The 57671-nt window shown below is 61.4% G+C and carries 48 protein-coding genes and 3 pseudogenes (2 of these 51 running past the window's edge); 24 read left to right on the top strand and 27 right to left on the bottom strand.

The genetic code is table 11. From position 1 onward, the window contains the following. Together AC3IQ7_RS15420 and AC3IQ7_RS15415 are read right to left on the bottom strand one after the other, a co-directional pair. Positions 1-1137 carry the 5' portion of a methyl-accepting chemotaxis protein gene (locus tag AC3IQ7_RS15420; RefSeq protein WP_489206554.1) on the bottom strand. 444 nt of this gene lie to the left of the window's left edge, so the window shows 1137 of its 1581 coding nt (coding positions 1-1137); the start codon lies at positions 1135-1137; the stop codon falls past the left edge of the window. Positions 1138-1403: 266 nt separating this feature from the next. Then, the gene (locus AC3IQ7_RS15415) at positions 1404-1838 is read right to left on the bottom strand and encodes a hotdog fold thioesterase (protein WP_322427013.1); all 435 of its coding nucleotides are present in this window, start codon (positions 1836-1838) and stop codon (positions 1404-1406) included. Between the two features lie 142 nt (positions 1839-1980). Here AC3IQ7_RS15415 and lpxO point away from each other — a divergent pair, with 142 nt between their 5' ends. The 8 genes and pseudogenes from lpxO to fdx all read left to right on the top strand — a co-directional run bounded on the left by lpxO (position 1981) and on the right by fdx (position 5915). Further along, positions 1981-2880 (top strand): lipid A hydroxylase LpxO, encoded by a 900-nt coding sequence (gene lpxO / locus AC3IQ7_RS15410; RefSeq protein ID WP_034787360.1) that lies wholly within the window; start codon positions 1981-1983, stop codon positions 2878-2880. A gap of 85 nt (positions 2881-2965) precedes the next feature. Then, the gene (locus AC3IQ7_RS15405; RefSeq protein ID WP_489206553.1) at positions 2966-3379 is read left to right on the top strand and encodes a DUF6331 family protein; all 414 of its coding nucleotides are present in this window, start codon (positions 2966-2968) and stop codon (positions 3377-3379) included. A 43-nt stretch (positions 3380-3422) separates the two neighbouring features. Next, positions 3423-4055, top strand: coding sequence for a carbonic anhydrase (locus AC3IQ7_RS15400; protein WP_489206552.1), 633 nt, complete (start codon positions 3423-3425; stop codon positions 4053-4055). Positions 4056-4102: 47 nt separating this feature from the next. Beyond that, positions 4103-4306: pseudogene (locus tag AC3IQ7_RS15395) on the top strand (transposase); the annotation flags it as partial. Next, a complete protein-coding gene (gene tnpB / locus AC3IQ7_RS15390; protein ID WP_416208739.1) occupies positions 4303-4467 on the top strand; it encodes an IS66 family insertion sequence element accessory protein TnpB in 165 nt (54 codons plus the stop codon). The pseudogene AC3IQ7_RS15395 and the gene tnpB, both read left to right, overlap by 4 nt. Before the next feature lie 56 nt (positions 4468-4523). Beyond that, entirely contained in the window at positions 4524-5027 is a 504-nt protein-coding gene (locus tag AC3IQ7_RS15385) for a hypothetical protein (RefSeq protein WP_489206551.1), read from the top strand. A 230-nt stretch (positions 5028-5257) separates the two neighbouring features. Next, a pseudogene (locus AC3IQ7_RS15380) lies at positions 5258-5395 on the top strand (transposase domain-containing protein); the annotation flags it as partial. 187 nt (positions 5396-5582) lie between these two features. After that, positions 5583-5915: an ISC system 2Fe-2S type ferredoxin gene (gene fdx / locus AC3IQ7_RS15375; RefSeq protein ID WP_489206550.1), complete on the top strand. Its 333-nt coding sequence runs from the start codon at positions 5583-5585 to the stop codon at positions 5913-5915. 30 nt (positions 5916-5945) lie between these two features. On the opposite strand, the gene AC3IQ7_RS15370 is transcribed toward fdx, so the two are convergent. Next, positions 5946-7991 carry a M13 family metallopeptidase gene (locus tag AC3IQ7_RS15370; protein WP_489206549.1) on the bottom strand — a complete coding sequence of 682 codons (2046 nt, stop codon included), beginning with the start codon at positions 7989-7991 and terminating at the stop codon, positions 5946-5948. Between the two features lie 166 nt (positions 7992-8157). Between AC3IQ7_RS15370 and AC3IQ7_RS15365 the strand changes: the two genes are divergently transcribed. Then, complete coding sequence (locus AC3IQ7_RS15365; RefSeq protein WP_489206548.1) at positions 8158-8469, top strand: DUF7661 family protein; 312 nt, start codon at positions 8158-8160, stop codon at positions 8467-8469. A gap of 1 nt (position 8470) precedes the next feature. On the opposite strand, the gene AC3IQ7_RS15360 is transcribed toward AC3IQ7_RS15365, so the two are convergent. The 6 genes from AC3IQ7_RS15360 to AC3IQ7_RS15335 form a co-directional block, all read right to left on the bottom strand. Continuing rightward, positions 8471-9040 carry a DUF1439 domain-containing protein gene (locus tag AC3IQ7_RS15360; protein ID WP_322427016.1) on the bottom strand — a complete coding sequence of 190 codons (570 nt, stop codon included), beginning with the start codon at positions 9038-9040 and terminating at the stop codon, positions 8471-8473. A 206-nt stretch (positions 9041-9246) separates the two neighbouring features. After that, positions 9247-10149 (bottom strand): hypothetical protein, encoded by a 903-nt coding sequence (locus AC3IQ7_RS15355; protein WP_489206547.1) that lies wholly within the window; start codon positions 10147-10149, stop codon positions 9247-9249. 35 nt (positions 10150-10184) lie between these two features. Then, positions 10185-10628 carry a hemerythrin domain-containing protein gene (locus tag AC3IQ7_RS15350; RefSeq protein ID WP_489206546.1) on the bottom strand — a complete coding sequence of 148 codons (444 nt, stop codon included), beginning with the start codon at positions 10626-10628 and terminating at the stop codon, positions 10185-10187. 106 nt (positions 10629-10734) lie between these two features. Next, positions 10735-12090: a PEP-CTERM-box response regulator transcription factor gene (prsR, locus tag AC3IQ7_RS15345; protein WP_489206545.1), complete on the bottom strand. Its 1356-nt coding sequence runs from the start codon at positions 12088-12090 to the stop codon at positions 10735-10737. Between the two features lie 12 nt (positions 12091-12102). Further along, the gene (prsK, locus tag AC3IQ7_RS15340) at positions 12103-14151 is read right to left on the bottom strand and encodes an XrtA/PEP-CTERM system histidine kinase PrsK (protein ID WP_489206544.1); all 2049 of its coding nucleotides are present in this window, start codon (positions 14149-14151) and stop codon (positions 12103-12105) included. Beyond that, complete coding sequence (locus AC3IQ7_RS15335) at positions 14151-15539, bottom strand: TIGR03013 family XrtA/PEP-CTERM system glycosyltransferase (RefSeq protein WP_099376891.1); 1389 nt, start codon at positions 15537-15539, stop codon at positions 14151-14153. The genes prsK and AC3IQ7_RS15335 overlap by 1 nt, the downstream gene beginning before the upstream one ends. Positions 15540-15744: 205 nt before the next feature. Here AC3IQ7_RS15335 and nadB point away from each other — a divergent pair, with 205 nt between their 5' ends. Beyond that, positions 15745-17358, top strand: coding sequence for an L-aspartate oxidase (nadB, locus tag AC3IQ7_RS15330; RefSeq protein WP_099376892.1), 1614 nt, complete (start codon positions 15745-15747; stop codon positions 17356-17358). Positions 17359-18008: 650 nt separating this feature from the next. Here nadB and AC3IQ7_RS15325 read toward each other — a convergent pair. From AC3IQ7_RS15325 to AC3IQ7_RS15305, 5 genes are all read right to left on the bottom strand, one after another. Continuing rightward, on the bottom strand, positions 18009-19370 hold the full coding sequence (locus AC3IQ7_RS15325) for a toxin-antitoxin system YwqK family antitoxin (protein WP_489206543.1): 1362 nt from the start codon (positions 19368-19370) through the stop codon (positions 18009-18011). Continuing rightward, a complete protein-coding gene (locus AC3IQ7_RS15320; RefSeq protein WP_489206542.1) occupies positions 19355-20701 on the bottom strand; it encodes a toxin-antitoxin system YwqK family antitoxin in 1347 nt (448 codons plus the stop codon). Before AC3IQ7_RS15320 ends, AC3IQ7_RS15325 begins: the two co-directional genes overlap by 16 nt. Before the next feature lie 9 nt (positions 20702-20710). After that, on the bottom strand, positions 20711-22987 hold the full coding sequence (locus AC3IQ7_RS15315; RefSeq protein ID WP_489206541.1) for a hypothetical protein: 2277 nt from the start codon (positions 22985-22987) through the stop codon (positions 20711-20713). A gap of 68 nt (positions 22988-23055) precedes the next feature. After that, entirely contained in the window at positions 23056-23814 is a 759-nt protein-coding gene (locus AC3IQ7_RS15310) for a PP2C family serine/threonine-protein phosphatase (RefSeq protein WP_489206540.1), read from the bottom strand. A 3-nt stretch (positions 23815-23817) separates the two neighbouring features. Continuing rightward, a complete protein-coding gene (locus tag AC3IQ7_RS15305; protein ID WP_099376897.1) occupies positions 23818-24501 on the bottom strand; it encodes a vWA domain-containing protein in 684 nt (227 codons plus the stop codon). A 451-nt stretch (positions 24502-24952) separates the two neighbouring features. On the opposite strand from AC3IQ7_RS15305, the gene AC3IQ7_RS15300 reads away from it, so the two are divergent. Beyond that, positions 24953-25435 (top strand): hypothetical protein, encoded by a 483-nt coding sequence (locus AC3IQ7_RS15300; RefSeq protein ID WP_489206539.1) that lies wholly within the window; start codon positions 24953-24955, stop codon positions 25433-25435. Positions 25436-25440: 5 nt separating this feature from the next. On the opposite strand, the gene AC3IQ7_RS15295 is transcribed toward AC3IQ7_RS15300, so the two are convergent. The 3 genes from AC3IQ7_RS15295 to AC3IQ7_RS15285 all read right to left on the bottom strand — a co-directional run bounded on the left by AC3IQ7_RS15295 (position 25441) and on the right by AC3IQ7_RS15285 (position 27037). Then, positions 25441-25938 carry a DUF3304 domain-containing protein gene (locus AC3IQ7_RS15295; RefSeq protein ID WP_489206538.1) on the bottom strand — a complete coding sequence of 166 codons (498 nt, stop codon included), beginning with the start codon at positions 25936-25938 and terminating at the stop codon, positions 25441-25443. 52 nt (positions 25939-25990) lie between these two features. Next, a complete protein-coding gene (locus tag AC3IQ7_RS15290) occupies positions 25991-26473 on the bottom strand; it encodes a DUF3304 domain-containing protein (RefSeq protein WP_489206537.1) in 483 nt (160 codons plus the stop codon). A gap of 90 nt (positions 26474-26563) precedes the next feature. Continuing rightward, the gene (locus AC3IQ7_RS15285) at positions 26564-27037 is read right to left on the bottom strand and encodes a hypothetical protein (protein ID WP_489206536.1); all 474 of its coding nucleotides are present in this window, start codon (positions 27035-27037) and stop codon (positions 26564-26566) included. Between the two features lie 292 nt (positions 27038-27329). Between AC3IQ7_RS15285 and AC3IQ7_RS15280 the strand changes: the two genes are divergently transcribed. From AC3IQ7_RS15280 to AC3IQ7_RS15265, 4 genes are all read left to right on the top strand, one after another. After that, entirely contained in the window at positions 27330-28064 is a 735-nt protein-coding gene (locus AC3IQ7_RS15280; RefSeq protein ID WP_099376901.1) for a helix-turn-helix transcriptional regulator, read from the top strand. Between the two features lie 186 nt (positions 28065-28250). Then, positions 28251-28700: a hypothetical protein gene (locus tag AC3IQ7_RS15275; protein WP_489206535.1), complete on the top strand. Its 450-nt coding sequence runs from the start codon at positions 28251-28253 to the stop codon at positions 28698-28700. 33 nt (positions 28701-28733) lie between these two features. After that, on the top strand, positions 28734-29126 hold the full coding sequence (locus tag AC3IQ7_RS15270; RefSeq protein ID WP_489206534.1) for a hypothetical protein: 393 nt from the start codon (positions 28734-28736) through the stop codon (positions 29124-29126). A 63-nt stretch (positions 29127-29189) separates the two neighbouring features. Beyond that, on the top strand, positions 29190-29717 hold the full coding sequence (locus tag AC3IQ7_RS15265) for a hypothetical protein (protein WP_489206533.1): 528 nt from the start codon (positions 29190-29192) through the stop codon (positions 29715-29717). A 32-nt stretch (positions 29718-29749) separates the two neighbouring features. Here the strand turns inward: AC3IQ7_RS15265 and AC3IQ7_RS15260 are convergent, their stop codons facing one another. Beyond that, positions 29750-30205: a tellurite resistance TerB family protein gene (locus AC3IQ7_RS15260; protein ID WP_489206532.1), complete on the bottom strand. Its 456-nt coding sequence runs from the start codon at positions 30203-30205 to the stop codon at positions 29750-29752. A 345-nt stretch (positions 30206-30550) separates the two neighbouring features. On the opposite strand from AC3IQ7_RS15260, the pseudogene AC3IQ7_RS15255 reads away from it, so the two are divergent. Further along, positions 30551-31356, top strand: a pseudogene (locus AC3IQ7_RS15255) (lipid II flippase Amj family protein). Between the two features lie 56 nt (positions 31357-31412). Further along, positions 31413-33098: a TIGR04141 family sporadically distributed protein gene (locus tag AC3IQ7_RS15250; RefSeq protein WP_489206531.1), complete on the top strand. Its 1686-nt coding sequence runs from the start codon at positions 31413-31415 to the stop codon at positions 33096-33098. Positions 33099-33222: 124 nt separating this feature from the next. Here AC3IQ7_RS15250 and purL read toward each other — a convergent pair whose 3' ends face one another. Further along, complete coding sequence (gene purL / locus AC3IQ7_RS15245) at positions 33223-37260, bottom strand: phosphoribosylformylglycinamidine synthase (protein WP_489206530.1); 4038 nt, start codon at positions 37258-37260, stop codon at positions 33223-33225. Between the two features lie 193 nt (positions 37261-37453). Further along, positions 37454-38518: a GGDEF domain-containing protein gene (locus AC3IQ7_RS15240; protein WP_158301113.1), complete on the bottom strand. Its 1065-nt coding sequence runs from the start codon at positions 38516-38518 to the stop codon at positions 37454-37456. Between the two features lie 349 nt (positions 38519-38867). Between AC3IQ7_RS15240 and AC3IQ7_RS15235 the strand changes: the two genes are divergently transcribed. Next, positions 38868-40493 (top strand): response regulator, encoded by a 1626-nt coding sequence (locus tag AC3IQ7_RS15235; RefSeq protein WP_489206529.1) that lies wholly within the window; start codon positions 38868-38870, stop codon positions 40491-40493. A gap of 128 nt (positions 40494-40621) precedes the next feature. On the opposite strand, the gene AC3IQ7_RS15230 is transcribed toward AC3IQ7_RS15235, so the two are convergent. Beyond that, complete coding sequence (locus tag AC3IQ7_RS15230) at positions 40622-41515, bottom strand: LysR family transcriptional regulator (RefSeq protein WP_099376910.1); 894 nt, start codon at positions 41513-41515, stop codon at positions 40622-40624. 224 nt (positions 41516-41739) lie between these two features. Here AC3IQ7_RS15230 and AC3IQ7_RS15225 point away from each other — a divergent pair, with 224 nt between their 5' ends. From AC3IQ7_RS15225 to AC3IQ7_RS15215, 3 genes are all read left to right on the top strand, one after another. Further along, complete coding sequence (locus AC3IQ7_RS15225; RefSeq protein WP_489206528.1) at positions 41740-42831, top strand: alpha/beta hydrolase; 1092 nt, start codon at positions 41740-41742, stop codon at positions 42829-42831. Between the two features lie 102 nt (positions 42832-42933). Beyond that, on the top strand, positions 42934-44055 hold the full coding sequence (locus AC3IQ7_RS15220; RefSeq protein WP_489210457.1) for an MFS transporter: 1122 nt from the start codon (positions 42934-42936) through the stop codon (positions 44053-44055). Positions 44056-44293: 238 nt separating this feature from the next. Next, entirely contained in the window at positions 44294-44638 is a 345-nt protein-coding gene (locus tag AC3IQ7_RS15215) for a cyclophilin-like fold protein (RefSeq protein WP_489206527.1), read from the top strand. Positions 44639-44879: 241 nt separating this feature from the next. Here AC3IQ7_RS15215 and AC3IQ7_RS15210 read toward each other — a convergent pair whose 3' ends face one another. The 3 genes from AC3IQ7_RS15210 to AC3IQ7_RS15200 all read right to left on the bottom strand — a co-directional run bounded on the left by AC3IQ7_RS15210 (position 44880) and on the right by AC3IQ7_RS15200 (position 49315). Beyond that, complete coding sequence (locus AC3IQ7_RS15210; RefSeq protein ID WP_489206526.1) at positions 44880-45530, bottom strand: TetR/AcrR family transcriptional regulator; 651 nt, start codon at positions 45528-45530, stop codon at positions 44880-44882. An 11-nt stretch (positions 45531-45541) separates the two neighbouring features. Next, complete coding sequence (locus AC3IQ7_RS15205; RefSeq protein ID WP_489206525.1) at positions 45542-47968, bottom strand: membrane-bound PQQ-dependent dehydrogenase, glucose/quinate/shikimate family; 2427 nt, start codon at positions 47966-47968, stop codon at positions 45542-45544. A 300-nt stretch (positions 47969-48268) separates the two neighbouring features. After that, positions 48269-49315 (bottom strand): NAD(P)-dependent alcohol dehydrogenase, encoded by a 1047-nt coding sequence (locus tag AC3IQ7_RS15200; protein WP_092716513.1) that lies wholly within the window; start codon positions 49313-49315, stop codon positions 48269-48271. Between the two features lie 178 nt (positions 49316-49493). Here AC3IQ7_RS15200 and AC3IQ7_RS15195 point away from each other — a divergent pair, with 178 nt between their 5' ends. Continuing rightward, a complete protein-coding gene (locus tag AC3IQ7_RS15195; RefSeq protein ID WP_489206524.1) occupies positions 49494-50450 on the top strand; it encodes an AraC family transcriptional regulator in 957 nt (318 codons plus the stop codon). Here AC3IQ7_RS15195 and AC3IQ7_RS15190 read toward each other — a convergent pair. Continuing rightward, entirely contained in the window at positions 50432-54004 is a 3573-nt protein-coding gene (locus tag AC3IQ7_RS15190; RefSeq protein ID WP_489206523.1) for a hydantoinase B/oxoprolinase family protein, read from the bottom strand. The genes AC3IQ7_RS15195 and AC3IQ7_RS15190 overlap by 19 nt on opposite strands. Positions 54005-54137: 133 nt before the next feature. Between AC3IQ7_RS15190 and AC3IQ7_RS15185 the strand changes: the two genes are divergently transcribed. Then, positions 54138-55685 (top strand): NAD(P)H-hydrate dehydratase, encoded by a 1548-nt coding sequence (locus AC3IQ7_RS15185; protein WP_489206522.1) that lies wholly within the window; start codon positions 54138-54140, stop codon positions 55683-55685. A 53-nt stretch (positions 55686-55738) separates the two neighbouring features. On the opposite strand, the gene AC3IQ7_RS15180 is transcribed toward AC3IQ7_RS15185, so the two are convergent. Then, on the bottom strand, positions 55739-56386 hold the full coding sequence (locus tag AC3IQ7_RS15180) for an ABC transporter ATP-binding protein (protein WP_070301963.1): 648 nt from the start codon (positions 56384-56386) through the stop codon (positions 55739-55741). A gap of 124 nt (positions 56387-56510) precedes the next feature. Here AC3IQ7_RS15180 and AC3IQ7_RS15175 point away from each other — a divergent pair, with 124 nt between their 5' ends. Further along, positions 56511-57200, top strand: coding sequence for an arylesterase (locus tag AC3IQ7_RS15175; protein WP_489206521.1), 690 nt, complete (start codon positions 56511-56513; stop codon positions 57198-57200). 69 nt (positions 57201-57269) lie between these two features. Here AC3IQ7_RS15175 and AC3IQ7_RS15170 read toward each other — a convergent pair whose 3' ends face one another. Further along, positions 57270-57671, bottom strand: partial view of a SurA N-terminal domain-containing protein gene (locus AC3IQ7_RS15170; protein ID WP_489206520.1) — the end only. 1524 nt of this gene lie beyond the right edge of the window; 402 of the gene's 1926 nt are visible here — the last part of the coding sequence; the start codon falls outside the window, past its right edge — the gene reads right to left on this strand; it ends in the stop codon at positions 57270-57272.

Here is a 57671-nt window from a genome sequence, read left to right as displayed (position 1 = left end):
CGCGTTCAAGGCCAGGATATTCGTCTGGAAGGCAATGCTGTCGATCACGCCGATGATGTCGACGATCTTGTTCGACGAGGCATTGATCAGGCCCATGGTGTGCACCACTTCGGCCACCGCCTTGCCGCCCTGCTCCGACACCTTCGACGCTTCGCGCGCCAGATGGTTCGCCTGTTGCGCGTTGTCCGCATTCTGGCGCACGGTGGAAATCAGTTCTTCCATCGATGAGGCCACTTCTTCCAGCGAGCCGGCCTGCTGCTCCGTGCGCTGCGACAGGTCGCGGTTGCCCGTGGCAATCTCGGTCGAGGCCGTGGCGATGCTTTCCGTTCCGTGGCGCACCTTGCCGACGATGGTGGCCAGGTTGTCGCGCATGGTCTTGATCGCGAACAATAAACTGCTGTCGTCGCCGTGGCGCGTGTGCACGTCGATGGCCAGTTCACCGAGCGCGATGCGCCCGGCGATCGTGGCCGCATACGCCGGTTCGCCGCCCAGCTGACGCAGCAGGCCGCGCGTGATGACGGTGGCGACCGCAATGCAAATGAGCACGCTGAGGGCAGCCAGCACGCCGATCCAGCGCAGCGACTGGCCGTAAATGGCGCGCGCGGCCACGCTGGCCTGCTCCGATTCGCGCTGCACGTTTTTCAGCACCGTATCGATATCGGCGACGATCTGGCGCCGCAGGGGGCTGCACTCCTCGACGAGGAAGGTGCCGTACTGTTCCATCTGCCCCGTGGCGCGGAACTGGCGCGGACGCTGCAATTCCTGCGCCATGGTTTTCAGGCCCGTGCTGACTTTCTCGAATTGCGCATCGCCGGCGAACTGCGGCGCCAGGCGCGCCAGCGCTTCCAGGTACAGCGCTTTCTGGCTGTCGAGGATGGCCAACTCTTTCTCGGCGGCAGCCTGGTCATGGAAGATATACGCGTTGCGGGCGGCCAGGCCCGTCTGGTCGAGCGCTTCGCGCGCCACGTACAGCGGTTCGAGTTTTTCCAGCTGGACTTTTTCTTGCGCGTCCATGGCGCCGGAGATGGCGCCGATACGCAGCAGCGCGAAGGCCGCCAGCACCAGCATCAGTACCACCAGCAGCCCGAAGCCTGCGCTCAGGCGCGCGCCTATCGTCAAACGATTGAATGACATCATTGTTGTTATTGCCCTGTAATAAAGTTGATTGTTGCCGGTTCCGCTAGAACCAGCGATCTGCTCGCCGTCGTGTTGCCTTTCCTGCATGGCGCAGGATGGGTCTCTAACTGGCGTTTTTTGGGCAGTCAGCTTCTAATTTCGGGCAATGCAGGCGTGCGGGAATTATCCCTACGCCATACAACAGCACACTGAATTATAAGCGAACAGCGTTATGGATGATTCCACGTGTCCACTTTTAGTGCCTTGACGCATATCAAAAAAGACAATTAACTGTTGCCAGGGGTATCGATGACGGCCATGGTGATGCGCGAAATGCAGCATAATTTGCCGTCGTCGTCGGTGATGCGGATTTCCCAGACCTGGCTGGTGCGGCCCCGGTGGATCGGCGTGGCGCGCCCCGTCACCTGGCCGCCGCGCACGCCGCGCAGGTGGTTGGCGTTGATTTCCTGGCCCACGCTCACTTGGCGGCTGGAATCGAGGCAGGCATTCGCGGCCATGCTGCCCAGGGTTTCGGCCAACAAGACGGAAGCGCCGCCATGCAGCAGTTTAAAAGGCTGCATGGTGCGGTGGTCGACGGGCATGGTCGCCTCGATCCAGTCGGGGCCGAAGGCCGTGAATGCGATGCCCAGGTGGCGCATGGCCGTGCCTACACTGGCGGCGTTGAGGGTGGCCAGGTCGAGCGGTGCGTGCCAGATTTCCATTGTTGCCCCTTCAGTGATGAAATAAAGCTATTGTAGGACAGAGCGCCAGCGCGCGCCGCTTCATCGTTCCTTCACCGTGGCACGGGGTGGCGATGGCATTAACTGGTTATAATTGCCCCATTCTTAAAAAACGAGGTTGTGTATGAAGTGGGCCTTGCTGGGCATTTTTGTGTTTTCTGTTTTACATATTCATTTTCGGGGCAAGGTACGCCTGCCGTTCCGCCGCCAGATCTTCGATCACTCCTCGTTCATGGCGCCGTTGAACCTGTTCATGCACACCTTTTCCAAGGTGCCGGCCACGCCATATCTTTCCGTCGATCAATTTCCGGAACTGGCGCCGCTGCAGCAGAACTGGCAGATCATCCGCGATGAAGCGCTGCGCATGCAGGAAATGAAAAAGATCAAGGCCGCCGAAAAGAACAATGACGTGGGCTTCAATTCCTTCTTCAAATATGGCTGGAAACGTTTCTACCTGAAATGGTATGACGCGAACCACCCGTCGGCGCAGCAGATGTGCCCGCAAACCTATGCGCTGCTGCAATCGATTCCGTCGATCAAGGCGGCCATGTTCGCGGAACTGCCGCAAGGCGGCAAGCTCAACCCGCACCGCGACCCGTTCGCCGGCTCCCTGCGCTACCATCTGGGCTTGCAAACGCCGAATGACGACCGCTGCTTCATCGACGTCGACGGCGAGCGCCACAGCTGGCGCGATGGCCAGGCCGTGATGTTCGATGAAACGTATATCCATTGGGCCCGCAACGATGCCGACAGCGACCGCATCATCCTGTTCTGCGACATCGAACGCCCGATGCGCTACCGCTGGGCGCAAGGCTTGAACCGCTGGCTGGGGCGCACCCTGATGACGGCCGCCGCCTCGCCGAACGAGCTGGGCGACCAGGTCGGCGGCGTGAGCAAGCTGTTCCAGATTTCCTGGACCATGGGCCAGTACCGCCGCCGCTTCAAGGCGTGGAACAAGACGGCCTACCAGGTCACCCGCGTGGCGCTGGTGGTCGGCATCATCGCGCTGATCTACTTTATCTAGACGCCGGCATCGCCTCGTTGATAAAAACCGCCTTCGGGCGGTTTTTTTTATAATGCGGTGCCACTGACGAGGAGAATGTTGAAAAATGACCGAACGTGACCGCAAGTACGATATCCAGATCGGCGATGAGACATGGATCGAGTTCATCAGCATTGACGGCCGCTATGACCAGGCCATCGACATCGATGCCCTGCTGGACGGGCTGTGGCCGCTGATCTGCCGCCTGGAAACCCATTGCGACGCCGGCTGTTGCGGCATCGATGCCTTCGATTTCACGTGCGAAAGTATCGATACGGCGCTGCTTGAGCTTGACCGCGCGCCACTGCACGCCGCCTGCGCGCAAGCCCGCAGTGCCGTGGCAGCGGCCGCCAGCGACGTCTTCATGAGCAACACGATGAATCACATTGCAGATAAACGCGTGTTCCTGCAATTGCTCGAGCATCTCGAGCGCTGCACGGCGGCCCCTGAAACGGGCCAGCCGGCAAGCCAGCCGCGCTGACATCGGCGATAATACGGGCTCACATCACTCTTTTCTTTTATTTATGCGCGACATCATTGCCGGATTTCTACGTTTCCAGAAGGAAGTCTTTCCTGAACGCCGAGAGCTGTTCAAGACACTGGCGACAGGACAGACGCCGAAAGCCCTGTTCATTTCCTGCTCCGACAGTCGCATGGTGCCGGAACTGGTGACGCAGCGTGAACCTGGCGAACTGTTCGTGATCCGCAACGCGGGCAACATCGTGCCTTCGTTTGGCCCGGAACCGGGCGGCGTAAGCGCGTCCGTCGAATTTGCCGTGGCCGCCCTGAATGTGACGGACATCGTCATTTGCGGCCACTCCGATTGCGGCGCGATGAAGGCCATCGCCACCTGCACCTGCCTCGATCACATGCCGGCGGTCAAGAACTGGCTGCGGCACGCGGATGCGGCGCGCATGATCAATGAATCGATCGAGCATGCGACGGAACAGGAGCGCATCGACGGCATGGTGCGGGCCAACGTGGTGGCGCAACTCAACAACATCCGTACCCACCCCTCGGTGGCGCTGGGCATCACGCAAAAACGCCTGACCCTGCATGGCTGGGTGTATGACATCGAAAATGGCTCGCTCGACGCGCTCGACGAGGCTACCGGCCAGTTTGTCCCGCTGGCGGAACATCCGGCGTCGAAGATGTAAGGCAAGGGTCGGCCCACCACCGTCTTCCCCCGTATCGCCAGCACAGCGATGAATTCAAGAGTGCCGCTGTGGCGCGTACTCAGGTTGATAGGGCATCCGTTTCGCTGCTTGCCCGCGATCTGAAGATCAACACCAATCAGCTGTTCAGTTGGCGCAAGCGCTTCGGCGACGAGACGCTTGCTGCGCGCCAAGTCAACTGGCCACCGCTGGCGGCCACGCTGACGCTGTTGCTGGCACGGCGGCTGCCATGATCGGTTTGTCAGCAGGCACAAAGATATGGCTGGCCGCCGGCTTGACCGACATGCGCGCCGGCATGAACGGTCTGGCGGCGAAGGCGCAGACGGCGCTCGCCGAAGATCCAACAACGCATGAGCTTACAGCTCAAAGCAGTTGGGTTGACTTATGGCGTTAAAAAATACGTTGGCGGAAATGCCGATAAACCGCACTGGTCAACTACAGGACATTAATATGAAATTTTTCGCCGCCTTTCTGATCGCCGCATGTCTCCTGCCGACGGCGCACGCTGTAGAGTCCGTGCCGGCGCGCTTGATTGGCTACTACTCGAATATGCGGACCGAAGGCGCTGACGATCCACATTTTGTCTCCGGATACGACATCGTGCTTTACCAACGCGTAGCGGAAACGATAGGCCATGTCGCTGTCGCCATCGGCACCTCCGAACCAGTCAGAGCCACCATCAAAGAGATGACATACGATTCGAAGAAAAAAGTGCTGACCTTCACCGCCGAGTACTCCAGCGGCCTGGCCACCAATCCTGTGAAAGGAGCGCCCGACCGCGAAGCTTTGCAAGTGCTCATCTTCAGCGGCGTCGTGCGTCCGCAGTCGATCTCGGGAAAAGTGGGCATCAAAGATTTCTACTGCGGTCAATGCAGGCCGGTGTTCAAGCGCGTGACACTCAAACGTATCATTGAAATGGGGCGCACGGGCGAATTGTGGGCCATCCCGTTATAGTCGCCTGAGCACTTGGGCCGACTGGAGATGCATCAATCTGAAAACAGATGACGTCTGGGCTTCAGAACACCTTGGTTGACGAACACAAATATCGGACACTGCGGTATTCAGGGATAAGTTATGAGGTTTAGCGCCCAATTTTTTCCGTTTTCCCTCTACCCACATCGCGCTTCAGAATCCTGGCATGAGCGCAGTTGGGGCCGGCAAGTTGGCCATCGCCACGCAGAACCATGACCGGCACGGCCAGACTGAACGGTGTCGACCCCGAAGCCTGGTTGCGTCACGTGCTGAAGCATATCGCCGATCATCCCGTCAACCGGGTCGATGAGTTCTTACCCTGGAACAGCAACATGTCAGCAGCTCTTTAAGATACGCCGCTTCCCAGCGGTGCGATCGCATCATCGATCAATTTGCCATGGCATTCAATACGGCGCTGACCCGACGCTTACGATGTAAGCGTAGCAAGCCCTCGTTCAGGCGCAAGTTGCGCTTGACCTTATCAAGGCGGGAAGGTTCAAGGTAGCGGTATTCAAGCGACATCAAGGAGAATCCCGCATGCCAAAAATCACCGTCCTGCCCCATCCCGAGCTGGCGCCGGAAGGCGCCGTGTTTGACGCGCCGCAGAACATGAGCATTTGCGATGCATTGCAGCGCAACAAAATAGATATAGAACACGCCTGCGGCCAGGTAGGTGCCTGTTCCACCTGCCATGTGGTCGTGGTGCAGGGTTTCGACTCGCTCAACGAACTGGGCGACAATGAGGAAGACATGCTCGACCAGGCCTGGGGCTTGCAGCCCCACTCGCGCCTGTCGTGCCAGGCCCGCGTGTCAAACGCAGACCTGACGCTCGAACTGCCCAGGTACACGCTCAACCACGCCAAGGAATAATCCCCCGGCGCGGCCGCCTGCCCTACCTGATTACCACATGATCACGCGCTGCTCGGGCGGCAAGTACATCGGGTCGCCCGGCCTGATGCCGAACGCCTCGTAGAAGCCGGGCTGGTTCTTGACCGTGCCCTTGGCGCGGAATTCGCCCGGCGAATGCGGATCGCTCTTGATCTGCGCGATGGCCGCTTCGGGACGCAATTTCGCGCGCCACTTCTGCGCAAAACCGATGTACAGGCGCTGTTCGCCCGTCAAGCCATCGATGACGGGCGACGGCTTGCCGCCCAGCGAACGCTGGTAGGCCTTGTAGGTGATCGACAGGCCGGAGTTGTCGCCGATGTTTTCACCCAGGGTCAGCTCGCCATTGATGTGGTAGCCAGGCACGGGGCTGTAAGCGCCATACTGCTTGACGAGCCCGGCGGCCAGCGCCTTGAAGGCCGTGCGGTCCTCTGCCGTCCACCAGTTGCGCAAGCGGCCCTTGGCGTCATATTGACTGCCGGAATCGTCGAAGGCATGGCTGATTTCATGGCCGAAGGTGATGCCCAGCAAGCCGTAATTGACGGCATCTTCCGCTTTCACGTTGAAGAATGGCGGTTGCAAAATGGCGGCCGGGATCGTGATGGCGTTCAGGGCCGGGCTGTAGCTGGCGTTGACGGTTTGCGGCGTCATCGACCATTCGTCGCGGTCGACAGGCTTGCCCAGCTTGGCCAGGTTTTGCTGGCGGCTCCACACGCGCGCTGCGCGCACGTTGGCGATCAGGTCATTCGGCTGCGTCTTCATGCTGCTGTAGTCGCGCCAGGTATCGGGATACGCGATCTTCGGCTTCAAGGCCGCCAGCTTGAGCTGAGCTTCCTTCTTGGTTTCCGGGCCCATCCAGTCGAGCTGCTCGATGCCATCCTTGAACGAGGCGACGAAATTGTCGAACATGGCCATCACGCGGGGCCGGGTTTCCGGCGGCAAATACATTTCCACGTAGCGCTTGCCGACGGCGTCGCTGATGGCGCCATCCGTGAAGCGCAGTGCCAGCTGCCACTGCGGTTCGCTTTGCGGCACGCCGCGCAGCACCGTGCCGTCGAAGGCGAAGCGCTCCTTGACCGTGGCGTTATCCAGGAACGAGGCATAGCTTTCGATGATGCGCCAGTTCAGATAGCTCTTCCACGATTCCAGCGGCACGGCGGCCACGGTCTCGGCAAAGCCCGTCATGAAGCTGGGCTGGCGCACGACGGCAGAAGTAGCCTTTGGCGCCAGGCCGGCGGCGGTAAAGTAGGCGTTCCAGTCGAAGGCCGGCGCCAGTGCCGCGAATTGATCGAAATCGACGCGGTTGTACGATTTGACGGGGTCGCGCATCTGCACGCGCGTCCACTGCACGGCCGCCAGGCGCGTTTCGATGTCGAGTATCTGCGCCGCGTGGGCGGCCGCAGCCTTGTCGCCGCTCATGGCCAGCATGGTTTCGATATGCTTGAGGTATTTGGCGCGCACGGCTTGCAGCTTGGCGTCGTCTTCCTTCAGGTAGTAATCGCGGTCAGGCAAGCCCAGGCCGGACTGGCTGATGTTGACCGTGTACTGCTCCGGGTCTTGCGCATCGGGCGCCACATAAGCGGAAAACGGCGTCGCGACGCCATTGCCTTGCAGATAGGCCAGCAACGCCGGCAAGTCTTTCTTGTCCTTCACGGCGGCGACGCGGGCCAGCTCGGCGCGCAGGGGCTTGAAGCCGGCCGCATTGCGCGCCTTGTCGTTCATGAAACTCGTGTACAGGTCGGCGATCTTGTGCGCCTCGCTACCCGGCTTGCCGGGATTTTTCAGGGTCGCATCGATCAGGCCGCGCAACTGGCCCTGGGCGATTTCGCGCAATTCGATGTAGGTGCCCCAGACGGATTTGTCGGCCGGGATGTCCGTGTTGCGGGTCCAGACGCCGTTGACGTAGCCGTAGAAGTCATCCCGGGGGCTGACCGCGGGGTCCAGGGTTTTCAGGTCGATGCCGGAGACGGGCGCGGTGGCATTGGAGGCTTGGGCGTACAGCGACGGCGAAGATAAGGCGAGCAAGGCGCAGCAGGCGGCGCTGATCAGCGAACGTTTCACGAAGATTCCTTTAATTGTTTTCACTTCATGTTGGGGAACATGCTTGTCCAGGCATGAGAGGCTGGATTATAGTCCGCGTACCTGCGGGGAAACAATGCCCGTTAAACAAGTCCAGTGATCCGTTGGGCGTTGAAGCACGCCTCGAGCCCGCGCCGATGATCAGCAAATGTTACTATTTAGCAATAGCCATATCCCCCCCGCGCCATATCTATTGGACTGGCGCTTTGCCTGGAGAAGTTTGATGCAGGAATTCAGATTCAATATTTTCGGCACGCTGATCGCCATCCGGGGAAATCAGGGAGTATGGCGCGCATTCTATCTCGGTACCGAAGGCAAGCGCCGGCCCGCCGATTTCATTATTCCCGACGATATTCAAAACGATGCACTGTGCGAGTATTTGGCGGACCTGTTCCACGAAGAAGCGACGCCGCGCAATAACACGGCGACGCAAATCAGCTCGCCTGCATTGAAGGCCTAGCCTACTTCACCGGCTCGAACGTCACCGTCAGCCCATTGCCCGTGGTCCTGATCTGGGTGGGCACGAATTGCACGCCCGCGTAGTGCAATTCGTCAGGCTTGAAGGTGTAGATGGGCGTTTCATGCATGAGCTGGTCGGCCACCAAGCTGGCCACCTTGGCAAACTGGCGCTGCTGCGACTCGTCCATGCCGTCGATGGTGACCTTGTCCACGCTCGCTTCGCTCAGGTAGACGGCATTGCGCTGGGCGTCGAGCACGAGGCGGCCCGACATGGCCAGGCTGCCGCGCCAGCTCTGGCGTATGAATGGCGGCAAGACACTGGCATCGACGCTGAGGGCAACCCGTTCGCGCTCGGGCTGCAGCGACAATTGCGGACGGGTCAGCTTGACGTCCAGCACGGACAGCACACGCTTGTCGATCGGAAAGCGGCGCTCCAGGCCTTGCTGCATCTTGCTCAGCGACACATTCACGTCGCGCGGGCCGATCAGGGTGGAACACGCGGCCAGCATGGTGCAGGCCAAAGCGGTGATGGCGGCGGTTTTCAGCAAAGGACGGATGGCAGTCAAGGTCATGGATAGTCTCGGTGGAAAGATGGCGCCATATTACACATGCGCCCGCTTTCACGCAAAAACCGGCGCCCGCCTTGCAGCGGACGCCGGTTCCTGTGTTGCCCTTGTCAGCGCACGAACAGGGCGATCAGTATGACGATGGGCAATGGAATACCCAGCAGCAGCAAGAGGATGGAACGCATGGCAGACTCCTTGATTGTATGGGTGGCTTAAATGGTCACGTGGCGCAGCACTCTTTCATGGTCGCGCTGGCGGCCGCCAAACGTTGCCGCCAGGCTGGCCACGAAAGCGCCCAGCAGCAAGGCGACGAACATCCACAGTGCCGTGTGGGCACCGGCCTTGCGGGCCGTGTCGGCCGCTTGCTGTGCTTTCGCCTTGGCATCGGCGGCGGCCTTGGCGGCACGGGCGTAGACGGCGTCGACGCGCGCTTCCGCCTCAGCCTGCGTCAAGCCCGTGCGGCTGGCCACGACCTGGCCCAAGTAGGCGCGGTCATCGGCGGCCAGGCTGCCCGTGGACAGGCCAGTGGCAAAGATCTTGCCGATTTCCACGCGCAGGTCGGCGGCCGTGCCGCCCGTTTCAGGCGCCGGTGCGGCGCGCAGCAGCATGTCCGAGAAATAGTCAAGCGGATTGGCGCCGCTACCCTCGCCCGCCTTGGCGCCTGCAGCCCCGGCACCGGCCGCCGCGGCCGGGGACACCGCCGCCGCCACGCCGCTGCCTGCGTCGATGGCGCCGCTCAGTACGGCGCGCGTGCCGCCGGCCAGCACGGCCACGGTGATCAGGGTGGCCACGGCCCAGGCCAGCAAGCCGTGCGCAGTATCGCGGAAATGCACCTCATCCGTGTGAATCGAGCTCCATTTCACGCGCAGGCGTCCCGCCATGTAGCCGCCGATGCCGGAGGCGGCCAGCTGCATGAAAGCCAGCCAGGCGATGGTCGACACGCCGATGGCCGTCGCATTGAACGACCACGGCGACACGGACGACAGGCCCAGGCCCACGCCGAGGATCAGCAGGATGAAGGACAAGGCGGCCGCAGCGGCAGCGCCCGCCAGCACGGCGCCCCAGGACACGCCCGGATTGTTCAGGTCCGACACGGACAATTGTGTAGCTTGCATGGAATACTCCCTTGGTTGTTGATTTTTTAAGCCGCTCAGGCGGCCACGCCCGTCAGCTGTTCCTTGCGCGCGGCCATTTCCTTGCCCAGCGCGTCGAGGTCGATGGCCGTATGGCGCACCTTGGGAAACATGTCGCCCTCTTCTTCCTGGACGTGGTGCTCGATCTGCTCGGACAGCACCTTGACCTTGGCGTCGTACAGGTCGTCGGCAGGATCCATGGCGGCAATCTGCGCGATGAGTTCCTTGGCGCTCGCGTGCTCGACGACGGCTTCATCCATCAGGTCGCCATCGTGGATCGGGCGGCGCACGGCCGGATAGAAGATTTCTTCTTCCAGTTGCGTGTGCACGGTCAATTCCTGGCATATCTGGTCGGCCAGCTTTTTCTTGGTGGCAAATGAGCGGTCGCTCAAGCCTTCATACTGGGCAAACAGAGCCTTCACGGCCTTATGGTCCTGCATCAATAAACTGATCGCGTTCATGGCGCCTCCTTGTTGTGGATGAGGCAAGGATGCGCCACGGCGGCGCCAGCGTATGTGCGACGCCTTACACAATCTTGATTTTTAATACATTCGCTTGTTTGGCTTCCTACTTGATGCCGTGATGGCCCATCAGGTCGTACAGGGTGGGCCGGCTCACGCCCAGCAGCTCGGCCGCCCTGGCGATATTGCCGTCGGCCCGCGCCAGCGCGCGCACCATCACCTTGTATTCAGCCCCTTCGCGGGCCTGGCGCAGGTTCAGCGGCTCATCCGGGGGCGCCGCCTGGGTGCTGGCGGGCAAGCCCAGGTCGTCGGCGGCGATCTGCGGTCCGTCACACATGATGACGGCCCGCTTGATGCAGTTTTCCACTTCGCGCACATTGCCGGGCCAGCCATAGCTTTCGATCAACTGCAGCGCGCCCGCGCTGAAATGCAGGTTGCCGCGCCCCTCGCTGGCGCAGAACTTGTTCTTGAAATGCTGCGCCAGCAAGGTGCCATCGCCGACCCGCTCACGCAAGGGTGGAATGCGCAAGACGATTTCGCTGAGGCGGTAAAACAGGTCTTCGCGGAAACGTCCCTGTTCCGCCAGCATTTTTAAATCCTGGTGCGTGGCGCAGACGATGCGCACGTCGACGGCGATCTCGGCACGCCCGCCCACGCGCTCGATCACCCGTTCCTGCAGGAAGCGCAGCAATTTCGCCTGCAGCGCCATCGGCATGTCGCCGATTTCATCGAGAAAGAAAGTGCCGCCATGGGCCAGTTCGATCTTGCCCAGGGTTTGCCGGGCCGCGCCCGTAAAGGCCCCCCGCTCGTAGCCAAACAGTTCGCTTTCCAGCAGGTTTTCGGGGATGGCCGCGCAATTGATGGCAACAAAGCGTTGCGCATGGCGGCTCGACAGCGCATGCAAGCCGCGTGCAATCAGTTCCTTGCCGCTGCCAGAATCGCCGAGCAGCATCACGCTGGCCGATGAGGGCGCCACTTTTTCCACGTTGCGGCACAATTTCAGCATGCCGGGATCGCGGCTGACGATGCCGGCCAAAGGGGAATCCGCCTGCGTTTGCAGCATGCGGCGGTTTTCCTGCTGCATCGCGTGCAAATAGAACGCGCGGGCGATGACCAGGCCCAGCATGTCGGCCTCGAACGGCTTCTGGTGGAAATCGTAGGCGCCCAGCGCGATGGCTTTCAAGGCATGCGCGCGCTCCTGGTTGCCCGACAGGATGATGACTTTCGTGTCCGGCGCCAGCGCGAGGATTTGCTGCAAGGTAGCGAGGCCTTCCGTGGCGCCGTCCGGGTTGGGCGGCAAGCCCAGGTCCATCGTCACCACGGCCGGTTGGTGGCGCCGCACGAGCGCCAGCGCCGCCTCGCGCTCGCCCGCCAGCAAGACGTCATAACCGTCAAAGCTCCAGTGCAACTGCTTTTGCAGACCGGGATCGTCTTCGATGACCAGCAGTTTTTGCTTGCCCATGGCACTCCTTTGCTAGGCCGCATGCAGCGGCAGGATCACGCGAAACGTCGTGCCCACTTGCGGCTCGCTGCGCACTTCCAGGCTGCCGCCCACTTCGCGCAGGTATTCGCGGCTTTCGAACACGCCGATGCCCATGCCCGCCGTCTTGGTCGTGTCGAACGGTGTAAATAGACGGTCGCGGATGAATTGCTCGCTCATGCCCTGCCCCGTATCGTCGAGCTCGACGACGGCCGTGTGCTGCACGCGCCGCAAGCGCACGGCCACCTTGCCATCGCTGGCCGTCGCCTCGATGGCATTCTGTATCAAGTGGCCCAGCACCCGTTCCAGGCGCGCGCGGTTGGCCAGCACCGTCAGCTCGCCATCGACGATTTCCAGCCGGGGCGCCGGCGCCAGGCTGGCCTTGGCCGCCACGGCCTGGCGCAGCAAGCCATCAAGCTGCAACGGCGCCGACGCTTCCGGCGCCTCGCCGCGCGCCAGTTTCTGCAGCAGGGTCTTCATTTTCTGCACGGAATGGTCCAAAGTGCCCAGCATGTCTTCCTGGAAGGCGGGATTGGCACGGTGCTTTTTCGCATTGCTCAGTAAAAGGGATAATTGAAACACCAGGTTTTTGAGGTCGTGCACGATGAAAGTGGACATGCGGTTGAACGAGTCGAACTGGCGCGCCACCGTCAGCGTATCGAGCGATTCGCGGTGCGCCAGGTAGCTGGCGGCCTGGCTGCCGGCAATTTTCAGCACGTCGCGGATTTCCCAGTTCAGGCTGATGCGCGTGCGGGGCCGCGCCAGCGCGACAAAGGCGAACAGCTGGCCATGCAGCATCAGGGGCACCAGCAGCCACACATCGGGCAGCGCCAGCAGCGCCGCTGGCAACAGCAAGCCGCCATACTGGCCCGGATTCTGCACGCAATCGGGCACGTCGATCACCCATAACCGTGCTTCCAGGAACTGGCACAAAGGGCCGGCCGCCGGCTCGCTCCACGTGCCAGGCGGCCAGTTCCAGCTGGCGGCCGGGGCAAACTGGCCCTGCTCGCGCAAGATCCACAGCGCGCCGGCGCGGCTTTCCACCAGCTGCGCCATGGCCTGTATCGTGCGTTCGCCCAAGGCTGGCCCGTCTTCGGACAGCGCGCGCGTAAATCTCAGCCACTCCTCGCGGTAATCGAAGATGGCATTGTAAAAATGTTTATTGATAGTCACCTTGAGCTTGGCGCGCAGGCTGCCGGAAAACAGCACGCCCGCCAGCAGCAGGGCCGCGCCGCCCAGGTAAGCCATCTGCATCAAGGATCCCCAGGTGCCGCCGAAGTAGCGCAAATAATAGGCGCTGGCCGCCATGGCCAGCAAATAGATGGCCGAGCCCAGCAAGGCGGCCGAGCGGTACAGCATCTGGCGCGAGACGGACAAGCCCAGCGCCCAGCCCGGATTGCGCGCCGCCGAGATGGCCAGCAGCGGCGCGCACAAGGCATCGACGATACCGCGCGCGGCCCAGATGTCATCGTTGACCGCACGAAACAGCAAGGCGTCGCTGTACAGATAGAAATCGTAGGCGAACAGGCCGCCGACACCGAGGCACGCAAACTTGATGCCCCAGCGTTTCAACGGTGGCGTATTGCGGTACCACTGTTCCACCAGCAACATGCCCAGCACGGCCAGCAGCAAACGGCAGACACTGGCGATGATACGAGCCGGTAAAGGCAGCGCCAGCCAGGATGAGGCCATGGAGAACAGCCAGGGCGCCAGCGCCGTGAGAATGATGCCGGCCAGCAGCAGGCGCAAGCGGGGCCGCGACGGTTCGATCAGCAGCAGCAAAAACACCAGCCAGGCCAGGGTGCGCAGCAATTCCAGCGCGTCGCCGGCCAGCGCGGCGCGCTGGCCCAGCAGCACCAGCACCACCGTGCCCGTGGCCCAGCCGCCCGTCGCCAGACAGGCAAGCAGCAAGGCGCGCACGTTCTGCCGCGCACGCCAGTTGCTGATGAGCAGCAGCGCCAGCACGAAGAAGGCCAGCGACGCCAGGCCATGGCTGAGGGCTGCCGCGTCGGCCGCCGCCAGCCAGTCCGACCGCTCCCGCATCACCGGCTGCCCTTGCCAAACAGCACCACCTGCACCGTGTCAAGCAAGATCAGCAAGTCAAGGAACAGGCTATTGTTTTTCACATAATACAAATCGTATTGCAGTTTTTTGACGGCATCGTCGACGGAGGCGCCATATTGATAGCGCACTTGCGCCAGGCCCGTGATGCCTGGCTTGATGCTGTGACGAATGTTGTAGTACGGCACCTGCTGCTTCAGTTGCTCGACAAAATACGCGCGCTCGGGACGGGGGCCCACGAAACTCATTTCGCCGCGAAACACATTGAGCATTTGCGGCAGCTCGTCGATACGCAGCTTGCGGATCAGCTTGCCCACGCGCGTGATGCGCGCATCGTTGTCCAGCGCCCAGATGGGCTTGCCATCGCGCTCCGCGTCGCAGCGCATGCTGCGAAATTTCAGCACATTGAAGGGCAAGCCGTCGCGCCCCACCCTTTCTTGCTGGTAGAACACGGGGCCGCCGTCTTCCAGGCGGATGCACAGGGCCGTCACCAGCATCACGGGCAGTGCGGCCAGGCAGATGACCCCGCTGGCCGCCAGGTCGAACAAACGCTTCGAGGCGGCGCGGAAAAAGCTCTGGTCGAAGCCGCCGCCATAGATCAGATAGCTCGGTTGCAAGGAATCGATGCGGATCTGGCACGCTTCGCGCTCGAAAAACGTGGCCGCGTCGATCACCTTGACGCCGCCCAGCGCGCATTCCAGTAGTTGCTTGGCAGGAAACGCGCCATTGCGCCGGTCGCTGACGGAGACGACGATCTCATGCGCCGCATGGCGCTGGGCCATGGCCAGCAGCGACGGTTCGGCCGGCAGCAAGGCCGAAGCCGGCACGCAGCAGCGCTCGCCAGCCACATCGATGCAGCCCACCACCGTAAACTGGTGGAAACCGATCTTGCTGGCCGCAAGCTCCATGCATTCGCGCGCCAGCGCCCCGCCGCCGACGAGGATCAGCCGGCCTTCCATCAGCGCCGATTGCGAGGATTTGAACACCACCAGGCGCGCCAGCAGCACGCCGATGGCGCCCAGGCCGAAGATCAGCACGCTTCCGCGCCCGAAATGCAAGGAAGGGATAAAACGGATCAAGACGCTCAGCACGGCAAAACCCAGCGCGAACGACGGCAGGATGCGTAATAAGGTGTTGCGGATATCTTCGCGCGAGCGGTGCTGGTACATGCCCAGCGCGCTCATGCTGAAAACGATGACCATCGCAAAGATCGAGGACGACAAATACACCTCGCCCGCCCGCACGAGGCGGCTGCCATCAGCCAGCCACAGCAGGGACGTCAGGGTGGCCGACAGCAGCAGGATCAGGATTTCCAGCAACAGCAAGATAAACGCTGTTTTCGAGACGTAATGGCTGAAGATGCGGATCATGGGGGCCTCCTGCGGCAAAGGCAACACGCCGCGCACAAGGCGGCTTGCTACCGGTCTTGCCATCATGGCCAACTGTTCCAAGAAGACATTGATGCGCCACAAGCTACGGCCCCAGCTATCTTTCACTGGCAGAATTTATCTCAACACATTACCGATTGATGTGAAATGGACTATAGTATGCTTCCCCTGAAAAAAGATAAATGTCATGAAATTTGATGTAGCGATTGTCGGCAGTGGCCTGGCGGGTTTATCGGTTGCACTGCATTTAGCTGAAACGCGCACCGTCGCGATCATTTCCAAACGCGCGCTGCTCGACGGCGCCAGCAACTGGGCGCAAGGCGGGATCGCGGCCGTGCTGGACTCGGGCGACAGCCACCAGCAGCACATCGAAGACACCCTGATCGCAGGCGGCGGCCTGTGCGACGAGAGCGCCACGCGCTACATCGTCGAGCACGGCCGCGAAGCCATCGAATGGCTGATCGAGCAAGGCGTGCCATTTACGCGCGACGCCACGGCCGAGCTGGGCTTCCACCTGACCCGCGAAGGCGGACACAGCCAGCGCCGCATCATCCACGCGGCCGACGCCACCGGGCACGCCGTGCAAGTAACGCTGGAAGAAAAGGTGCGCGCCCACCCGAACATCAGCCTGTTCGAACACCATTGCGCGATCGACCTGATCACCTCCGACAAGCTGGGCATGAAGCCGACACAGCGCAATGCGCAACCGCATTGCCACGGCCTGTACGTGCAGGATGAGCAAACCGGTAAAGTACTGACCTTTGCCGCCGAGCACACCGTGCTGGCCACGGGCGGCGCCGGCAAGGTGTATTTATATACCACCAACCCCGACACGGCCAGCGGCGACGGCATCGCCATGGCCTGGCGCGCCGGCTGCCGCGTGTCGAACATGGAATTCATCCAGTTCCACCCGACATGCTTGTACCACCCCTACGCGAAATCGTTTTTGATCACCGAAGCCATCCGTGGCGAAGGCGGCTTGCTGAAACTGCCGCCGGAAGCGGGCGCGGCGGCCGGCCAGCGCTTCATGCTGGCGCACGACGAGCGGGCCGAACTGGCGCCGCGCGACGTGGTGGCGCGCGCCATCGACTTCGAGATCAAGAAGCGCGGTCTCGACTACGTGCACCTGGACATCAGCCACAAGCCGGCCGAATTCCTCATCGAACACTTTCCCACCATCTACGCGCGCTGCCTGGAACTGGGCATCGACATCACCAAGCAGCCTATCCCCATCGTGCCCGCCGCCCACTACACGTGCGGCGGCGTCGTGACGGACTTGTCCGGCCGCGCCGACTTGCCGGGTCTGTATGCCGTCGGCGAGACGGCGTGCACGGGTCTGCATGGCGCGAACCGCCTGGCGAGCAATTCCTTGCTGGAATGCATCGTCATCGGCCGCGCCTGCGCACAGGACATCGAAAGCAAGGAAAAGCTGGGCACGCCGTATCTGCCCGACTGGGACGAAAGCCGGGTCACGGATGCGGACGAAGAAGTAGTGATTTCCCACAACTGGGACGAGTTGCGCCGCTTCATGTGGAATTATGTCGGCATCGTGCGCACGACCAAGCGCCTGGAGCGTGCCCAGCACCGCATCGCCCTGCTGAAAGAGGAGATCGACGAGTACTACCGCAACTTCCGCATCACGCACGATTTATTGGAACTGCGCAATCTCGTTGACGTGGCCTCGATGATCGTCAACAGCGCCCTGTCGCGCCGCGAAAGCCGCGGCCTGCACTTCAGCCGCGATTATCCGGAAACCTTGCCGAAGGCAATCGCCAGCGTGCTGACGCCGCCGCATAGGTAAACTGTTCGTGATAGGGGAGATGCCTCACTGGCATACTCCCCGGCGGCTCATCAGACCGCCCTTCTCTTTTATTTTTGCGTTCCCCACACTGGCGGCTGTGGCAGTGGCTACGTTGGTTGAAACGATGGTAGAGGTTGCAGCGGTTGAATCTCCTGGCGTGGCGCTGGCTTTGCCTGAGGCTGATATCCGTAAGAGCTATCTGCTTGATTTGGAACAGTTCCAGCCTTCCCCGTGTAGGGATTGACGTTGCCCTGTGTGCTGTAATTATTCGAAATGGTGCTGTCAGGTGCGGTTCTTTGATGCGGTGCCACGTAAGTTCCATCTTTTTTCGTGTACCCATTTACATGCACTTGGGCACTCGCAATGCCGGTGAAGAACACCATTGATATCGCTAAGTATTTAATCATTTACTTCTCTCAGGTTCCGGCATAGTGGCGTGTCGTTGCGCCCGCAAAAAAGATTGCCGTTTCCTTGAGGCTATATTTTTTGGTATGGTGACTATAGGCCAATTCCCATAGGCAAGAGATAAAGCCTTTCTTTCCACTACAAATAGAGCCAATTGACTGATTTTCTGTAGCAAATATGCAACCATCCAGTTAAATACAGTATTTATCAAACTGGCCCAGCGCCGTTGGAGTAAACGTCAAGTATCAAGGCTCCGGCATCTCAAACTCAATCCCATCCTCCGTGTACGACATCTTGGCAGACGCGCCCGTGCACTTGCCCTGCGGCTCGTCCGCCACATAGCGGCATTCGCTTTCCACGCTGCCATCCTCGCGCCAATACCGGGTCCAGCCCTGGCGTTCGCCATCGACATACTCGATCAATTGACGCGGCTTGCCATTCGCATACCAGGAACGCAATGCGCCCTCCTCGCGCCCGCCCGCATTCCACTGTTTGTGCACGAGCATGACGCCGGCCCGGCTGAAGCGCTGTTCGCTGCGCAAGACGAAGTGGTCGCTGTGGCTGCGCTTGCTGGCCACTGTGCCATCCGGGTAATATTCGACGCTGTCGCCGGCCGGCTTGTCGTCCACGTATTGCGTTGTACGCTGCACCTTGCCATCCGGGAAGTAGCCGGTGCTCGGTCCTGACTGGATGCCGTTCTCGTACCGGCTGCGGCTTTCCACCGTGCCATCGGGATAAAATAGCAGCAGCTCGCCCTCCGTCTGGCCCTTGACCTGAGTCATGCGCGTGCGCAACTTGCCATCCTCGTCGAAGGTTTCCACCAGGCCATCGGCGCGGGCGCCGTTCACGTACTGGCTGGCCTCGTTCAGCTTGCCCGTATCGTGATAGGTCCGCTGTTCGCCTTCCTGCACGCCATTGCGCCACGTGTTGCGCATGGAAATCTGGCCCTCAGGACGATACAGGGTCTGCACACCTTCCTGCACGCCGCGGCCATCCTGCTCCACCTGCATCTCGACCTGGCCATGCGGGTAGTACATGCTGTAGTTGCCCACCAGCTTGCCGCGCAGGTAATCGGGATCGTTGACCTCGCCAATCAGCCGCTTCGGCTCGCCTTCGCGCGCGTGCACCACCTCGACTTGCCAGGTGCCGCGCGTCTTGCCTGGCGGCAGCGGCACGACCAGCGCATAGCGCGCATGTTCCTTGACTTCGCCGCGCGTCAGATTGTGATTCAGGTACAAGCGCGCCTTGCCATCGGCACAAGCTTGCGGCTCACAGCCGCCCAGTTTACCGACATCGGGCATGCCGAGAGCACCCACATTACCTGGCGCAGGGCAGAATTTGATACGCATCAACAAGGGCGTTTTGTCACGTATCAGCTTGGCCAATTGCTGCTTCATGGCGGCGTATCGCTGCGCGTCCAGGCCCACGGACACGGCATCCATCAGCACCTGCCTGCCGCCGCAGCCGCTGTCGCTGGCCAGGGTCAGCACATCGCCGTCGGGCGTCGCCTTGATCGCGCTGACCACTTGCCGCTGTTCGATCTCGGCGTGGGCCAGCGCCGGCAACAGCAGCGTTGCAAGCAGCACATGCTTCACAAGGCGCGCCATGCCTGCTCCTTGCGCTGCAGTTCCGGCGCTGGCGGCGCCTCGCCGCAGCCGCCCTGGGCCTTGCCGGCCACATACTGGCACTCGTTTTTCACGCTGCCATCCGCGTGCCAGCTGCGGCTCCAGCCGTCGCGCCGGTCGTTCACGTACTCGATCGCATGCTCGGGCTTGCCGTTCTCGTACCACGAGCGCGACGTGCCCTGCTCGCGCAGTTGTGCATCCCATTTCCGTTCCAGCACCAGCACGCCTTGCGGACTGTAGCGCTGGACGCTGAGCAGCCCGCCCTTGTCGCCATATTGCTGGCGGCTTTGCACCTTGCCATCCGGATAGAATTCCAGCGCCTCGCCCGTCGGCAGGTCGTTGAGCTGCGTCATCCTGGCACGCACGGCGCCATCCGGGTAGTAATTCGTGCTCACGCCATTGAACTTACCGTTCTGCATTTCCGCGCGGCTGGAGATTTTTCCATCAGGGAAGTACGTGAGCATCTCGCCTTCCATCTTTCCACCGCGCAGCACATAGCTGGTACTCGGCTTGCCATTTTCATCAAACGTCTGCACGGGACCGTCGACACGCTTGCCGTCGCGGTACACGCTGGCCTCGCGCAATTTGCCCGTGGGGTGATATTGCTGGTGCGTACCTTCCGGCAAGCCATGGCGCCAGCTGCCACGCGAATCCAGGCTGCCATTGGGGTAATAAAGGCTGCTGACGCCCTCCTGCCAGCCCTTCCCGTCCTGCGCCACCTGTTTCTCGATCTTGCCGTTCGGGTAATATGTGACAAAGCCGCCCACCAGATCGCCGGAGGCATAATCGGCCTTGCTGACCTGGCCCGACAGGCGCAGTTTGTGCCCGGCCACACTATAAATGTCCACCTTCCACGTGCCAGGCAGTTTGCCTTTCGGCAAGGGTAACAGCAGCACATTCGGTGCGTTTTCCTGCTCGATGGGGTAGAAATGTTCGTGCAGGTACAGCCGTGCCTTGTCATCGGCGCAAGTGCTGGGCGTGCAGGCGGCGATCTCGCGCACGATGGGTGCGCCCCCACTTTCCGGGCATTTTTTCAGGGTGATGAGCATGGGCGTCTTGTCGCGGATACGCCGGGCCAGCTCGACTTTCAGCGCTTCGTACTTCGCCTCGTCCAGCCTGACCGAGTACGCATCCATGCGCACTTGCCGGTCGCCGCAAGCAGTCGTGCCCGCAATAGTGAACTCATCGCCGCCGTCGCGATCTGGTTTGGCCGCCATGGCTGTCACCACCAGGCGCTGCACGATTTCCGCCTGGGCCATGCCGGAGGTCAGCAAGGAGGCGCCCAGTAAGGCGCATATCGTCTTGATTTTCATGGTATCCCTTTAATTTTCCGCCGTGACGGCCACGCCGCCCGGCACGAAGCTGACCCGGCCATCGCGGTAGCGCACCAGCACCACCACCTCGGCATCCCGCAATTGACCGTGCTGCACGGCCGGCAAGTAGGTCCAGCGCTTGACGCTATCGAGCAGCACCTTGTTGAGCATCGGCTCCATCGGCAACTCGGCCGCCGCATAGGTCAGGGTGCCGTCGGCCGCGATGGTCAGGGTCAGGCGGTTTTCACCCGTTGCGTGCTTTTCGTCCAGCACGCCATACGCAACCGTCGTCATCGTGTCGCGCTGCACGCCGCCGACCTGGTCGCGCAAGGGCGGCATGGCCTTGAGTTTGGCCGCCAACAGCGCGCCCTCGGCCAGCACCTTGTCCCAGCGTTTCTGGTAATCCCACCCCTGAGCCAGGCGCAACACCTTGGCGTTCAGGTCCATGCGCTGCATCGTGCGAGCGACGCCGTTGTCGGCCGGTTCGCCCGGTTCCGCCGGCAAGGCGTTCTGCACTGCATAACGGTAAGCCGTCAGCTGCGCCAGCGCCACCAGATTCACGGCATCGCGCTCATCGCCGCCGCGCAGCAGGGCCGTGGCCGCGATGCCCAGCCAGGCTACGCCATCGGTGGGGCGTGCCCACACGGCTTGCTCGAAATACTGGCGCGCCGCCTGCGGTTCGTCCAGGCTCAGGTACATGCGGCCCATGGCCGCCGCCGCCAGATAGTCGCGCGGGTCGGCTTGCAAGTTGTCGAGATACGTATCCGACAATTCGGGGGCGTAGCCCGGCATCGACCCCAGGCCTTCCATCAAGGTGGTGCGCAGCCGGACGCGCATCGGGTCGCCAGCGTAGGTGGACGGCTTTCCTTCGCCGGCCCGGTACAACAGCTGCAAGCCGCGCGTAACGGCGTCGTCGTCGCCCTTGCTGACCGCTTGCGACATGCTGCGCACGGCCTTGCGCGCATCGGACGGCTGGAAACCGGCAGTCTTGCGCGTGCGCCAGCGAAATACTTCCAGGCCAGCCGCCTGCTCGGCTTGCGCCTGCAGGCTGGCCTTGGCCTTGGTTTCATCGGGCGACGAGGTCCAGGCCGTAAAGCCAATCAGGAACAGCACGATCAGCAGCACCACCACGACCCAGCCCTTGCCGGAAATGCCGACCGCATTGGCCTGCCCACCGCCTGCAGGCAGCCGGACGGGCGTCTGACCCGGCGCCGTATGGTGCGCGCCGCGCGTACTGCGCTGCTGCGGCGGCTGTTGCAACTGCATCTGCTGCGCCTGCACCGAGGCTTGCGCGGCCGCGCCGATGACTTTGTCGCGCGCGCACGCCGCGCAACCCTGGCCCGCGAAATGCTGGTGTTCGGGATTCACGGCACACACGACGAGCTTGCCGCCGCTGCGCTGCGCATAGCCGCGCAGCAGCTGCGCCCAGTCGGCCGCCGACGGCCGCTGCGGTGTTGGCGACTGCGAAAACGCGCGGTCGAACATGGCGCGCAGCTCGGGCGGCATCAGCCCATGGCCGCTGGTGGCGTTCGGCGCCAGCAGCTTGTGGCGCTTCACGCCATACGCGTAATAACCGTCGCGGATGCGGCCGGGAATATCGGTCGCCACCTGCGCATTGCCGGGCCGCCCGCTGTACGGGTGGATGCCAAAGTTGAGCAACTGGAAGATGACGACGGCCAGCGCAAAGCGGTCTTGCGCCATTTCCGTGCCCGCAGGCATGCCCTTGCGCTGGAATTCCGGCGCCAGGTAGTCGGCCGTGAATTGCTCGGCAGGAAAACGTTCCGCATGGCCCTGGATGCTGAAGCCGTCGCAATCGAGCATGGCGATGTACAGCGAATCGCGATAGAAACGCAGGTTCACGGGTTTCAGATCGACCACATAATGCTGCTGCTGGTGCAGCGCATCGATCACGGCGGCCAGGTTGGCGGCCAGGGTCAGCTTGGGACCGAGTCCCGTGGGCAAGCCTGCCGCGCGCGCTTGCCGCTCCTGCATGATCTGTTCCAGCTCGGCCGTCTGCGCCATGTCCAGCAAGGGCATGACGAAGCCGGCAAAGCCGCCCTGGCCGTCGAACACGGCCGCTTGCGGCCAGGCGATCTGCACGTAGCGCTTGCCGTTTTCCAATTGATCGGGCAGCTCGGGCGACAGTTCCAGCATCGCTTCGAGCTTGCGCCGGTTGGCGGCCCGGTCCAGGTGCGGGTGGTACAGCTTGGCCACCTGCGCGGGCGCGCCGGGCAACAGATACACGCTGCCCGCGCCGCCGCTCTTGACGAGTTTGCCCAGGATCAAACTACGGACTTTGTCGAGCCAAATTTTTCCACCCGGACTCAGGCCGGGTGTCACACCTTGCTTCCGGCTCATGCGCGCAGGGCCAGCAACAGGGTCTTGTCGTCGCCCGTGATCTGGTGCGTGCGCGGGTCGGCCAGGGTGGATGCCAGTGCTTCATTGCCCAGCTCGACGCTGTCGACCGTGCGCAGATAGCCTTGCACGGCATCCATGAACGGCGCGTACAGCGCCGCATTGTTCTTGCTCATGGCAAAGGGCATGCAGCCATCGGACATCAGCACGACGCCGCGCACGGACCGGGGAATCGGCAACAGGCGCAGCTGTTCGCGCCAGCGCTCGCCGCTGATAAAATAGGTTTCGTTGGCGTATTCGCCGTTGGCGGGCAGCGAGATCAGTTCGCCGCCGTCAATCAGCTGCGCCACGCCCAGGCCATCGCCCAGGTGGAAGAAGAAGCCGGTATCTTGCCCCATGACCACGCCGACCACGGTGGAAGCGTAGTCGTCGAGGGTGGCGTTGGCGGCGCGGGCAATGTCTTCCAGCGCGGCGCGGATCTGCGCCAGCGTTCCTGCCAAGGCACCGTCATGTAAGTCCTGCACGGTGGCGCCCTGCTCCAGCCGGCCGGCCAGCGCCTGCACGGTGTGCGCGGCAACAAACTGCGCGCCCTGCTCGCTCAGCCGGGCCGAACCGGCGCCATCGCAGACGATGGCCACCAGGACGTCGCCCACGACGGCGTGCGCGTGCGCATCCTGGCAAGGGATATCCTTGTCCAGGTGGGCCTTGCCCGTGACGGAGGCGCCGAACACGCGCCAGCTATTCTGTACCGCAGTCATGGATCAGGTATTCACGACGGACCAGCCGTCCGTCGAGGCCAGCTGCGCCTGCGCACCGGGACGCGATTGCGACACCACTTGCATGCTGGCGCTCAGCCACAGGAACAGTTCGCGGAACTGCAAGCCTTTCAGCTGCTTGACGCCACGCTCGCCACGGCTGGAAAACTGCCCCAGGGTATCGATATTCGCATGATCACCCACGGCGATGGGGAAGATCGCCACTTTATTGGCTTGCTCGGCCGCGCGCGCCTGTTCGGCGCCATGCTGCCAGCGGTCCGTCGGCTCGCCGTCCGACATCAAAAACAGCCACGGCCGCGTGTACGCCACGCCTGCCTGGCGGAAACGCTGCTTTTCCTGCTCGATTTCCGCCAGCGCCAGTTCGACGGCGGCACCGGTCGGCGTGGTGCCGTTCGCGTCCAAGAGGGGCGCCGTGAAATCCATGGCGTCGCACCAGTTGCTGGCCACCACGGCTTCATCGTGGGCGCCATATTGAATCACGAGGATGCGCACGCGCTTGGCGGCGATGACATCGGACTTGAGTTCCTGTTCCAGCAAGGCCAGGCCTTCGTTGAGCAGCGAAACGGGCTCGCCAGCCATGCTGCCGGAGCAGTCCAGCACGAGCACCAGTGGGGTGCGTTGTTCGGTATTGTCGACTAGGGCGACGTCGGGGATCATTATGGAGGTCATGTAATTTTGATAGAGTTGCGAAATAGCCTAGCCCCGAAGCTTACCCTATGGATATGTTTTCCATGCGTCCGATTGCTTGGGATTGCAGCATGCGATATCAAAGTACTAATTTTTAGAGATTTTTTCGTCCCTCACCCAGCGCGCACCCGACGAACTTGCTCTGAAAGCAACAACCTCGTACACTGCGCCACTCAGGTCGCCCGGTAACGGCCAACCGCAAACCATGGATTGTTTTACTTGGGGACTAAATGGGTTTCATGCAGAATCGCATCGCTGGTATAGGTTTATGCCCCCTATATTCAATAGGGCATGCTGCGAAAATATGCACGGCAATCGCGGATGCAAGTACAGCTGAATTCCCGGCCTTGATTGGCAGTGTTGCACCATGATTTTTGTGCCGACATCCGCAGTGCTGGCCGCCCTTGGCTTGTTCTTGCAATAAGCAAACTTGATGATGATTTCGATCACCAGCCTGGAAGAGCTTGAAGAATTCCTTGGCGAAAAGCTGACCGAGTTCGATGCTGGGTCGCCAATCGCGCATCCAGGGCTGCGCCTGTCGCAGGTGTGCAAGCAGGTGGCGCTGGAAATCCGCAATGGCAGCGCCACTGCAGTGCGCATCGCCTGTCGGGTAATCACAGAAGACCCTGGCATGCCCTTTGGCAAGCTGATCAAGAGTGCTTTCGCCAGAGCGTTGAAGCAACGTGCTGACCTCCTGTCCGAGATGCAACGGCGTGGCTTGACGGCGAAAACCGTTGCGTTGCTGGAACTCGACTTCTGCCCGCGAGAAACAGAAGATTATTGCAAACTGATTAAAAAATTTGACCCGGCCGAGTTGCTCGCCCGGATCGAGGACGTGCGCGCCACGGATGCGAAATCGCGCATGCTCCTGCAAAGCCTGATTGCCGACGGTGCGCGACGTGCAGCAGCAATCTAGCGGCACTATTCCCAGATGATTTCCAGGGGCACGCCTGGCTCCATCTCCGCCTCCTTGCCGGAAAGCGGATATTTTCGATGCCCCAGCGAGTATTTGGTCACGAAGACCTTGTAGCCGCCATCGTGAAGAAAATGCACGACGAAGCGGCCAGCATCGGCGGGAGCATACGGAGGAACCGCCACGGTTTGCTCCACGCGGACATCCTCGCCGTTTTTTACCGTATACATGGCGACGGCCGCCGTCATCCCAGGCTTCCATACCGCCGGTATCGAAAGGCAGCAAGTCTCTCCCCCTCCGCCTTCGCCGGGAGCAAGATACCCAGCCTCCGCCGACGAGCCATCGGCCAGTGTTACGGTATAACTGCCGACGCCGTATTCGCCATGGTTGTAGGCCGTCAGGCTCACGGTGATTTGTCTTTCACTCTTCGCACAGCCGGCATTCAAAAGCGACAAGACCATGCACACGAAACAGGCGGCATAGCTATTTTTCGAGAAAAATATCATTTGGCCCTCACAGGGAACCGCATGTGCATGACACTTTCGCTGCGCAGCGTCTTCAGCCCCAGATAATTTCAATCGGAACGCCCCGCTCCAGTTGCGCCTCTTTCCCTGACAGCGGGTATTTTCGATGGCCGAGCAGGTAGCGGGTGACGAACACCTTGTATTTGCCATTGCTCAGAAAATGCACGATGAACATTCCCGCATCGTCAGCCGTGTACTTGGGCACTGGCACGGTTTGTTCCACGCGGATGTCCTTGCCATTCTTGATGGTGTGCATGACGATAGTCGCCGTCATTCCCGCTTGCCACACGCGGGGAAGGGAAAGGCAGCAAGTATGTCCGCCGCCACCCTGGCCAGCATCCAGATAGCCCGCCCCCGCGCTGGCGCCATTCTGCAAGGTCACCTCATAACTTCCCACCCCGTGATCGGTATGGTTGTAGGCGCTTATATTTATGATCAACTCCTTGCTTTCCTTGCCCGTTGCCGCATGTGAAACCGCCATGCAAAGCCACAGGAAACCGATCAGCGCCGGCTTCATCGACCTAAGATTTTTTAGCATAAGATACCCTCAGCAATCACGAATGATGACACCGTCAATTCTGCAATGTTGTCACGGCTCAAAGAATTATTATTTTGCCGCATACGCATCCCACAACGGCGGCCCCGCCTCCCAGACGGTATTCGGCAAAGCGTGCAAGGCATCGTAAAAGGCGTCCACCGAGGCGGGCGGATTTTTCATCAGGGCCACGAACTGCGGCTGCTCCATCGCCTTGCCCGACGTGTACAGCGCCAGCACCACATATTGCGACTGCCGGTCGAGGTCGTCGATTCCCGCATCGAGCGCGCGCTGCTGATATTTGGCGACGAAGGCATTGAGGATGCGCGGCGGCGTGTCATTCGTTTCATCCGTGATCACGCGCCGCAGATGACTGACCAGGTTGGCGGTATCGGCAGGCTTGACTTTCACCTGCCGTGCTGCGCTGGAGGCTGGCGGCGCCACCTTGTCGGCAGCCTGCACCAAGGAGTGGCTGCCGATAAACGCCAGCGTCAGGCACAGTGCCAGCGCCGGGAGCGTCGTCAGGTAATGCTTGCTTGATTGCATAAAAACTTTCGCTAAGTGAATGGCATGCGACGCCCGTCCCACGCCAGGAGTTTATATTTTTGACAATTTTTTATTGTATCGGGGAATTTTTAATCCGGGAGCACGATTGCATTGGCAGCGCCGCATTGCGGTGGTGCAGCGTTTGTACTATCTTGATAGTTGCCCAGGACAGATGGCAGCGACCAGCCCCTCCTCACAAAGGTGGGGCGGATCGCCGCGCAAGACCGCCCTTACCCAGTTCCGCACCTGCACGCCTGCGGCACACTGATGTCATCAGGAAATAGGGGCAAGCATGGACACAGGTACGGCAACGGCGGATGTGGGCAAACTGATCGGCGCCATGTACGACTCGGCCTGCGGCACAGGCGAATGGCCACAGCTCGACAGCGCCGGCCTGAACGGCCAGCAATGGCGGGAACTACTGCCGCATCTGCAACGCGCGCTCAGCCTGCAGCAGCGCCTGCGCGAAGCGCAGCTGGCCAGCCACTGCGCGCTGGCGGCGCTCGACGCCATGGGCGCTGCCGTGCTGGTGCTCGATGCCAACCTCACGTTGCGCTTCGCCACCCCCGCCGGACACGCCCTGCATGTGGCACAGCTGGAACCGGCCGCTCCGCCCGCCCTGGTGCGCGCCGTGCGCCTGGTGATCGCCAGCGCCGGTGGCGCGGCGCAATGCCAGTCGCTGCGCCTGGCGCGCAAGCAGCAAGCGGCGCTGGCCCTGACTGTCACCCCGCTTGCCGATTGCCAGCCCACCTGCGCACTGCTGATCGCGCGCGACCCCACAAAAACATGCACGTCCGTCCCTGCCTTGCGCCAACTGTTTGACTTGACGCAAGCCGAGGCGCAAGTAGGCAAGGCGCTGGCGCAGGGGGCCACCATTGAGGAAATCGCCGCGCAGGGCGGCATCAGCGTCAACACGGTCAAGACGCATCTGCACCACACCTATTTAAAGACGGATACGCGGCGCCAGGGCGAACTGATCGCCCTGATCCATGGCGCCACGGCGCACCTGGCCGTACTCGATGCATGAGGCCGTGTCATCCGATCGGATGATGCGCGGTGCATCTTGCCTGCCTACACTGGCAAGACCGGTAGCCCGCGCCTTGCCAGTGTGACAGCAACGTACGCGGACCAGCCGGTTCGGTTCCCCTGGCATCCGCATCAAACTCGCCGCGCCGGCAGCGGACGGCACCAAAGTTCAAGGATGGGTAAAAAAATGAAAACATGGATCTTGGCCGGCACCCTGGGCTTCTGCGCCCTGCTGGCAAATGCGCAAACGCTCCCCGACAGCCAGACCGTCGTCATTCCAGGCGGGCGCCTGCAAACGATCGAATTGCCGGCACACAGGCATTTCATGAGTGCGGAAAGGTTTGCCCCATTCCGCGGCGGCTATGAGCTGGCGAACGGGCAAGTGCTGTATCTGCGCAATGCGGGCAACATCGGCGCCATGATGTATGCGCGCATCGACGACCAGGAAGAACACCGCATCATCGCCACCAGCAGCGACAGCTTCGTGGCGCTCGACCAGCAACTGGCCATGCGCATCGACTTGCGCGACGACGGCAGCGTGGGCGGCGAAGTGCTGATGCGGGTGCCGGCCGAAAAACTGGCCAGCGGCGCCATCGTGCCAGCCCACGTGCAAAGCATGGGCCTGGCATCGCGCTAAGGCGGCAGCGGCATTCCACATGGGGTGGCAGCCATGAGCAAACAGTATTCTGTCCAGCAGCAAAACGCGCTGACCCAGGCAGCCATCAAGCAGACGGCGGCCTGGTGGCGCGCGCGCCCTTTGCCCGACGCCTTGCGCCAGTGCGCGGCCAGCCATGGCGTGCCGCTGGGCACGGCCCTCATGCTCGACCTGCAACTGGCCTGGCCCGGCATGCCCGCCGTGTACGGCAAGCTGCTAAGCGCCGACGGCCACTTCATTCATTTCGAGATGGATCTGGACGACCACCTGCGCCCCCTGCCCGGCAGCGTGGCCTGGGACGACATCAGCGCCCGCTACGACCTGGCCGCACACAAGCGCGGCACGGGCGTGGGCTATGGGGTGTTATGCAAGAAAGTGCTGCAGGAATTGAATCGCGGCGCGTCCTAACGGTACGGCTGCCTTCGCATGCTATGATCGCCGTCCAGTTCATGAGACAAATGGCAACGGCACATGCGGCATTCACCCGGCAACAACCCGATCTCGACACTGCTGCGCGGCATCCTGCGCCTGCTGGCCTGGCCCTTGCTGGCCCTGGTCAGCGCCGCCTGCACCAGCACCACGCGCCATCCGGCCAGTGAACCCACGCAAGTCGTCCTGCGCTTTACCTATGACGACGGCAAGCCGATGCGGCATGACAATTACCTGGCCCAGGCGCGCCAGCAAACGTATATCAAGCACTGCAGCAAGATAGGCAGCACCACTGTTTGCGACGTCGGCTCGGATCCACTCTTCATGGGTGGCGACGCGCCGCTGGACGCCAACGGCGAAGTGCGCGTCACCCTGCACTCGACCGGTCCCATCGGCAACAATCCGACCAGTCTTTGCATCAAGGGCAAAGGCTACGTCTTTGATTCCGGCGACTGGAGACGCGGTCCGTTTCACCATGGCCAGGTGATCGAGATCCGCTACAGGATCAGCGAAGTGGAAATGACGTGCCCCTGGTCGTCGGGCACGCCGCCGTGGTGGGACAAGAGTTAAGTCTGGCCAGCCGGGGCCGGCTGGCTTGAAAGTTACTGCAGCTCGAACTCGCCTGGATTCAAGCCCAGCTCGCGCGCGATCTTGCTGGCCACGCGCTGCTCATTGGCGTCGAAATTGCCGTCCGACGAAGCGACGGCGATAATCATGCGCACCAGCAGGCGCGACGCCTCCACATTCGACTTCATCTTGCCCAGCGCCTGATACGCCTTGGCTTCGCCGATATCCTTGTCGAACTCCAGCTGACCGACATAGTCCTGGAACGCCTTGATCACGTCCGTGGTGGTAAACACGGACAGCGCGTCATTGCTTTCAATAAACTTCACCATCTTCTGCTTCTCTTCCGCACTGACGCTGCCGTCTGCCATGGCGATCAGGGCCGATCCCGCCATGGCGGCGTTCAGGAAATCCTTGTTCTTGTACTTCAGTGCTTCGGTTTTCAGTTCGCTGGCTTTGGACTTCAGTTTGGACAGAAAGGAATCGAAACTCATGGGGTTCTCCTGGTTGGTTCGGATGAGGCAGCGCTACAGGCTACCATTGCCACCCAGATGAGGGCGCAGGGGTGGAATGCAAGCACTGGGAGCGCGCTATGCCCCCGATACTGGCATGGCCAAACCCAAGCGCAAAGGCCGGGGTCAGTCACTTCGTGATCGTAATGTCCCCCATTGGGGGACATTACCCCTGTAGGGTCTGACCCCAGTTTCTCAGCGAACGCCACACTAACGCGCATAAAACACCACAAAAGCTAGATCACGTGATAATTATCTTATTTGCAGTTGAAAAATAAGTAACTCCATGGCAGCATGGAATGACTTTTTCTTTACTGCAAGGTTGTGATGGACAAGCAATTGCTGCTGATTTGCGCACTGACGTTCATCATCCACATCATCGGCACCCTCGCCTATTCCGTGCGCATCGCCGGCATCCGCACCCGGCGCATCGCCGTGTCGCTGGCCCTGTTCAGCATCCTGATGCTGCTGTCGCGCACCTCGAATTCCTTCCTCGGGCCATTCCTCGCCAAGCGCGTGGAAACGGGCATAGACCAGCACGTGGCCGCCGGCACCCTTCTGCTCGACTTCCGCTGGCTGCTGTTCTCCGCCAGCCTGGCGACCATCCTCGGCGCCATACTGATCCCCACCTTCCAGCGCGCCTTCTGCCGCGCCGTCGAGCATTTCCAGGCACACAGGTCGGTACCGAAACTGCTGCTGCACGCCGTCTTCAAGGGTGGCCTGTCCTACCTCAAGACTTCCGCCAGCCTGCCCAAGCCCGCCAACGTCACGGGCCTGCGCCAACAATCCGGCGTATCGATTTCCATGACAGCCATGAACGTCATCGCCACGGCCTGTGGACGGTCGGCGTCTTCGCTGCGCTGTACGCGGGCGTGCTCGACCCCAGCGTGCGCGTCACCTCCAGCACGCTTTCATCGATCATCAACGGCGGCGCCACCATCATGATGGCCGTCTTCATCGACCCGCACATGTCGGGCATGACGGATGACGTCATCGACAGCAAGATCGAAGAATCGCAGTTCCGGCGCGCGGTAGTGTGGCTGGTGGGGAGCCGATTGGCGGGAACGCTGATTGCGCAGTTTTTGCTGGTGCCGTCGGCGGTGGTGATTGTGGGGGTGGCAAAGGTGCTATAAGACTTTAATTTATGACATCTATTTTCGAGGAAAAATGAAAAAAAAGGATAAATCTAATGACTACCTACCTCGTAAAAAGTTCAAAAATCGACGTTCCTACTGATCAATTATTAGCGCTAACCAAAAAAATAGAAAGAAAAGAAAAGCTATCAATATACTTATTAAAAAATGACTTAGCAGACGATTCTGAGATATTAAAACTAGAAGACTCAAAAGACCCGGTAAAAATCAATATACAAAATGGCAGTGCAGTTTTATATGTAAAGAAAGAAAGTGCACACCCACCTCCATCATGGACAAATCTTTTCACAAGTCATCAAAAGATTGAAGAAGGAATTTTCGGGAGTACAAGATCAGTTGGCGCAGCATTTATAATGCGAAAATTCGGAAAGATTTTTGTTTTAACATTCGGAACTGGCCATCACTTATTAAAACAAGATTCAATTGAAAGAGATTTTGGATTAAGAGTAACACTAAATTCTGTCGACCCAGACAAACTTAGAAGTTTAGATAAAGCGAGTTACGAAAACAATCCATTAAATTCCAGAATACAAAGCAGTAGAGAAGTCGATATTTTTCAACTGCGCACAGACTCGGAACTGGAATTGGTATATGCGGTCACAGGAGTTTCAGAAGTTCCAATTTTTGGATCTCATGTAACTGGAAGAGATGCACTTAGTTTAGCGGTCACGGTAAACATAGATGGCATTTCTGAAATTCTCGAAGAAACACTTCATAGATATCGAAAGAAACTGCCACAACAATTTGACTGGATTGACAACATCAATAGAATAAAAGATCCAGATGAAATTGAGATATTGGACATTGAATTAGATCAAGCCATAGAGAAAGGTGACCTATCGAACATTTATCTAGGAGAGCCAGAAATAGTTGACTGGGAAAACCAAATTGGCTATTCGTTTGATTTGAGAGCAAACACCTATCGCCACCCTGTATTACAGCTCGAACACCTAGTCGAATACATAAAAAATAAAGGACTTTCTTTTTGTGTTCGCGAGATTAAATCTACTCTCATTCACATAAACAATTCTGACTATCAATCTTCAAAATCATGGAGTGCTTATCGTTGTATATGTGCAGAAATTTTATACGCAGACAGATATAATATTTTACGAAACGGAATTTGGTACAAAGTTGCCAATGACTATGTTGCAACCCTAGATAAATTTCTCTCCGAAAATTTAAAAAAATCTGATGTGGCGATGCCAGAATACAAATTCAATAATGAGGACGACTATAATAAAGAAGTTGCAAAAAATTTAGATTTTCATTTAATGGATAAAAATTTAATTAAAATTGGCGGGCCATCTGACAAGGTTGAATTCTGCGACCTAATCTATAAGAATAAAAAATGGATACACGTAAAATATTATCGGAGCTCAGCAACACTTAGTCATCTATTTTCACAGGGGGCTGTCGCAGCTCAAGCATTCATTGGGGAACCAGAATTTAGGAAAAAGTTGAGTGAAAAAATGCCTCTTCCGGCGAAATTACAATTCCCGGAGCGACGTCCAGAAACCAAAGAATATGAAATAGTTTATGCGATAGCAACAAAAAAGAATATTCCTCTAGAACTTCCTTTTTTTTCCAAAGTGACTTTAAAACAAGCCATTAAAGCAATTTCGATGATGGGATTTAGTGTTTCGGCCACTTCCATTCCTGTAGATCCGATAATCCACGCATTAAAATTAGTAAAGCCGAAGAAAAATGAGGCCCCTTAATTTCAGTCCATGATTTATTTTTCTTATGCAAAATAAAAAAGCCGCTGTCTCCCGACAGCGGCTTTCTCATTCCTCCCCCAGCAACAGCGCCTTGAATTCCAGCACTGCCCTGCAAGCGAACTAATTACCCCACAAACTTCCGCGCATTCCTGAACATGCGCATCCAAGGCGAATCCTCGCCCCATGCGTCAGGGTGGTACGACTGCTGGACTGACCGGAACACGCGCTCCGCGTGCGGCATCAGCACGGTGAAGCGGCCGTCTGGCGTGGTGACGGAGGTGATTCCTTCCGGCGAGCCGTTCGGGTTGTACGGGTAGGCTTCCGTGGCGGCGCCCTTGTTGTCGACGAAGCGCATGGCTTTGCTGACCTGGGTGATGTCGCCCGTTTGCGAGAAGTCGGCGTAGCCTTCGCCGTGGGCGATGGCGATGCCGGCTTGGGTGCCGGCCATGCCGTTGAAGAAGATCGATGGCGAATCCATCACTTCGACCATGGCAAAGCGGCCTTCGAATTTCTCCGACTTGTTGCGCGTAAATTTAGGCCAGGCGTGGGCGCCAGGGATGATGGATTTCAGGTTGCTCATCATCTGGCAGCCGTTGCAGATACCGAGGCCGAAGCTGTCCGTACGGTTGAAGAAGCGCGCGAACTGTTCCGCCAGGCTGGCGTTGAACAGGATGGTTTTCGCCCAGCCTTCGCCCGCGCCCAGCACGTCGCCGTACGAGAAGCCGCCCACGGCGATGACGCCCTGGAAGTCGTCCAGTTTGACGCGGCCGGCAATCAGGTCGCTCATGTGCACGTCGACAGCCGTAAAACCTGCCTGGTGCATGACGTAAGCCGTCTCGATGTGCGAGTTGACGCCCTGCTCGCGCAGGATGGCGACACGCGGACGCACGCCGGTGGCGATGAATGGCGCGGCGATGTTCTCGTTCTGGTCGAAGGTGACGATAGGCGACATGCCCGGATCTTGCGTGTCCAGCAGGCGGTCGTATTCGGCGTCCGCGCAGGCCGGATTGTCACGCAGGCGGGCGATGCGCCAGCTCGTTTCGCTCCACAGGCGGTGCAGTTCGGCGCGCGGCTGGGTGTAAATCAGCTTGGCGTCGCGCGTGAATTCGATCACGTCGCGGTCATTCAATTTGCCGATGATATGGCTGCAGGCGCCCAGGTTGAAGGTGCGCAGCACGTCCATGACGAGCGACTTTTCTTCCGCGCGCACCTGGATTACGGCGCCCAGCTCTTCGCTGAACAAGGCGCGCAGGGTCAGTTCGTTGCGGCGTTCCGCTACCTGGCCCGTCCAGTTCTTGGCGTCGCCCCAGTCGCTGGAGTGCTCGCCTTCCATGGTCAGCATGTCCAGGTTGACGGACATGCCCGTGTGGCCGGCGAAGGCCATTTCCGTCAGGGTGGCGTACAGGCCGCCGTCCGAACGGTCATGGTAGGCCAGCAGCTTGTCGTCGCTATTGAGCTTTTGGATGGCGGCGAAGAAGCCTTTCAGGTCTTCCGCGCTGTCCACGTCCGGCGTCTCATTGCCCAACTGGCCCATGACTTGCGCCAGGGCGGAAGCACCGAGGCGGTTCTTGCCGCGGCCCAGGTCGATCAGGATCAAGGACGTGTCGCCCTTGTCCGTTTTCAGCTGCGGCGTGAGCGACTTGCGCACGTCCGTGACTGGCGCGAACGAGGACACGATCAGGGATACCGGCGACGTGACGGATTTCGCCGCGCCCGTGCTGTCGTCTTTCCAGGTGGTGCGCATCGACAGCGAATCCTTGCCGACGGGGATGCTGATGCCCAGCGCCGGGCACAGGTCCATGCCGACGGCTTTGACCGTGTCGTACAGAGCCGCATCCTGGCCAGGCTGGCCGCAGGCGGCCATCCAGTTGGCGGACAATTTGATGTCGGAGATGTCGCTGATTGCTGCGGCGGCGATGTTGGTGACAGCTTCGCCCACGGCCATGCGGCCGGAAGCTGCAGCGTCGATGACGGCCAGCGGCGTGCGTTCGCCCATGGCCATCGCTTCGCCCAGATAACCTTCGAAGCTCATGGTGGTGACGGCGCAATCGGCCACCGGCACTTGCCATGGTCCCACCATCTGGTCGCGCACGGTCATGCCGCCCACGCTGCGGTCGCCGATGGTGATCAGGAAGGATTTGTCGGCCACGGTCGGCAGCAGCAGCACTTTTTGCGCCACGTCCTTCAAGTCCATGCCCGTCAAGTCAATCGCCGGGAAATCGTTGGCCACGTGGACCACGTCGCGCTGCATCTTCGGCGGCTTGCCCAGCAAGACGTCCATCGGCATGTCGACCGGCTCGTTGCCCAGTTCCGGGTCGATCAGTTTCAGCTGACGCTCTTCGGTGGCCACGCCCACGGCGGCGAACAAACAGCGTTCGCGTTCGCACATGGCTTTAAACAGTGGCAGGCTTTCCGGCGCGATGGCCAGAACGTAGCGTTCCTGCGATTCATTGCTCCAGATTTCCTTCGGCGCCATGCCCGATTCTTCCAGCGGCACTTTGCGCAGGTCGAAAATCGCGCCGCGCTTGGCGTCGTTGGTGATTTCCGGGAACGCGTTCGACAAGCCGCCCGCACCCACGTCGTGGATCGAGATGATCGGATTGTCCGCGCCCATTTGCCAGCAGGCGTTGATGACTTCCTGGGCACGGCGTTCCATTTCCGGATTGCCGCGCTGGACGGAATCGAAGTCCAGGTCGGCCGTGTTGCTGCCGGTGGTCATCGACGAAGCGGCGCTGCCGCCCATGCCGATGCGCATGCCCGGACCACCGAGCTGCACCAGCAGGCTGCCGACGGGGATGTCGTTCTTGTGCGTGTGCTGCGCCGAGATATTGCCGATGCCGCCAGCGATCATGATCGGCTTGTGGTAGCCGAACACGGCATCTTTGTCGACGCCGACGTTCTGTTCATACGTGCGGAAGTAACCGCCCAGGACTGGACGGCCGAATTCGTTCGAGAACGCGGCGCCGCCCAGCGGGCCTTCGATCATGATTTGCAGCGGCGAGGCGATGCGTTCCGGTTTGCCGTATTGATCTGCATCAGTACGCGAAGCCAGCGGCGCCGTCACGGAGGCGGCCGTTTCCCAGCTGCGCACGGCGTCCGGCAGCGACAAATTCGATACGGTGAAACCCGTCAGGCCAGCCTTAGGCTTGGCGCCGCGGCCCGTCGCGCCTTCGTCGCGGATCTCGCCGCCCGCGCCTGTGGAGGCGCCGGGGAATGGAGAAATGGCCGTCGGGTGGTTATGCGTTTCCACCTTCATCAGGGTGTGCGTCAGTTCGGTCGACGCCGCATATTCGTGGCTGGCGCCGCGCGGGTAGAAGCGCGAGACCGTCGCGCCTTCCATGATCGAGGAATTGTCGCTGTAGGCGACAACGGTGCCCTTCGGCTGCAGTTCGTGCGTGTTCTTGATCATGCCGAACAGCGACTTCGGTTGCGCCACGCCGTCAATGGTCCAGTCGGCGTTGAAGATCTTGTGGCGGCAATGCTCGCTGTTCGCCTGCGCGAACATCATCAGTTCCACGTCCGTCGGGTTGCGGCCAGCCTTGGTGAAGGCGGCGTCCAGGTAGTCGATTTCGTCTTCCGACATCGCCAGGCCCAGTTCCGTGTTCGCCGTTTCCAGCGCTGCCTTGCCCTGCCCCAGCAAGTCGATCGATTCGAGCGGGCGCGCTTCCAGGGTGCGGAACAGGTCCTTGGCGTCGTCCGCGCTGCGCAGCACGGATTCCGTCATGCGGTCGTGCAGCAGGTCGGCCACGGCCTGTACCTGCTCGTCCGTCAATTTGCCGGCGCCAATGGCGCTGCCCAGGATGCCCGATTTCAGGTTGATGCGGAAAGCGATGCCGCGTTCGACGCGCTTGATGTGCGCCATGCCGCAGTTGTGCGCGATGTCCGTGGCTTTCGAGGCCCACGGCGAAATCGTGCCGAAACGGGGGATGACGAAGAATTCTTCGGCAGCGCCTTCCGTATTGTCAGCGTGGGCCGGCTCGCCGTACGTCAGCAAGGCGCCAAGGCGCGTGCTGTCGTCATTGCTGAGAGGCGCGCTGGCATCGATGAAATGGACATAGCGTGCTTGTACGGCAACAATCGCAGGCGAGACGGCTTGCAGTTGGCTTAACAGACGGTGGCTACGGAAATGGGACAGGGCATTGGAACCCGGCAGTATCAACATGATTGGAAGGTGGTTGATGCAGCGTGGCTGCGGGTTAAAGGTAGGTATGACAATATCTTTCGTACGGCAAATTTCCTTTGCGCGCATTATACCCGTTTTACCCCTGCCTTATGACCGGAACTTGGGGCTTTGCCACCCTTTTGCCCCGCACAACGGCAGTTTTTGACACGGCAACAACACCCTCAGGCTTACCTCAGGCGATCACATAGCGATTCTTGCCCTGCCGCTTGGCCAGGTACAGGGCCTCGTCGGCCAGCCGGTAGCTGTGGCCCAGTTCCTTGCCCCGGTCCAGCTCGGCCACGCCCACGCTGATCGACACGAACTGTGCCGCATGGAAGGCCGCGCTGACGGCCTCGACCAGGCCACCGGCAAAGGCGCCCGCATCCTCGCGGCTGCCGGCGTAGACGATGCCGAATTCCTCGCCGCCCAGGCGCCCGCACAGATGGCCCTGCGCCTTGTCGGCGATGATGGCGGCCGTGCGTACCAGTACCTCGTCGCCCGCGTCGTGGCCCTGCTGGTCGTTGATGATCTTGAAATCGTCGATATCGATCATCAGGAAATACAGCATGCCGCCCTGCGGCGCGCCATGCATCTGCTGGGCGCGCTGCGTGAACATGCGGCGGTTGTTCAGACCCGTCAGGCTGTCCTGGAAGGCCAGCCGCGTCAATTCCAGCTTGGAGTGATAGTTGCGCAATCGCAATAAACTGAAGCTGACATTCAGCGCCAGCCCGAACAGCACACTGACGGCGATCATCAATGGAGCCCAGGACTGGTCGGGCAAGCCCGCGTTGACGGGATACAGGCCGTGGCCCACGTTCCACCACACGCCGGCCACCACGGCCAGGTAGCTGAGGCCGCCATTGAAGATGGAGGCGATGGCCAGGGTCATGAATACGCCCACGGGCAAGACCCAGAAGCTGGCGTGATGGACGGCATCGGCCATGGTGCGCAGGCCAAAGGTCAGGGTCAGCACGGCGCAGGCGCCGGTAATGGTCAGCACAGGCAAGGTGGTGCAGCGGTAGCGCACGATCAGGCTGGTCAACATGCCCAGCAGCGCCAGCACGGCGTGCGAGAAGTTCGGATGATAGGGCTCGGGCATCATCAGCCAGGTCAGGCTGTAGGCAATGATGCCCAGCAGCTGCGTGACCATGCCGACCCGGTGCAGCTCCGCAAAATACGTATGCTGCTGTTCGCTGTTGCCGCCAAAGGCAAGGGGGACGGCAATGCGCCGCAGGGAAGAAAGGTCAGGAACACGCATACGGGTATCGACACCAGAAAGAAGAAAAGCGCCCGGTACAGCCTTGCGCATGCCTGGCCGCAAGATTGCGCGGCATCCAACACTAGTTGTAATTAGGATACTATCATGCTAGTCAACTATGTGCTGAAATTTGCGCCCCCGTCAGCCGCGCACCGGGCGTCGACGCCATGAAATACAACGCCGCATGCCACCGGAGGCGTCCTGCGCCCTTCCCCGCGCCCGATTGCATGCATTTTGCTGGCAGTGTCGACCGGCTTTGCAGTATGCTGATAAAAAATAGTAATGCCAGGCAGATACATATATAAGAAGAGTTCCCGCAATGACCGAACAGATGAACGAGAGCTGAACAATGCCAGAAACTAGCGATTTATCTGTCCTGATCGTCGACCCGAACCCCAGCATGCGGGGCAATCTGCACAATATGCTGAACCAGGCGGCCATCACCAAGGTGGAATATGCCGTCAATTCCGGCACGGCCATCCGCCTGCTGACGAAGAAACCGTTCGACATCATCCTGTGCGAATATGATCTTGGTAGTGGCACGGACGGCCAGGATGGCCAGCAATTGCTGGAAGATTTGCGCCACCACAAGCTGATCGGGCTGTGGACAATCTTCATCATGCTGACCTCGGAAGCCATCCACAGCAAGGTGATCAGCGCGGCCGAGCTGACCCCGTCCGACTACATATTAAAACCGTTCACCGTCGATGTGCTGAGCGGACGCATCGCGCGCGCCATCGAGCGGCGCGCCATGTTCCTGCCCACCTACCAGCTGATCGACAAGGGCGACTTGCGCGAAGCCGTGAAAAGCTGCCGCGCGGCCGAGTTGCAGCACCCGCGCCTGGCGGGCGATTTCGTCCGCCTGCGCGCCGAGCTGCATATCGCGCTCGATGAATGGAAGGAAGCGGAACAGCTGTACGGCGACATGCTGGCCACGCGCCCCATGGCCTGGGCCCACCTGGGACTGGCGCGCACCCTGTTCGAGCAGCAGCGCCACGAAGAGGCGCAGGATGCGCTGCTGGAACTGGTGGAGGTCTATCCCCGCTTCATGGCCGCCTACGACCTTCTTGCGAAGAACCATGAAGCCATGGGCCAGCAGCTGCAGGCAAAGAAAATCCTCGAGGACGCGGTGGCCATCTCGCCGCACATGGTGCGCCGCTTGCGCCACCTGGGCGGCATCGCCTATGACACGGGCGACATCGGCGCGGCCGAACGGGCGTATAAACAGGTGGTGACGAAAGCGAAGTACTCCGAATTCCGCGACCCGGAAGACCACGTCAACCTGGTCAAGACGCTGGTCAAGAAAGGCGATGCGCCGCAGGCGAGCGGCGTGCTGCGCGACATGGAGCGCTCGCTGCGCGGCGGCGCCAACGTGGAAGCGTGCCGCGCCATCTCGGCCGCCATGCTGCATGAACTGTCGGGCAACGACATCGCCGCCGCTGGCGAACTGCAGCTGGCCGCCGCCGCCCTGGACACGGCGCGCGGCCTGTCGACGCAGCTGAAGGTGGGCCTCGTGCAAAGCTGCCTGAAAAACAACCTGGAGCAAGCCGCGTCCGACGTCATGATGAAACTCGTCAACGAGGCCGACAGCGATGTGACGATGGAAGCGGCCGTCGACGTGTTTGAAAAAGCGGGTCGCCATGATCTGGCGCAAGGCATGGGCCAGCAGATCACGAACCAGGTGCAGGAACTGATGCAGGATGCGGCCAGCAAGTCGGAAAGCGGAGAGCTCAAGGGCGCCGTCTTCGTGCTGCGCCAGGCCCTGCGCAAGACGCCAGGCAACCTGCCCGTGCTGTTCGCCTCCGTCGACGCCATTTTGCGCCAGCTCAACATGCTGGGCTGGGAAGCCCCGCTGGCCGAACAGGCGCAGCACCAGATGCAGGTGATCCGCAAGATCGATCCCAAGCATCCGAAGCTGGAGTCGCTCAAGCAGCAGTATGCAGCCACGCAACACAAGTATGGTATCGCTACTTGACACTATTACAAACCGATTGAACGCCCGCAGGCGGCCAGAAGCGGACGGCCAGAAAGATGGGCTGTATGTTGCCGCGCCTCGGACACATCAATTTAGGTGCGGTCTGATCTGACGATCGGCTCCTTGGCCTACTCCTTGTGACGAATAGCTTCAACAACAATCCGAAGTGCCCTCGATTCGTGGCGGCGGCTGGGATAGTAGGCATGGAGGCCAGGAAACTTCCCGCACCAGTCTTTCATGACGCTGATTAATCGGCCTTCCCGTATGTGCCCCGCCACCAGGTCTTCCGTGACAAACGCCAGGCCATTACCGCTCAAGGCCGCTTGTACCATGGGTATGGCGCTGGTAAACACGGCCTGGCCGCGCACCCGGGCTTCCACGTTGTGTCCATCATGCTGCAGTTCCCATGCGTAGATGCCGCCACTGCTTGCCAGCCGCAGCGTGATGCAGTTGTGCTTCATCAAATCTTGCAAATTGGCAGGTTGCGCATGCCAGGAAAAGTAGCCAGGCGAACCAACAATCATGGTTGGAATGTCGGGCGTGAGCCGCACGGCAATCATATCCTCCGCCACCTGGTCTCCATAGCGTACTCCGATGTCATAACGGTCCGCCGCAATATCGATCAGCTTGTAATCGGATTGAATCTCGATATTCAGGTCTGGATATTGGGGCAGCACCGGTGCCAGCCTTGGCCACAGCAGAGTATCAATAACATGGTCGATGGCAGTGATGCGCACAGTACCCGCCGGCTTGCCATTCAAATCGCTGACAGCAGCGATTTCGGCATGCACCTCATCAAGCCGCGGCGCGACATTGCTCAGCAGGCGCTCGCCTGCTTCGGTCGGCGAAACACTCCTGGTCGTACGATTGAGCAGCCGCACGCCCAGCCGGGCTTCCAGATCCCGAATGATGTGACTGAGAGTGGACTGGGACATGCCTAGCTTGATGGCGGCACGGGTGAAGCTGCGTTGGCGAGCGACCTCGAAAAATATAAGAATATCAATAATATTATCTCTGGCCATTTGAACAATTCCTGAAGCCGGCTGTTAAGGGTATTCCGTCGTATTGCCTTGCAAGCGATGATACCAACTGGAATGTGCGATTTTTAATATAAATATACAGAGTATTCATGGCTCCTGCACATATGCCTGTTCGAGATTTCGGTACGCAGGTGCCTTAAGCGCGACGTACGATGCACGTCAACGCATACCAAGTGCCCCATACCTAACGAACTGGAGAAGCAGACATGACCATTGATGATGTTGCACGCCGTGATTTCCTGAAGACTGCTGGCACCGGCATAGCCGTGCTTGGCAGCCTTTCCGTTGCCGCTAGTCCAGCGTTTGCCGCCAGTAACCGGCCAGTGCCGGACATATCGAACAACGCTGACAACTTCTACAGGAGCGCAACAGTCGCTGGGCGCAAGGTCAGTTTCAACAACCAGTATCAGATGCAGATCGTCGGCGATCTGTTCATGCCCAAGGATCTCAACCGCAATACCAAGCATCCCGCGATCATCATCGGCCACCCGATGGGCGTGGTAAAGGAGCAAAGCTCGAATCTGTACGCGCAGAAACTGGCCGAACAGGGTTTCGTCACCCTGGCCATCGATCAGTCGTTCTGGGGCGAAAGCGCCGGCCAGCCGCGCAATACGGTAGCGCCGGACATCTACGCCGAAGCCTTCAGCGCGGCGGTGGACTACCTGGGTACCCAGACATTTGTCGACAGGGAACGGATCGGCGTGCTCGGCATTTGCGGCAGCGGCAGTTTTGTCATCAGTGCCGCCAAGATCGATCCGCGCATGAAGGCGATTGCCACTGTCAGCATGTATGACATGGGCGGGGCCAACCGCAATGCGCTGCACCACTCGCAGACGCTAGCGCAGCGCAAGCAGATCATTGCCGAGGCGGCGCAACAGCGCCACGTGGAATTTACCGGCGGCGCCATCAGGTACACCGGTGGAACCGTGCACAAGCTCGATGGGAATACGCATCCAATCCAGCGCGAGTTCTACGACTTCTATCGCACCTCGCGCGGCGAGTTCACGCCAGCAGGGTCGTCGCGCGAACTGACGACGCACCCGACGCTGGCCAGCAACGTCAAGTTCATGAACTTTTATCCGTTCAACGACATCGAGACGATTTCCCCGCGTCCCATGCTGCTCATCACGGGCGATCAGGCGCATTCCCGGGAATTCAGCGAAGAGGCTTACCGGCTTTCGGCCCAGCCCAAGGAACTGGTGGTCGTTCCAGGCGCCGGGCACGTCGATCTGTATGACCGGGTGAAACTCATCCCTTGGGAGAAGCTGAACGCATTCTTCCACAAGAATCTGGCATAGGCGCATACCATGACAGCACCAATAAGCAGCATGCCTCCAGATGGCATGCAGGGGCATGCTGACGCTGGTACGCAGGTGGCCATGTGGGGCGGGGTCTTCGCCATGACGCTGTGCGTTTTCGCGCTGATCGCCTCGGAATTCATGCCCGTCAGCCTGTTGACACCCATGGCCAGGGATCTCCGCGTCAGCGAAGGACTGGCCGGACAGGGAATTGCCATATCCGGGGCATTCGCCGTGCTCACCAGCCTGTCGATTTCCACAATCGCCAGGAACATGAATCGCAAGATGCTCCTGCTGGGGTTGACTGCACTGATGGCCGTTTCCGGGGCCGTCGTCGCGATGGCGCCGAACTATGTCCTGTACATGGCGGGACGTGCGCTGATCGGCGTGGTAGTTGGCGGCTTCTGGTCTTTGTCGGCCGCCACCGCGATGCGCCTGGTGCCCTCCCGTCAGGTGCCGCGCGCGCTGGCCGTGTTCAATGGCGGCAATGCGCTGGCGACCGTCGTCGCCGCGCCCTTGGGCAGTTACCTTGGGTCCATCATCGGATGGCGTGGCGCTTTCTTTTGCCTGGTGCCAGTGGCCATGGTTGCCTTTGTCTGGCAGTGGATCAGCCTGCCTTCCATGCCGCCCCAGGCTGACTCGGCGGCCTCCCGAAACGCCTTCAAACTGCTTCGGGATCCGAAGGTTGCCCTGGGCATGCTGGCTGTCAGCACGTTTTTCATGGGGCAGTTCGCCTTGTTCACCTATTTGCGCCCATTCCTTGAAAGCGTGACGCGCGTAGACATATCCACGCTGTCGCTGATACTGCTGGTGATTGGCGTTGGCGGCTTTATCGGCACCACCGTCATCAGCAAGTGCCTGAAGTGGAATTTTTCCCGGACACTGGTTGCCATTCCCATCCTGATGGCAATGATCGCCGTGACGCTGACCATCTTTGGCAGCAAGGTTGCAGCCGTGACGGTACTGCTGGGCATCTGGGGCGTTGTCGCGACCGCTGCGCCGGTGGGCTGGTGGTCATGGTTAGCTACAACGCTGCCGCGCGAGGCAGAGGCGGGAGGCGGGTTGATGGTTGCCGTCGTGCAACTCGCCATCGCCCTCGGTTCCACGATCGGCGGCTTCCTGTTCGACAAGAGCGGATATCAGAGCACGTTCATTGCCAGCGCGGCCGTCCTGCTGCTGGCTGCCTTCCTGACCTCGCGCTCGCAAGCGCTGCAGGCAAGCTGAGCCTTCTACCAACGAAGGGGCAAACAATGATTACACGCAAGCTAGCGGTTCGCAACGGCGCCCAGCATCCAGTAACCAGATGAGCAAGCGCCGCCTATCCGGAGGCTTGCATAAGCTGGGCCTGTTGCTATGCTTGCTACCCTTCGGCGCTTGCGAAGCCCGACAGCCGTCCGCGTCCGTGCCATTCGCTCTTGCCACGGTTGCGGCTAGCGCATCCCTGAGGCCCGAGGGGTCGCACATGTGGATGGTCGTTGGGGAACGTCGCTTCGTCGTCACCTTGTCCGACAACGTGACCGGGCATGCATTTGCCGAGATGCTGCCGCTGACACTGGATATGGCCGAACTCAACGGAAACGAGAAGCATGCATATCTGCAAAAGGCGCTGCCGGCTAACGCGAGCAGGATGGAAATGATCAGCAATGGCGACCTCTTGCTGTACGGTTCGAAGACCTTGGTTGTCTTCTATAAGGCATTTACTTCACCGTATTCCTACACAAACGTTGGTCGCGTGGCAAATCCGCTTGGGCTGGCCCATGCACTGGGTGAGCACGACGTTAGGGTCCAGTTTCTTGAATATAAATGAACGCCCACAAGGCTTGCACAATGACCGCTTTGGGCGAAAGCAGACGTACACGGCGGAAAGCAATGCTGCCCGATAAGCTCAGGCCCTTTTCGCTGCTCATTTTCCAGTACATCTACCATCGCCGAAAGGCGCTCGGCCACATCCCTGTCGCGCAGATCGGATTGACAGGGCCGCCGAGGCACCCAAGCGCGTAATCCGAGCAGCACCCCAACCTTGTTGTCGGATTACTGGCCTCCCTGGCCTAATCCGCGCTGAGCTCCACCCTCGCCACCCTTGCCACCACCAGCTCGATCAGCTCCGCGATCAAGGGCCGGAAAGTGGCCGCACTGCCGCCCTGCCCCAGCATGACGGTGCGCGTGGTCAGGTGTGAAAAGACAGCGTCGAAGAGGATCTGCGGCAGGTTGGAAAACGAGGTGTCGGGCGCGATGCGGCCCTGGGTGCGCTGCTGTTCCAGCAGGCGCAGGATCAGCGCGTGCCACACTTGCGGGCCGTGTTCGTACCAGGTGAGGCCCACGGCCGGCACGGCGGCGGCGCCCGTGACGACGAGGCGGTAGAAATCCACGTGGCGGGGGCTGGTGACGACGGCCACCAGTTCATCGAGGATCAGCTGCAAGCCCTGCTCCAGGCCCGCTTGCGAGGTATCGAGGCGGCGCAGGTCGATGATGAAATCGGCACACAGGTATTCGACCACGGCCACCAGCAGGTCCTGCTTGCTGCCAAAGTAGCGGTAGGCGGTGGCTTTCGAGCCCCCCGCCTCGGCCACGATGGCATCCATGCTGACGCCATCGTAGCCCGAGGCGAGGAAGAGATCCGCCGCCGCCACCAGCAGCTTGCGCCGCCGCTCCTCGCTTCGGGTACTCGGGGAAGCTGGAACGGTGCGCAACTGGGGCATGAAGCAAACTCTTACTGTGTCTTGGGAAGCGCGTATGCTATCACGTAATCCCCACGGTCCGGGCTCTGGCGGGCGCCGCCTGCGACCACCACGACGTACTGGCGGTCCGACTTGGGCGACACATACGTCATCGGCGTGCCTTGCGAACCTACAGGCATGCGCGCCTTCCACACTTCACGGCCGGTGGCGATATCCATGGCGCGCAAATAGTAATCCTGCGTGCCCGCATAAAACACCAGGCCGGACGCCGTGCTCACGCCACCACCCAGGGTCGGCATGCCCAGCGGGATAGGCAACCTGGCGCGCACGCCGTTGATGACGGCATCGCGCACCGTGCCGGCCGGTCGCTCCCACACTTTCGTGCGCGTCTTGAGGTCGATGGCGGCAAACACGCCCCATGGCGGACTTTGGCAGGGAATGCCCAGCGGCGAGTTAAACGCCTTGTGGTCGATGACGAACGGCGTGCCATCCATCGGATAAGTGCTGCCCACGCCGTGGCCCGACGTCAGCTTGGCCACGTCCACCGTTTCGCGCGGCACCAGCTTGACCACTTGCGGCATGCGGATATCGTTGACGAACATATAGCCATTGCTTTCATCGACGGCCGCGCCGCCCCAGTTGAAGCCACCGTAGTAGCCCGGATAGATCAGCGTTTCGCGGGTGCTGGGCGCCGTGAACTCGCCCTGATAATTGAGCTTGCGGAAGCTGATGCGGCACGCCAGCTGGTCGAAGAAGGTGGCGCCCCACATGTCGCGCTCCGTCAGCGTTTCCGCACCGAGGGCCGGCATGCCGGTGGAATATGGCTGCGTCTTTGCCACCCAGTCGCCGGCCGCGTGTTCCTGCGGCACGGGTTTTTCGATGACTTCGGCTATCGGTTTGCCCGTGCGGCGGTCCAGCATGAATATCTGGCCACGCTTGGTCAGCTGCACCAGCGCGGGTATTTTTCCACCCTTGCCGTCCGGGACGTCGTACAGGGCCGGCTGCGCGGCCACATCGTAATCCCAGATATCGTGGTGGACGGTTTGATACGTCCAGCGCTCGCGGCCCGTGGCCATGTCGAGGGCGACGATGGCCGACGCGTATTTTTCCGTCAATGGCGGACGCTTGCCGCCCCAGAAGTCGGGCTGCTCGTTCCCCGTCGGCAGATAGACCAGGCCAAGTGCATCATCAAAAGCGGGCGTCGACCACATGTTCGGCGTGCTGCGCGTGTAGGTCTGCCCTTCCGGCGGAAGCTTCGTGATGGCCGGATTGCCCAGGTCCCAGGCCCACACCAGTTCCCCCGTGTCGGCGCTGTAGGCGCGCACGACGCCCGACGGTTCGTCGGTGGAGCGGCCATCGAAGACCCAGCCGCCGAGGATGATCAGGTTGCGCGCCACCGTGGGCGCGGACGTGTAGGCGTAGTACGGCACGTTCATCTTGACCTTGCCCAGGCCGACGGTCAGGTCGACGGAACCCTTGTCGCCGAAGCCCTCACACTGCTTGCCCGTCTGCGCGTCGATCTGAATCAGGCGCGCATCCATGGTCACTTGCACGATGCGCTTGGCGCAAACGCCCGCCACCGGCGCGCTGGCCGCTGTCATGCCGTCAAAGTGAAATGGCTTTGTCACTTTGGCCGGCTCGTAGTAAGCCACGCCACGGCAGCGGTTCCACGTTTTCGTGTTGGCCGGCTTCGGATCGAAAGTCCAGCGCTCCTCGCCCGTGTCCACGTCCAGCGCGATGACTTTGCTGGTCGGTGTGCACGTGTAGATGGTGTCGCCGATCTGCAGCGGCGTGTTTTGCGCTTCGGACGCGCCTTCGGCCAGCTCGCCCGAGCGGTAAGTCCACGCCACTTGCAACTGATCGACGTTAGCCTTGTCGATCTGCGTGTAGGGCGCGAAGCGCGTGCCCTTCGGTCCATAACCATAATGCGCCCAGTTGGCGCTGCCGTCATTGATGGCCGTCACAACATCCTGCTGCGGCTGCGCGGTGGCATCCAGCACGCCGTGCGGCTTGAACATGGCAGCGAAACCGGCCACCAGCACGACGGCAAACAGGGCCGCGAAGCCGCGCGACTGCCCATTATGCTTGCGACCCGCGAGCCACGGATGCAGCAAGGCGGCCGCCAGGCCGATGACGAGGAACGGCGCCAAACGCGGCACCATGGGCCAGAAGGCAAAGCCGATTTCCCACACGGCCCACAGCAAAGTGGCCAGCACCAGCACGCCGACAACGCCGCTCGCCAGCGGCTTGCGGCGCAAATACAGCACGCCGGCGAGAGTCAAACCGAGTCCAGCCAGCAGGTAATACCAGGAACCGCCGAGGGTAATCAGTTCGATGCCGCCCGCCGCCAGGGCCAGGCCGGAAAATCCAAGAAAAACGCCAAAAACCGTCAAGGCAAGCCGCTTGCCCCTGAAGACCGCCGGGATCGCCGGCGCCCCTTTATTTACTGAAGTGTCCATTTTTTATCCATGACGCCTCCCCTGCCCAGGCCAACACGCCGGGGATGGCTGATTTTTTAAATCTACGTAGTGAAACTGTACTGTACGGTTTCATTTTATGCCGATTTTTGACGCAAGGAAAGAAAAATTGACGCAGGAGCTTGATTTTTAGCGGGGATGGGAGGAGGTGCTGCCGGTTTTGACGTTTAAACAAACGCCGTTGGAACGCTCGAAAAACGCCCAGGGCTAGGCGCCGCGTCGAAGACAGTACGAATACTACGGCGAGACGCGGCAACAACGCCCTGGGCTTTTTCTCGAGCGTTACAAAGAGGCCATATCAATCACGAAGCGATAGCGTACATCGCTCTTGACGACGCGCTCAAACGCCTCATTGATATCCTGGATGCGGATGATCTCGATGTCCGACACAATATTGTGCTTGCCGCAGAAATCCAGCATTTCCTGGGTTTCCTTGATCGAGCCGATCATGGAGCCGGACAGGCTGCGGCGCGCGCCCACCAGGCCGAAGGCGTTCACGGGCGGCACGGCGCCGTCGGGGATGCCGACGATGACCATGTTGCCATCGACTTTCAGCAGGTTGATATATTGGTTCCAGTCGATCGAAGCGCCCACGGTGCAGATGATCAGATCGAACGTGCCGGCCAGTTTGCTGAACGTTTCCGCATCGTTGGTGGCGTAGTAATGGTCGGCGCCCAGGCGCAGGCCGTCTTCGCGCTTCGACAGGGTCTGGCTCAGCACCGTCACTTCGGCGCCCATGGCGTGGGCGATTTTCACGCCCATGTGGCCCAGGCCACCCATGCCCAAAATGGCGACCTGCTTGCCAGGACCGGCTTTCCAGTGGTTCAGCGGCGAGTACAGCGTGATGCCGGCGCACAGCAGCGGCGCGGCCGCGTCCAGCGGCAGGTTGTCCGGAATCGACAGCACATAGCCTTCCTTGACGACGATGCTGTCCGAGTAGCCGCCCTGCGTGGCCGTCTTGCCGTCCGCTTCCAGGCCGTTGTAGGTCTGGATCAGGCCTGGCATGTACTGTTCCAGGTCCACATTGCGCGTCTTGCAGGTGGTGCAGGAATCGACGAAGCAGCCCACGCCCACGTGGTCGCCCACCTTGAACTTGCTGACGTTGGCGCCGACGGCCGTGACGACGCCGGCGATTTCATGGCCAGGCACCATCGGGAAGGCGGCGCCGCCCCATTCGTCGCGCGCCTGGTGGATGTCGGAATGGCACACGCCACAGTATTTGATCGAGATGGCCACGTCGTCTTCGCGCGGGGCGCGGCGCTCGAACGTGAACGGTTGCAGTGCGGAAGTCGGGCCCAGTGCGGCGTAGCCTTTGGCGATGGTGGTCATGAAAACTCCTGTATCTAGATGTGTGTGACGAGGGGGACGCGTGCCATGCATGCGATTGCACAAGTGTGCCCGAGATGCCGGCCCGCCGTTACCGCGATCCTGCAAGACCTTTGCACGATCCTCCAAATCTGCGTAAGATCAACCCCTGCCCTTACCTACCTGACGCATACTGGCCCACATGTCCACCCTGTCCACACCTATCCTCCCGCAAGATGAAATCGCCGCCCTGATCAGCCGCCACGCGCCGCGCACGGGCGACTACGCGACGGCCATCGGCAACCTGACGTTCCACCGCCAGTCGTCGGTCACGGAATCGCTGTTCCATGCGGCGCGCCCCAGCGTGGCCATCATCGCGCAGGGGGCGAAAGACGTCACCCTGGGCACGGACACCTTCCATTACAGCCGCATGCAGTATCTGCTGACGTCCGTCGACCTGCCGGTGCAGGTCCGCGTGGTGGAAGCGAGCGTGGACAAGCCGCACCTGTGCGTGGTGCTGGGCATCGACATCGCCGACGTGGCCGCGCTGCTCGATAGCGAAAGCAGCAGCGACAGCGCGGCGCAGCAGAAAATCCTGCCCGCCACGCGCGGCATTTCCGTCAGCGACGTGTCGGCCGAGCTGCTCGACGCCATGCTGCGCCTCGTGCGCCTGCTGGACAAACCGGCGGAAATCGCCACCTTGGCGCCATTGATCCGCCGCGAACTGACCTACCGCCTGCTCAATGGCCCCGTCGGCGCGCGCCTGCGCCACATGGCGCTGGCCAGCAGCCAGTCGCACCAGGTGGGACAAGCCATCGACTGGATCAAGCACAATTATTGCGAGCCGCTGCGCATCGAGCACCTGGCCGGCATGGCGAACATGAGCATGTCATCGCTGCACCACCACTTCAAGGCGATTACGGCCATGACGCCGATGCAGTACCAGAAGCTGCTGCGGCTGCAGGAAGCGCGGCGCCTGATGCTGGTCGAGCAGATCGACGCGGGCACGGCCGGCTACCGGGTCGGCTACGCCAGCGAATCGCAGTTCAGCCGCGAATACAGCCGCCAGTTCGGCCGCGCGCCCATGCGCGACGTGGGCCAGGTGCGCGCGCAACTGAGCGGTGCCAGTGCTGACATGGCCTACTCCGTCTTGCCGTAACCGCCGCCACCCGGCGTTTCGATCACGAACACATCGCCCGCCAGCATGCCGGTCTTGCCGATATGCGCCAGGTGCTCCACCGTGCCGTCCGCCCGCTCCACGTAATTGCGTCCCAGCGCGCCCGCCGCGCCGCCATCCATGCCGAAAGGCGGATGGATGCGGTTGTTCGACAGGATCGCCGCCGTCATCGCTTCCAGGAAGCGCACGCGCCGCACGCCGCCATTGCCGCCGTGCCAGCGCCCCGCCCCGCCGGAACCTGGACGGATGCTGTAGCTGTCCAGCCGCACGGGAAAGCGCCATTCCAGGATTTCCGGGTCCGTCAGGCGCGAATTGGTCATGTTCGTCTGCACCACGTCCGTGCCGTCGAAGCCGGACCCGGCGCCCGAGCCGCCCGATATCGTCTCGTAATACTGGTACTTGGCGCTGCCGAACGTGAAATTGTTCATCGTTCCCTGCGACGCCGCCATGGCCCCCAGCGCGCCATACAGGGCATTCGTGATGCAGGTCGAGGTTTCCACGTTGCCCGAGACGACGGAGGCCGGATACTGCGGGTTGAGCATGGAGCCGGGCGGGATGATCACGGTCAAAGGCTTCAGGCAGCCCGCGTTCAAGGGAATCTCGTCGTCAACGAGGGTACGGAACACGTACAGCACGGCCGCCATGCAGACGGCGGACGGCGCGTTGAAATTGTTCGGCAGCTGGCTTGAGGTCCCCGTAAAGTCGATGACGGCACTGCGCCGCGCCACGTCGACCCTGATCGCCACCTGGATGCGCGCGCCGTTGTCCAGGTCCAGCACATAGCCGCCATCCTTCAGGGTGGTGATGACCCTGCGCACGGCTTCCTCGGCATTGTCCTGCACGTGGCCCATGTAGGCTTGCACGACAGGCAAACCGAAATGCGCGACCATCTTGTGCAGCTCCTCGGCCCCCTTCTGGTTGGCCGCCACCTGGGCGCGCAGGTCAGCCAAATTCTGCTGCGGATTGCGCGCCGGCCAGCTAGCGCCCGCCAGCAGGGCCAGTGTTTCCGCCTCGCGCAATAGTCCCGTGGCGCCGTCGACCAGCTTGAAATTGTCGATCAACACGCCCTCTTCCTCGATGCGCGTGGAGTCGGGCGGCATGGAGCCCGGTGTCGTGCCGCCGATGTCCGCATGGTGGCCGCGCGAACCGACATAGAACAGGATGGCGCCGCCCGCTTCGTCAAACACAGGCGAGATCACCGTCACGTCGGGCAAGTGCGTGCCGCCGTGGTACGGGTCGTTCAGCATGAAGACGTCGCCCGGCCGCATGGTTCCCGCATTGCGCGTCATGACGGTGCGGATGCTCTCGCCCATGGACCCCAGGTGCACGGGCATATGCGGCGCATTCGCGATCAAATGGCCTTGCGCATCGAAGATGGCGCAGCTGAAGTCGAGCCGTTCCTTGATGTTGACGGAATGGGCCGTATTTTGCAGGCGCAGGCCCATCTGCTCGGCAATCGACATGAACAGATTATTGAAAATTTCCAGCATCACGGGGTCGGCTTGCGTCCCGATGGCGCGCCGCTCCGGGAGGGCGGCGACCCTGCGCAAGATCAAATGGCCGTGCGCCGTGACGTCCGCGCGCCAGCCCGGTTCGATCACGGTGGTGGCGTTGGCGTCGCTGACGATGGCCGGGCCATCGATGCTATCGCCGGGGCGCAGGCTGTCTGCCCCATACAGGCCGCTGTCGCGCCACACGCCGGCGCAGTACATGGCCACCGTCTGCACGGGCGCCAGCAGGCCTGCACGCGGTGCATGGACCGGCGCGGCCACTTGCGGCGCATCGGACGCGCCGATGGCTTCCACGGAAATGGCCTCGACGATCAAGGCGCGCGCCGGCATCAAAAAGGAAAAGCGTTTTTTGTAGGCCGCTTCAAACTGCGCCTGCATGCCGACGGCCGTGTCGAACAGCACGACGAGGGCCGAATCCGTGCCCTCATAGCGCAGGTGCACTCGCGACACCAGCTCGATGCGTTCCTGCCCCACGCCCTGGCGCAGCAAGTCGCCGCGCGCCAGTTCTCCCAGCGCCGCGAAATCAGCCTCCAGGTCCACATCCAATGCCGCTTCGATGGCCCGCTCGCGCATGGCGCTCTGGTCGGCCAGGCCCATGCCGTAGGCCGACATCACGCCGGCCAGGCTGTGGATGAACACCGTGCGCATGCCCAGCGCATCGGCCACCAGGCAGGCGTGCTGGCCGCCCGCGCCGCCAAAGCTGGTGAGCGTATATTCGGTGACGTCGTGGCCGCGCTGCACGGAAATCTGCTTGATGGCGTTGGCCATGTTCCCTACGGCGATGGCGATGTAACCTTCGGCCACCTGTTCCGGGGTGCTGTCTACCGTGCGCGCCAGCGCTTCGAACTGGGTGCGCACGGTGGCCGCGTCCAGCGCTTCATTCGCGTCGGGGCCGAACACGCGGGGGAAGAAAGCTGGCTGCAGCTTGCCCAGCATGACGTTGCAGTCAGTGACGGCCAGCGGGCCGCCGCGCCGGTAGCTGGCAGGGCCGGGATTGGCGCCCGCGCTGTCCGGCCCCACCTTGTAGCGGGCGCCGTCGAAATGCAGGATGGAGCCGCCGCCGGCCGCCACCGTGTGGATGCTCATCATGGGCGCGCGCATGCGCACGCCGGCGATCTGCGTCTCGAACACGCGTTCGAACTCGCCCGCGTAATGCGACACGTCGGTGGAGGTGCCGCCCATATCGAAGCCGATGACTTTATCGAAGCCGGCCAGGGCGCTGGCGCGCACCATGCCGACGATGCCGCCCGCGGGGCCGGACAAGATGCTGTCCTTGCCCTGGAAGGCGCGCGCATCCGTCAGGCCGCCGTTCGACTGCATGAATTGCAGGTGCACGCCGGGCAGCTCCATCGCCAGCTGGTCGACGTAGCGGCGCAAAATCGGCGACAGATAGGCGTCGACCACCGTGGTGTCGCCGCGCGCCACCAGTTTCATCATGGGGCTGACCTCGTGCGATACGGAGACCTGCGTAAAACCCACTTCGCGCGCCAGCTGCGCCACCCGCGCCTCGTGCGCGTGGTAGCGGCAGCCGTGCATCAGCACGACCGCGATGGCGCGCACGCCACGCGCATAAGCCTGTTCCAGCGCGGCGCGCGCGGCGGGTTCGTCGAGCGGGGTCACGACTTCACCGTGGGCGCCCGTGCGTTCATTGATCTCGATCACGTCGCCGTACAGCAGTTCCGGCAGGATGATCTGGCGGGCGAACAGCTGCGGGCGGTTCTGGTAGGCGATGCGCAAGGCGTCGCGAAAACCGCGCGTGATGGCCAGCACGGTGGGCTCGCCCTTGCGTTCGAGCAGCGCATTGGTGGCGACCGTCGTGCCCATCTTGATGGCGCCCACCTGTTCCACGGGCAAGGGCGTACCAGGCCCAAGGTCCATCAGCTGGCGCATGCCGGTCAGCGCCGCGTCGCGGTACTGGCCCGGGTTTTCCGACAGCAGCTTATGCGTGGCCAGGCTGCCGTCAGGACGGCGCGCCACGATGTCCGTAAAGGTGCCGCCCCGGTCGATCCAGAATTGCCAGTCCATCGCCCTACCCCCGCGCTTATGTGAGATGGCTATTGTAGCCGCACAATTTACGACGCACTGCAGGCGTGCGCGCCTTGCCTTTCGTCCGCTTCGGCCTTATGTTGAAGACATGCTGACTAACGGAACACGCTCCATGCCCCTGATCGACTCTTCCACACCGCTGTACTCCATCGCCGAATTGCGCGCCATCGAACAAGCGGCCATGCAAGACCTGCCGCAAGGGCTGCTGATGCAGCGCGCGGGCCAGGCTGCCGCCAGTGCCGCCCTGAAGCTGCTGCACGCCCAGGAAGATGGCGACAGCGCGGGCCACCGGCGCGTACTGGTGCTGGCCGGCCCCGGCGACAATGGCGGCGACGCGCTGGAAGCGGCGGCGCACCTGGCCGGCAGCGGCACCGAGGTACTCGTCTGGCTGGCGCCCGAGGCGCAAGCCACGTCGCCCGAACGCGAACAGGCGCTGAGCCGCGCGCGCAACAGTGCCGCGCGCTGCATGGAAGCGGCAACCTCGATGGCGTCGGCGGCAGTGGGCGCGGCGCCCTGGCACCTCGTCATCGATGGCCTGTTCGGCATCGGCGCGTCGCGTCCCCTGGATGGCGAATGCCGCGACATGGCGCAGCTGGTCAACAATCTCGCTTGCCCCGTGCTGGCGCTCGACGTGCCCAGCGGCCTGCACGCGGACACGGGCGCCATCGACGGCGTCGCCATCCGCGCCACGCATACACTCACCTTCATCGGCGACAAGCCGGGCCTGCACACGGCGAATGGCCGCGACTACGCGGGGGAAGTGGAAGTGGCCGCGCTGGCCATCGCCCCTGCCCTGCTGCCGCCAGCCAGGGCCCAGCTGGGCGGCCTGCACCTGTTCGCGCGCCAGTTGCAGCCGCGCCGGCAAAACACGCACAAGGGCAGCTATGGCAGCGTGGCCATCATCGGCGGCGCGCAAGGCATGGCCGGCGCGCCCATCCTGGCGGCCCGCACGGCCCTGCATGCGGGCGCGGGACGCGTCTACATCGCCTTTCCCGACGCACCGCCCGCCTTCGACAACGGCCAGCCGGAACTGATGTGCCGGCACGCCAGGGACGTGGATTTCTCGGGCCTGCACTTTGCCGCGCTGGTGGCGGGGCCCGGCCTCGGCGACAAGACCGGCACGGTGGAGCTGCTGCAGCGTGCCATTGACAGCGACAGCCCCCTGCTGCTGGACGCGGACGCGCTGAACCTGATGGTGGCCGAGCCGGAGCTGCAATCGGCGCTGGCCGTGCGCACGGGTGCGGGGGCGACGATACTGACGCCGCATCCGCTGGAAGCGGCACGCCTGCTCGACATGACGGTGGCCGAGGTGCAGGCCGACCGCCTGGGCGCGGCGCGCCAGCTGGCCACGCAGCTGGGCGTCATCGTCGTATTGAAAGGTTCGGGCACGGTGATCGCTGCAGCCGATGGCCATGTAGTCGTCAACAACACGGGCGGCCCCGCCCTGGCGACGGCTGGCACGGGCGACGTCTTGTCAGGCCTGTGCGGCAGCCTGCTGGCGCAGGGCTGGCCGGAATGGGAAGCGGCGCTGGGCGCCGTATGGCTGCACGGCGCGGCGGCCGATGCACTGGTGGCCGCAGGCAGCGGCCCGATCGGGCTGACGGCCGGAGAATTGATCCCGGCCATCCGGAAATTGATCAATGCCTTGTCGGAGGCTTGAGCGAGTTGTTGGATTAGCCCGCAAGCGCGTAATCCGACAACCACCAGCCGCAATTACACCAACCTGCCCGCTGCAATCGTGATGGTCCGCCCGCAGCGGGCCGCAATCGAACTGTCATGCGTGACAAGCACCAGGGTCGATCCCCGTTCGCGGTTGAGCTCGAACATCAGCTGGATCACGGCTTCACCGGTGGCGGCGTCCAGGCTGCCCGTCGGTTCATCGGCGAACAGCAGCGGCGGCTCCGTCACGAAGGCGCGGGCCAGGGCCACGCGCTGCTGCTCGCCGCCGGACAGGTATTTCGGATAGTGCTTCAAACGGCTGCCCAGGTTTACTCTCCCCAGCATGGCTTGCGCCTTTTCCTTCGCGTCCGGGTCGCCGCGCAATTCCAGCGGCAGCATGACGTTTTCCAGCGCCGTCAGGTGGGCCAGCAGCTGGAAGGACTGGAACACGAAACCGAGCTTTTCCTTGCGGAAACCGGCGCGGCCGTCTTCGTCGAGGGCGAAGATATCGGTGCCGTCGAGGATGACCTTGCCCTCGCTGGGCGTGTCCAGTCCCGCCAGCAAGCCTAGCAAGGTGGACTTGCCGGAACCGGAAGCGCCGACGATGGCCAGCGTCTCCGCCGTTTGCACGGTAAAATCGACTTGATGCAGGATGGTCAGCTCACCATCGGCATCGGGTACGCGCTTGGCCAGCTGGACCACTTCGATGGCCGGCCGGGCATTTTGGCCGTTTTGGCTGTTGCTTGCGGCGGGCTGCTGGGCTGCTCGCCGTGCTGCTGTCTCTGACGGGAGAAAACTGGTGGAAGTCGCTTTAGGGAATTCGGGCATGCTGATCTATCTTAAAAAATTTCGTGAACAAATAAGTGTCAAGGGCAGCAGCCGCATGCGGCGGCGCACCCTGTCCTTGCTTCCTGCGGCAGCCCTGCTCCTGGTGTCAGGCATGACGAACGCCTATTCTGCACCAAAAACGCTGCTGGTGCTCGGCGACAGTCTCTCGGCCGAGTATGGGCTGGCACGGGGCACGGGCTGGGTGGCGCTGCTGGAACAGCGGCTGCAAGCGCAAAAGAACGATACGCGCATCGTCAACGCCAGCATCAGCGGCGAGACCACCAGCGGCGGCCGCGCGCGCCTGCCCACCCTGTTGGCGAAGCACCAGCCCGACGTCGTGCTGATCGAACTGGGCGCCAACGACGGCTTGCGCGGTTTGCCCGTGGCGGCCGCCGAGGCGAATCTGCGCGCCATGGGCGAAGCGGCCAAAAAATCGGGCGCGCAAGTGGTGCTGGTGGGCATGCGCATGCCGCCCAACTATGGCCGCGCCTATGGCGAGCAGTTTTATGGCGTGTACGGCAAGCTGGCCAGGGAATGGAAGGCCCCGCTGGTGCCCTTCATGTTCGAAGGCATCGCCGACCAGCCGCAGCTGTTCCAGGCCGACCGCATGCACCCGAATGCAAAGGCGCATCCGACGATTCTGAAAAATATCTGGCCGCAACTGGCGCCGTTGCTGAAAGCAAAGTAAAGCAGCCCATTCCGCAGACAAAAAAAATAGCCGCTCGAAAGCGGCTATTTTTATGTGTGGAAACTAATCTTACGGCGCTTCCGGCGCTGGGGTGGCTGGGGCGGTGACCGGTTTGACGATCTTCACCTTGGCCTTGGCTTTCAGGTACTCGACGTAATCGAACATTTCCTGTTGTGCCAGGATACCGCTGATCTGGTCTTTCTCTTGCTGGCGGCGCGCTGCGTCGACTTGCTCCGGCTGCTGCACCTTGGCGATGCGGTAGATGCCGTAGCCCAGGGCTGGCAGGTCCACGCCCACATAGGCTGGCAGCTTGCTCGTGTCCGCTTTCATGACTTGCGCGATGGCGGCACGGTTGATGCCGTCAAGCTTGCTGCGCGATACCCATTGCGCAGCGCCGAAACCGCTGGCGTCGCCCGAAGCCTTCAAGGCAGCCAGCTTGGTCTCGCCCGCTTTCTTGGCCAGCTTTTCCGC

Source organism: Janthinobacterium sp. GL_088 (genome assembly GCF_057837845.1).
Note: the sequence above shows the minus strand (reverse complement) of the source record. Positions and strands in the feature narration are given on the sequence as shown.

Bases quoted from the DNA above. Each gene is read 5' to 3' on its own strand.
- AC3IQ7_RS15290 (WP_489206537.1), bottom strand. From the start codon at position 26,473: ATGAAGCCGGCGCTGATCGGTTTCCTGTGGCTTTGCATGGCGGTTTCA.
- AC3IQ7_RS15275 (WP_489206535.1), top strand. From the start codon at position 28,251: ATGAAAACATGGATCTTGGCCGGCACCCTGGGCTTCTGCGCCCTGCTG.
- AC3IQ7_RS15415 (WP_322427013.1), bottom strand. From the start codon at position 1,838: ATGGAAATCTGGCACGCACCGCTCGACCTGGCCACCCTCAACGCCGCC.
- AC3IQ7_RS15205 (WP_489206525.1), bottom strand. From the start codon at position 47,968: ATGGACACTTCAGTAAATAAAGGGGCGCCGGCGATCCCGGCGGTCTTC.
- AC3IQ7_RS15285 (WP_489206536.1), bottom strand. From the start codon at position 27,037: ATGCAATCAAGCAAGCATTACCTGACGACGCTCCCGGCGCTGGCACTG.
- AC3IQ7_RS15270 (WP_489206534.1), top strand. From the start codon at position 28,734: ATGAGCAAACAGTATTCTGTCCAGCAGCAAAACGCGCTGACCCAGGCA.
- AC3IQ7_RS15235 (WP_489206529.1), top strand. From the start codon at position 38,868: ATGCCAGAAACTAGCGATTTATCTGTCCTGATCGTCGACCCGAACCCC.
- AC3IQ7_RS15320 (WP_489206542.1), bottom strand. From the start codon at position 20,701: ATGAAAATCAAGACGATATGCGCCTTACTGGGCGCCTCCTTGCTGACC.
- AC3IQ7_RS15190 (WP_489206523.1), bottom strand. From the start codon at position 54,004: ATGGACTGGCAATTCTGGATCGACCGGGGCGGCACCTTTACGGACATC.
- purL (WP_489206530.1), bottom strand. From the start codon at position 37,260: ATGTTGATACTGCCGGGTTCCAATGCCCTGTCCCATTTCCGTAGCCAC.
- AC3IQ7_RS15195 (WP_489206524.1), top strand. From the start codon at position 49,494: ATGTCCACCCTGTCCACACCTATCCTCCCGCAAGATGAAATCGCCGCC.
- AC3IQ7_RS15200 (WP_092716513.1), bottom strand. From the start codon at position 49,315: ATGACCACCATCGCCAAAGGCTACGCCGCACTGGGCCCGACTTCCGCA.
- AC3IQ7_RS15175 (WP_489206521.1), top strand. From the start codon at position 56,511: ATGCTGATCTATCTTAAAAAATTTCGTGAACAAATAAGTGTCAAGGGC.
- lpxO (WP_034787360.1), top strand. From the start codon at position 1,981: ATGAAGTGGGCCTTGCTGGGCATTTTTGTGTTTTCTGTTTTACATATT.
- AC3IQ7_RS15305 (WP_099376897.1), bottom strand. From the start codon at position 24,501: ATGACCTCCATAATGATCCCCGACGTCGCCCTAGTCGACAATACCGAA.
- AC3IQ7_RS15185 (WP_489206522.1), top strand. From the start codon at position 54,138: ATGCCCCTGATCGACTCTTCCACACCGCTGTACTCCATCGCCGAATTG.
- AC3IQ7_RS15325 (WP_489206543.1), bottom strand. From the start codon at position 19,370: ATGGCGCGCCTTGTGAAGCATGTGCTGCTTGCAACGCTGCTGTTGCCG.
- AC3IQ7_RS15400 (WP_489206552.1), top strand. From the start codon at position 3,423: ATGCGCGACATCATTGCCGGATTTCTACGTTTCCAGAAGGAAGTCTTT.
- AC3IQ7_RS15260 (WP_489206532.1), bottom strand. From the start codon at position 30,205: ATGAGTTTCGATTCCTTTCTGTCCAAACTGAAGTCCAAAGCCAGCGAA.
- AC3IQ7_RS15385 (WP_489206551.1), top strand. From the start codon at position 4,524: ATGAAATTTTTCGCCGCCTTTCTGATCGCCGCATGTCTCCTGCCGACG.
- nadB (WP_099376892.1), top strand. From the start codon at position 15,745: ATGAAATTTGATGTAGCGATTGTCGGCAGTGGCCTGGCGGGTTTATCG.
- AC3IQ7_RS15230 (WP_099376910.1), bottom strand. From the start codon at position 41,515: ATGGCCAGAGATAATATTATTGATATTCTTATATTTTTCGAGGTCGCT.
- AC3IQ7_RS15405 (WP_489206553.1), top strand. From the start codon at position 2,966: ATGACCGAACGTGACCGCAAGTACGATATCCAGATCGGCGATGAGACA.
- AC3IQ7_RS15350 (WP_489206546.1), bottom strand. From the start codon at position 10,628: ATGAACGCGATCAGTTTATTGATGCAGGACCATAAGGCCGTGAAGGCT.
- AC3IQ7_RS15210 (WP_489206526.1), bottom strand. From the start codon at position 45,530: ATGCCCCAGTTGCGCACCGTTCCAGCTTCCCCGAGTACCCGAAGCGAG.
- AC3IQ7_RS15215 (WP_489206527.1), top strand. From the start codon at position 44,294: ATGTGGATGGTCGTTGGGGAACGTCGCTTCGTCGTCACCTTGTCCGAC.
- AC3IQ7_RS15310 (WP_489206540.1), bottom strand. From the start codon at position 23,814: ATGACTGCGGTACAGAATAGCTGGCGCGTGTTCGGCGCCTCCGTCACG.
- tnpB (WP_416208739.1), top strand. From the start codon at position 4,303: ATGATCGGTTTGTCAGCAGGCACAAAGATATGGCTGGCCGCCGGCTTG.
- AC3IQ7_RS15335 (WP_099376891.1), bottom strand. From the start codon at position 15,539: ATGATCCGCATCTTCAGCCATTACGTCTCGAAAACAGCGTTTATCTTG.
- AC3IQ7_RS15225 (WP_489206528.1), top strand. From the start codon at position 41,740: ATGACCATTGATGATGTTGCACGCCGTGATTTCCTGAAGACTGCTGGC.
- AC3IQ7_RS15295 (WP_489206538.1), bottom strand. From the start codon at position 25,938: ATGATATTTTTCTCGAAAAATAGCTATGCCGCCTGTTTCGTGTGCATG.
- prsK (WP_489206544.1), bottom strand. From the start codon at position 14,151: ATGCGGGAGCGGTCGGACTGGCTGGCGGCGGCCGACGCGGCAGCCCTC.
- prsR (WP_489206545.1), bottom strand. From the start codon at position 12,090: ATGGGCAAGCAAAAACTGCTGGTCATCGAAGACGATCCCGGTCTGCAA.
- AC3IQ7_RS15240 (WP_158301113.1), bottom strand. From the start codon at position 38,518: ATGCGTGTTCCTGACCTTTCTTCCCTGCGGCGCATTGCCGTCCCCCTT.
- AC3IQ7_RS15300 (WP_489206539.1), top strand. From the start codon at position 24,953: ATGATGATTTCGATCACCAGCCTGGAAGAGCTTGAAGAATTCCTTGGC.
- AC3IQ7_RS15250 (WP_489206531.1), top strand. From the start codon at position 31,413: ATGACTACCTACCTCGTAAAAAGTTCAAAAATCGACGTTCCTACTGAT.
- AC3IQ7_RS15360 (WP_322427016.1), bottom strand. From the start codon at position 9,040: ATGACCTTGACTGCCATCCGTCCTTTGCTGAAAACCGCCGCCATCACC.
- AC3IQ7_RS15265 (WP_489206533.1), top strand. From the start codon at position 29,190: ATGCGGCATTCACCCGGCAACAACCCGATCTCGACACTGCTGCGCGGC.
- AC3IQ7_RS15365 (WP_489206548.1), top strand. From the start codon at position 8,158: ATGTTACTATTTAGCAATAGCCATATCCCCCCCGCGCCATATCTATTG.
- AC3IQ7_RS15280 (WP_099376901.1), top strand. From the start codon at position 27,330: ATGGACACAGGTACGGCAACGGCGGATGTGGGCAAACTGATCGGCGCC.
- AC3IQ7_RS15355 (WP_489206547.1), bottom strand. From the start codon at position 10,149: ATGCAAGCTACACAATTGTCCGTGTCGGACCTGAACAATCCGGGCGTG.
- fdx (WP_489206550.1), top strand. From the start codon at position 5,583: ATGCCAAAAATCACCGTCCTGCCCCATCCCGAGCTGGCGCCGGAAGGC.
- AC3IQ7_RS15220 (WP_489210457.1), top strand. From the start codon at position 42,934: ATGACGCTGTGCGTTTTCGCGCTGATCGCCTCGGAATTCATGCCCGTC.